This is a genomic window from Longimicrobium sp., assembly GCF_036399255.1.
Taxonomy (GTDB): domain Bacteria; phylum Gemmatimonadota; class Gemmatimonadetes; order Longimicrobiales; family Longimicrobiaceae; genus Longimicrobium.
Map to the genome: position 1 here is coordinate 1 of NZ_DASWNM010000139.1, position 55,973 is coordinate 55,973.

The 55,973-nt window shown below is 71.0% G+C and carries 50 protein-coding genes, 1 other RNA gene and 1 pseudogene (1 of these 52 running past the window's edge); 39 read left to right on the forward strand and 13 right to left on the reverse strand.

What is annotated here, in order from left to right:
* The first annotated feature begins 484 nt into the window (after positions 1-484).
* Positions 485-1,066, forward strand: coding sequence for an NUDIX hydrolase (locus tag VGC13_RS25685; protein WP_331128176.1), 582 nt, complete (start codon positions 485-487; stop codon positions 1,064-1,066).
* 270 nt (positions 1,067-1,336) lie between these two features.
* Positions 1,337-1,975 (forward strand): sigma-70 family RNA polymerase sigma factor, encoded by a 639-nt coding sequence (locus tag VGC13_RS25690; protein WP_331128177.1) that lies wholly within the window; start codon positions 1,337-1,339, stop codon positions 1,973-1,975.
* A gap of 337 nt (positions 1,976-2,312) precedes the next feature.
* On the opposite strand, the gene VGC13_RS25695 is transcribed toward VGC13_RS25690, so the two are convergent.
* A complete protein-coding gene (locus VGC13_RS25695) occupies positions 2,313-2,918 on the reverse strand; it encodes an outer membrane protein (protein ID WP_331128178.1) in 606 nt (201 codons plus the stop codon).
* 439 nt (positions 2,919-3,357) lie between these two features.
* Between VGC13_RS25695 and VGC13_RS25700 the strand changes: the two genes are divergently transcribed.
* The 5 genes from VGC13_RS25700 (at position 3,358) to VGC13_RS25720 (ending at position 9,212) form a co-directional block, all read left to right on the forward strand.
* Entirely contained in the window at positions 3,358-3,999 is a 642-nt protein-coding gene (locus VGC13_RS25700; RefSeq protein WP_331128179.1) for a zf-HC2 domain-containing protein, read from the forward strand.
* Positions 4,000-5,016, forward strand: a complete 1,017-nt coding sequence (gene holA / locus VGC13_RS25705) for a DNA polymerase III subunit delta (RefSeq protein ID WP_331128180.1) — start codon at positions 4,000-4,002, stop codon at positions 5,014-5,016.
* A gap of 463 nt (positions 5,017-5,479) precedes the next feature.
* Complete coding sequence (gene dusB, locus VGC13_RS25710) at positions 5,480-6,478, forward strand: tRNA dihydrouridine synthase DusB (protein ID WP_331128181.1); 999 nt, start codon at positions 5,480-5,482, stop codon at positions 6,476-6,478.
* Positions 6,475-7,236 carry a nickel pincer cofactor biosynthesis protein LarB gene (gene larB, locus VGC13_RS25715; RefSeq protein WP_331128182.1) on the forward strand — a complete coding sequence of 254 codons (762 nt, stop codon included), beginning with the start codon at positions 6,475-6,477 and terminating at the stop codon, positions 7,234-7,236. Before dusB ends, larB begins: the two co-directional genes overlap by 4 nt.
* A gap of 116 nt (positions 7,237-7,352) precedes the next feature.
* A complete protein-coding gene (locus VGC13_RS25720; RefSeq protein WP_331128183.1) occupies positions 7,353-9,212 on the forward strand; it encodes a sensor domain-containing diguanylate cyclase in 1,860 nt (619 codons plus the stop codon).
* Positions 9,213-9,491: 279 nt separating this feature from the next.
* Here VGC13_RS25720 and VGC13_RS25725 read toward each other — a convergent pair whose 3' ends face one another.
* Positions 9,492-10,061 carry a hypothetical protein gene (locus VGC13_RS25725; protein ID WP_331128184.1) on the reverse strand — a complete coding sequence of 190 codons (570 nt, stop codon included), beginning with the start codon at positions 10,059-10,061 and terminating at the stop codon, positions 9,492-9,494.
* Between the two features lie 282 nt (positions 10,062-10,343).
* Here VGC13_RS25725 and ssrA point away from each other — a divergent pair.
* Both ssrA and VGC13_RS25735 read left to right on the forward strand, forming a co-directional pair.
* Positions 10,344-10,719: a transfer-messenger RNA gene (gene ssrA, locus VGC13_RS25730) on the forward strand.
* Positions 10,720-10,887: 168 nt separating this feature from the next.
* A complete protein-coding gene (locus VGC13_RS25735) occupies positions 10,888-11,103 on the forward strand; it encodes a hypothetical protein (RefSeq protein ID WP_331128185.1) in 216 nt (71 codons plus the stop codon).
* Between the two features lie 193 nt (positions 11,104-11,296).
* Here VGC13_RS25735 and VGC13_RS25740 read toward each other — a convergent pair whose 3' ends face one another.
* Positions 11,297-12,628, reverse strand: a complete 1,332-nt coding sequence (locus VGC13_RS25740) for a hemolysin family protein (protein WP_331128186.1) — start codon at positions 12,626-12,628, stop codon at positions 11,297-11,299.
* Between the two features lie 394 nt (positions 12,629-13,022).
* Between VGC13_RS25740 and VGC13_RS25745 the strand changes: the two genes are divergently transcribed.
* The 3 genes from VGC13_RS25745 (at position 13,023) to VGC13_RS25755 (ending at position 15,139) form a co-directional block, all read left to right on the forward strand.
* A complete protein-coding gene (locus VGC13_RS25745; protein WP_331128187.1) occupies positions 13,023-13,352 on the forward strand; it encodes a hypothetical protein in 330 nt (109 codons plus the stop codon).
* Positions 13,353-13,446: 94 nt separating this feature from the next.
* Entirely contained in the window at positions 13,447-14,289 is an 843-nt protein-coding gene (locus VGC13_RS25750; protein ID WP_331128188.1) for a zinc metalloprotease HtpX, read from the forward strand.
* A gap of 76 nt (positions 14,290-14,365) precedes the next feature.
* Positions 14,366-15,139, forward strand: a complete 774-nt coding sequence (locus VGC13_RS25755) for a TerC family protein (protein ID WP_331128189.1) — start codon at positions 14,366-14,368, stop codon at positions 15,137-15,139.
* An 89-nt stretch (positions 15,140-15,228) separates the two neighbouring features.
* Here VGC13_RS25755 and VGC13_RS25760 read toward each other — a convergent pair whose 3' ends face one another.
* Together VGC13_RS25760 and VGC13_RS25765 are read right to left on the reverse strand one after the other, a co-directional pair.
* Complete coding sequence (locus VGC13_RS25760) at positions 15,229-15,663, reverse strand: helix-turn-helix transcriptional regulator (protein ID WP_331128190.1); 435 nt, start codon at positions 15,661-15,663, stop codon at positions 15,229-15,231.
* Entirely contained in the window at positions 15,663-16,034 is a 372-nt protein-coding gene (locus tag VGC13_RS25765; protein WP_331128191.1) for a type II toxin-antitoxin system RelE/ParE family toxin, read from the reverse strand. The genes VGC13_RS25760 and VGC13_RS25765 overlap by 1 nt, the downstream gene beginning before the upstream one ends.
* Before the next feature lie 315 nt (positions 16,035-16,349).
* On the opposite strand from VGC13_RS25765, the gene ffh reads away from it, so the two are divergent.
* From ffh to rplS, 5 genes are all read left to right on the forward strand, one after another.
* A complete protein-coding gene (gene ffh, locus VGC13_RS25770; RefSeq protein WP_331128192.1) occupies positions 16,350-17,717 on the forward strand; it encodes a signal recognition particle protein in 1,368 nt (455 codons plus the stop codon).
* A 151-nt stretch (positions 17,718-17,868) separates the two neighbouring features.
* Positions 17,869-18,537 carry a 30S ribosomal protein S16 gene (gene rpsP / locus VGC13_RS25775; RefSeq protein ID WP_331128193.1) on the forward strand — a complete coding sequence of 223 codons (669 nt, stop codon included), beginning with the start codon at positions 17,869-17,871 and terminating at the stop codon, positions 18,535-18,537.
* Positions 18,538-18,558: 21 nt separating this feature from the next.
* A complete protein-coding gene (gene rimM / locus VGC13_RS25780; protein WP_331128194.1) occupies positions 18,559-19,098 on the forward strand; it encodes a ribosome maturation factor RimM in 540 nt (179 codons plus the stop codon).
* On the forward strand, positions 19,095-19,799 hold the full coding sequence (gene trmD / locus VGC13_RS25785; RefSeq protein WP_331128195.1) for a tRNA (guanosine(37)-N1)-methyltransferase TrmD: 705 nt from the start codon (positions 19,095-19,097) through the stop codon (positions 19,797-19,799). The genes rimM and trmD overlap by 4 nt, the downstream gene beginning before the upstream one ends.
* A 78-nt stretch (positions 19,800-19,877) precedes the next feature.
* Entirely contained in the window at positions 19,878-20,228 is a 351-nt protein-coding gene (rplS, locus tag VGC13_RS25790; RefSeq protein WP_331128196.1) for a 50S ribosomal protein L19, read from the forward strand.
* Positions 20,229-20,703: 475 nt separating this feature from the next.
* On the opposite strand, the gene VGC13_RS25795 is transcribed toward rplS, so the two are convergent.
* Positions 20,704-22,164 carry a HAMP domain-containing sensor histidine kinase gene (locus VGC13_RS25795; protein WP_331128197.1) on the reverse strand — a complete coding sequence of 487 codons (1,461 nt, stop codon included), beginning with the start codon at positions 22,162-22,164 and terminating at the stop codon, positions 20,704-20,706.
* Between the two features lie 288 nt (positions 22,165-22,452).
* Between VGC13_RS25795 and VGC13_RS25800 the strand changes: the two genes are divergently transcribed.
* The 6 genes from VGC13_RS25800 (at position 22,453) to VGC13_RS25825 (ending at position 32,403) form a co-directional block, all read left to right on the forward strand.
* Positions 22,453-23,187, forward strand: a complete 735-nt coding sequence (locus tag VGC13_RS25800) for a ribonuclease HII (protein WP_331128198.1) — start codon at positions 22,453-22,455, stop codon at positions 23,185-23,187.
* Positions 23,187-23,612, forward strand: a complete 426-nt coding sequence (locus tag VGC13_RS25805; RefSeq protein ID WP_331128199.1) for a hypothetical protein — start codon at positions 23,187-23,189, stop codon at positions 23,610-23,612. The genes VGC13_RS25800 and VGC13_RS25805 overlap by 1 nt, the downstream gene beginning before the upstream one ends.
* 181 nt (positions 23,613-23,793) lie before the next feature.
* Positions 23,794-24,117, forward strand: coding sequence for a hypothetical protein (locus VGC13_RS25810; protein WP_331128200.1), 324 nt, complete (start codon positions 23,794-23,796; stop codon positions 24,115-24,117).
* Positions 24,118-24,505: 388 nt separating this feature from the next.
* Positions 24,506-26,716 carry a sodium-translocating pyrophosphatase gene (locus tag VGC13_RS25815; protein ID WP_331128201.1) on the forward strand — a complete coding sequence of 737 codons (2,211 nt, stop codon included), beginning with the start codon at positions 24,506-24,508 and terminating at the stop codon, positions 26,714-26,716.
* 153 nt (positions 26,717-26,869) lie between these two features.
* Positions 26,870-28,369 (forward strand): APC family permease, encoded by a 1,500-nt coding sequence (locus tag VGC13_RS25820; protein WP_331128202.1) that lies wholly within the window; start codon positions 26,870-26,872, stop codon positions 28,367-28,369.
* A 1,514-nt stretch (positions 28,370-29,883) separates the two neighbouring features.
* Positions 29,884-32,403, forward strand: coding sequence for a TonB-dependent receptor domain-containing protein (locus tag VGC13_RS25825; protein WP_331128203.1), 2,520 nt, complete (start codon positions 29,884-29,886; stop codon positions 32,401-32,403).
* 149 nt (positions 32,404-32,552) lie between these two features.
* Here VGC13_RS25825 and VGC13_RS33730 read toward each other — a convergent pair.
* Positions 32,553-32,989 (reverse strand): annotated as a pseudogene (locus VGC13_RS33730) (GxxExxY protein).
* Between the two features lie 109 nt (positions 32,990-33,098).
* Complete coding sequence (locus VGC13_RS25840; protein ID WP_331128206.1) at positions 33,099-34,799, reverse strand: NFACT family protein; 1,701 nt, start codon at positions 34,797-34,799, stop codon at positions 33,099-33,101.
* Positions 34,800-34,951: 152 nt separating this feature from the next.
* On the opposite strand from VGC13_RS25840, the gene panB reads away from it, so the two are divergent.
* The 6 genes from panB to VGC13_RS25870 are packed head-to-tail and all read left to right on the forward strand — an operon-like array spanning position 34,952 to position 38,888.
* Positions 34,952-35,716: a 3-methyl-2-oxobutanoate hydroxymethyltransferase gene (gene panB, locus VGC13_RS25845; RefSeq protein WP_414683018.1), complete on the forward strand. Its 765-nt coding sequence runs from the start codon at positions 34,952-34,954 to the stop codon at positions 35,714-35,716.
* The gene (gene panC / locus VGC13_RS25850; RefSeq protein ID WP_331128208.1) at positions 35,716-36,579 is read left to right on the forward strand and encodes a pantoate--beta-alanine ligase; all 864 of its coding nucleotides are present in this window, start codon (positions 35,716-35,718) and stop codon (positions 36,577-36,579) included. The genes panB and panC overlap by 1 nt, the downstream gene beginning before the upstream one ends.
* Positions 36,580-36,619: 40 nt before the next feature.
* Positions 36,620-36,994 carry an aspartate 1-decarboxylase gene (gene panD / locus VGC13_RS25855; RefSeq protein ID WP_331128209.1) on the forward strand — a complete coding sequence of 125 codons (375 nt, stop codon included), beginning with the start codon at positions 36,620-36,622 and terminating at the stop codon, positions 36,992-36,994.
* Positions 36,995-37,002: 8 nt separating this feature from the next.
* Positions 37,003-37,818 (forward strand): hypothetical protein, encoded by an 816-nt coding sequence (locus tag VGC13_RS25860; protein WP_331128210.1) that lies wholly within the window; start codon positions 37,003-37,005, stop codon positions 37,816-37,818.
* A complete protein-coding gene (locus VGC13_RS25865) occupies positions 37,793-38,392 on the forward strand; it encodes an HD domain-containing protein (RefSeq protein WP_331128211.1) in 600 nt (199 codons plus the stop codon). The genes VGC13_RS25860 and VGC13_RS25865 overlap by 26 nt, the downstream gene beginning before the upstream one ends.
* Positions 38,367-38,888 (forward strand): LytR C-terminal domain-containing protein, encoded by a 522-nt coding sequence (locus VGC13_RS25870; RefSeq protein ID WP_331128212.1) that lies wholly within the window; start codon positions 38,367-38,369, stop codon positions 38,886-38,888. Before VGC13_RS25865 ends, VGC13_RS25870 begins: the two co-directional genes overlap by 26 nt.
* A gap of 207 nt (positions 38,889-39,095) precedes the next feature.
* Here the strand turns inward: VGC13_RS25870 and VGC13_RS25875 are convergent, their stop codons facing one another.
* The 4 genes from VGC13_RS25875 to VGC13_RS25890 all read right to left on the reverse strand — a co-directional run bounded on the left by VGC13_RS25875 (position 39,096) and on the right by VGC13_RS25890 (position 43,934).
* On the reverse strand, positions 39,096-40,022 hold the full coding sequence (locus VGC13_RS25875) for an RluA family pseudouridine synthase (RefSeq protein ID WP_331128213.1): 927 nt from the start codon (positions 40,020-40,022) through the stop codon (positions 39,096-39,098).
* Between the two features lie 192 nt (positions 40,023-40,214).
* Positions 40,215-41,573, reverse strand: coding sequence for an amidohydrolase family protein (locus VGC13_RS25880; RefSeq protein WP_331128214.1), 1,359 nt, complete (start codon positions 41,571-41,573; stop codon positions 40,215-40,217).
* Positions 41,574-42,096: 523 nt separating this feature from the next.
* Positions 42,097-42,843, reverse strand: a complete 747-nt coding sequence (locus VGC13_RS25885) for a LytTR family DNA-binding domain-containing protein (protein WP_331128215.1) — start codon at positions 42,841-42,843, stop codon at positions 42,097-42,099.
* Entirely contained in the window at positions 42,825-43,934 is a 1,110-nt protein-coding gene (locus VGC13_RS25890) for a sensor histidine kinase (RefSeq protein WP_331128216.1), read from the reverse strand. The genes VGC13_RS25885 and VGC13_RS25890 overlap by 19 nt, the downstream gene beginning before the upstream one ends.
* A gap of 364 nt (positions 43,935-44,298) precedes the next feature.
* On the opposite strand from VGC13_RS25890, the gene VGC13_RS25895 reads away from it, so the two are divergent.
* Both VGC13_RS25895 and VGC13_RS25900 read left to right on the forward strand, forming a co-directional pair.
* Entirely contained in the window at positions 44,299-44,610 is a 312-nt protein-coding gene (locus VGC13_RS25895) for a hypothetical protein (protein ID WP_331128217.1), read from the forward strand.
* A 2-nt stretch (positions 44,611-44,612) separates the two neighbouring features.
* On the forward strand, positions 44,613-44,867 hold the full coding sequence (locus tag VGC13_RS25900) for a hypothetical protein (RefSeq protein WP_331128218.1): 255 nt from the start codon (positions 44,613-44,615) through the stop codon (positions 44,865-44,867).
* 23 nt (positions 44,868-44,890) lie between these two features.
* Here the strand turns inward: VGC13_RS25900 and rlmN are convergent, their stop codons facing one another.
* Positions 44,891-46,000 carry a 23S rRNA (adenine(2503)-C(2))-methyltransferase RlmN gene (gene rlmN / locus VGC13_RS25905; RefSeq protein WP_331128219.1) on the reverse strand — a complete coding sequence of 370 codons (1,110 nt, stop codon included), beginning with the start codon at positions 45,998-46,000 and terminating at the stop codon, positions 44,891-44,893.
* Between the two features lie 175 nt (positions 46,001-46,175).
* Between rlmN and VGC13_RS25910 the strand changes: the two genes are divergently transcribed.
* From VGC13_RS25910 to recN, 8 genes are all read left to right on the forward strand, one after another.
* Positions 46,176-46,634, forward strand: a complete 459-nt coding sequence (locus tag VGC13_RS25910) for a PTS sugar transporter subunit IIA (protein WP_331128220.1) — start codon at positions 46,176-46,178, stop codon at positions 46,632-46,634.
* On the forward strand, positions 46,631-47,023 hold the full coding sequence (locus tag VGC13_RS25915) for a VanZ family protein (protein WP_331128221.1): 393 nt from the start codon (positions 46,631-46,633) through the stop codon (positions 47,021-47,023). The genes VGC13_RS25910 and VGC13_RS25915 overlap by 4 nt, the downstream gene beginning before the upstream one ends.
* Positions 47,020-48,897, forward strand: coding sequence for an aspartate--tRNA ligase (aspS, locus tag VGC13_RS25920; RefSeq protein WP_331128222.1), 1,878 nt, complete (start codon positions 47,020-47,022; stop codon positions 48,895-48,897). The genes VGC13_RS25915 and aspS overlap by 4 nt, the downstream gene beginning before the upstream one ends.
* Before the next feature lie 354 nt (positions 48,898-49,251).
* Positions 49,252-50,241, forward strand: coding sequence for a PhoH family protein (locus VGC13_RS25925; protein ID WP_331128223.1), 990 nt, complete (start codon positions 49,252-49,254; stop codon positions 50,239-50,241).
* The gene (locus VGC13_RS25930; protein WP_331128224.1) at positions 50,238-52,562 is read left to right on the forward strand and encodes an HDIG domain-containing metalloprotein; all 2,325 of its coding nucleotides are present in this window, start codon (positions 50,238-50,240) and stop codon (positions 52,560-52,562) included. The genes VGC13_RS25925 and VGC13_RS25930 overlap by 4 nt, the downstream gene beginning before the upstream one ends.
* Positions 52,555-53,007, forward strand: coding sequence for an rRNA maturation RNase YbeY (ybeY, locus tag VGC13_RS25935; protein ID WP_331128225.1), 453 nt, complete (start codon positions 52,555-52,557; stop codon positions 53,005-53,007). Before VGC13_RS25930 ends, ybeY begins: the two co-directional genes overlap by 8 nt.
* A 46-nt stretch (positions 53,008-53,053) precedes the next feature.
* Positions 53,054-54,427, forward strand: coding sequence for a magnesium transporter (mgtE, locus tag VGC13_RS25940; RefSeq protein ID WP_331128226.1), 1,374 nt, complete (start codon positions 53,054-53,056; stop codon positions 54,425-54,427).
* Positions 54,428-55,070: 643 nt separating this feature from the next.
* Positions 55,071-55,973, forward strand: partial view of a DNA repair protein RecN gene (gene recN / locus VGC13_RS25945; RefSeq protein WP_331128227.1) — the 5' portion only. 774 nt of this gene lie beyond the right edge of the window; 903 of the gene's 1,677 nt are visible here — the first part of the coding sequence; its start codon is at positions 55,071-55,073; the stop codon falls past the right edge of the window.

Genomic DNA, 55,973 nt, shown 5'->3' on the forward strand with positions numbered 1-55,973 from the left:
CGGAGTTTTCTCGTGCCGTTTCCTTGCGTTCGGCGCGATTCGGATGACACGCTTCATCGTCGGATACCCAACCTCCCCCAGCAGTTTTGGGGGAGGTGCGAGCCTAAGCGAGCGGAGGGGGCGCCGCGGACGTAGCGGGATGCCTGCCGCCGTGAGAGCGAACTTCCAACCTCCCCCAGCAGTTTTGGGGGAGGTGCGAGCTTAAGCGAGCGGAGGGGGGCACCCCGCCGACGCAGCGTGATGCAGGCCGCCGTGAGAGCGAACTTTCCAACCTCCCCCAGCAGTTTTGGGGGAGGTGCGAGCCTAGGCGAGCGGAGGGGGCGCCCCGCGGACGCAGCGTGATGCAGGCCGACGTAACCGCTTCCGTCTGCCTTCCGCGTCCCGGATGAGGCCAACTCCGGAATTAGGATCGCGTTAGTGCACCGCCGGACCAATTGTACCCGGCGTGTTGATCATCCATCTTCCATCCACGGACACACCGACGATGAGCGATTCCCACACGCCGAGCCCGGGGACCGAGCCGGGCCTGATCGAGCGCAGGCCGGTGCACCGGGGCCGCATCGTGGACCTGGGGGTGGACACGGTCCGCTACCCCGACGGCTCCACGGGCGAGCTGGAGATGGTTCGCCACTCGGGCGCGGCGGCGGTGCTGCCGGTGCTGAGCGACCCGGACGGGCCCGACCCGCAGCTCGTCCTGATCCGGCAGTACCGCTACGCCACCGACGGCTGGCTGTACGAAGTTCCCGCCGGGCGCCCCGACCGTCCCGGCGAGCCGTGGGACGAATGCGCGCGCCGCGAGCTGCGTGAAGAAACGGGGCTGGAGGCCGGCACGCTGCGGCCGCTGACCTCCATCTGGACCACCCCCGGCTTTACGGACGAGCGCATTCACCTGTTCATGGCCACGGACCTCACCGCGGGCCAGACCGAGTTCGACGCGGACGAGTTCGTCGAGACGGTGACGGTGCCGCTTTCCGAGGCGCTGCGGATGGTGCGCGACGGCGAGATCAGCGACGGAAAGACCATCTGCACGCTGCTGTACGCGGCGGGGTTCGTGTTCGGAAGGTAGGGCGCGGGGCGTCAGACGCGGGGCCGGATGGGCGTTCTACCGGCAGCAGCGCACGCGCGGTTCCACAAAACGGTGTCACTTTCTCTCGCCGCCGTCCTCACGGGGGGACAGCACGAGAAGCGGGGCGGCGGGGCGGGTGCGAAGAAAGCGTAGCAACCATGCGGGATTTCGGCGCATCCAACCCCTACGGAGACCGGGGAACGGCACCTGCCTTTCCTTCGGTACGACAGCCGGCCCCGGGTTCAAATCCCCCCAGCAAGGTTCCAGGCCATGTTCCAGGTTTTCGCGAAGGATCGGCAATCGGCGCAGCAGCGCACGCCGCGCGAGGCGCTCAAGCAGCTGGACGACAGCGGCGTGGTGGCCGCGCACCTGGCGGGCAACCGCCTGGCGTTCGGAGAGCTGGTGGAGCGGTACCAGAACCGTCTGCTGAACTTCATCTACCGCACCACCGGCGACCGCGAGCGCGCCGAGGACCTGGTGCAGGAGACGTTCATCCGGGTGTACCGGCACCTGCACCGCTTCGACCAGACCAAGAAGTTCTCGACCTGGATCTACACCATCTCGTCGAACCTGGCCAAGAACGAGCTGCGCAACCGGTCGCGCAACCCGCTGGTGCTGTTCCAGACGCTGATGAAGAACCGGGACAACGACACGCGCCCGCTGGAGTGGGAAGACAACACCTACCGGCCGGACGACCTGTTCCGCAAGCGCCACCTCAAGAGCCAGGTCGACGCGGCCGTGGACCAGCTGCCGGAGCACCACCGCACCGTCTTCATCCTCCGCGAGATGGAGGGCAAGACGTACGAGGAGATCGCCGAGATCACGGCGACCAACCTGGGCACGGTCAAGAGCCGGCTGAACCGGGCGCGCAACAACTTCGCCCAGCTCATCGCGCCGGTGCTGGACTGACGGATCTTCCCGTCGGGGGGCGGGACGCGGAACGGGGGCGGGGCCTTTGCGGCCCGCCCCCGTTCTTTCTTTTGCCACCCGCGTTCCTTGCGACTCCGCACGGGAGCCATGGCTTCCTGGGGGCGCGCACCACGTGCAGCCGGATGCCGCACCCCCGCCCGCGCGCGACCGAAGGACCTGCTTCTCCGTACGCAGGGGCCGGCTTCACGGTGTGAAGCCGGCCCCTCCGCTCTGCCGCCAGATCCCCCGGTCGGCGCCAGGGCACGTCGTACCAACCGGTCGCGGAGCGGCGCCTCCCTCGGGATGCGGGTTGCGGGGAGGAGCCGGTCGCCCGCGTCTACAGCCGGAACGCCAGGCCGATGCCGAACACGACGTACGAAACCGTGACGCTGTCGTCGTCGAACTCCTCGAGCTCGTCGAACGAGGCGTCGTGCGAGCGGTAGCGCACGCTGGGGGTCACGCTGAGGTTGGGGCCCAGCGCCGCCGAAAGGCCGATGCCCGCCTCGAAGCCGATGCCGGCGTCGGACTCGATCTCGACCGACGTTCCTTCGTCGCTCGCGCCGATCTCCAGCGTGTTGTAGATGGCGCCCGCCTCGACGAACGGCGTGATGCTGGGATATGCCGCCACGGGGATGTTGAGCGCGAGCCCGGCGCGGAAGCCCGCGTCCGTGGCGTCGGCCTCCACGTCGCCCGCGTCTTCGTCGTCGATCCCGAACGTGTACGTTTCCCACCCCGCGTACACACCCACCATGGGGGTCACCATCGCCTTGACGTTGCCGCCGAAGCCGAACCCGTTGTCCAGGACGTCTTCGTCGTTCCATTCACCGGTGGGAATGGCGAAGCCGCCGCGGGCCTCCAGCACGAACCGCGGCGTCTGCGCCTCCGCCGCCTGCGCGGTGGCCAGCACCGCGGCCGCGATGGCGAAAACCTTGATCGAGCGCATGCAATCTTCTCCGGATGTGGGGATGGGGTGCGGGGCGCGCACGTTCGCCCCCGCGCGCAGATGCCGCCGCGAAGTGCGCGGACATCAGCAGGTCAGTGCGTGTCGGGTGGAGGGGCGGCCCGGACCGGGCCCGGGGCAGGCGTGGGAACCGCGATGGGCCGCACGGTAGGCGTCATTCATGTGCAAGTCAAGGCTGATCGTCGTCCGGCGGATGAGGCGCAGGGCGGCCGTATCGCGGATCGGCACCGTTCGGCGGTGTCCCAGGGCCGAAGCGGGGCAGGGGATCGGGGGCCCGCGCCCCTTTCTTTTTTGCCGCGGGGGACGCATCGTGCTGCACGGCCGGCGTCCACGCCGGTGGACGCGTGTGTCCACCGGACGCGGCGGGTGTGGAACCCTGACACGCCCCGCGCGTACAACGCAGCCCAGGCAACGAACGAGCGTGCCCGGACCACGATCCACCGGTTCCACCAGCGGCGCAGGCGAGCAGATGATGGACTGCGACACCTTCCTGGACGGCTACTCCGACTTTCGCGACGGGATGCTCGCGCCGCCGGAGCGCGTGGCGTTCGAGGCGCACCTGCGGGACTGTGCGTCCTGCGCGCGCTACGACCGCGTGGTGGCCGGGGGCGTGAAGGTGCTGCGCGACCTTCCCGAGCTGACGGTTGCCGACGACTTCATGGACCGGCTGCAGCACCGCCTGTGGCACGAGCAGGACGACATGGCCGCCGCCCGCGCGCGCCGCGCCCGGGGCCGGCCCGGCCGCCAGGCGGCCACGGCGGCGGTCGCCGCGGCGGCCTCGGTGGCGGCGGTGGCGCTGGTGCCGGGCGTGTACGCGCGCATGGCGCCCACGGTGACCATGCTGCCCACCGCCGCGGCCAGCGCGCCGGCGCAGCAGACCCCGTACCGCCTTGCGGTGGACGACGGCGGCGCGGGGCAGGGCGCGGGCCTGGTGGCGCGGCTGGAAGAGGTGGGGGTCGAGGTGTATCCCATGCCCTACGGCGACGTGCTGTACCACGCGGCCTCCACGGCGGCGGTGTCGCCGTACGGCGACGTGCTGCGCCACGGCGTGGCCGCGGAGTAAATGCCGCCCATTCGCCCCGGGCAGCTGGACCGCACCCTGCGCGACCGCGTCGCGGGGGGTGCGTTCTTCTTTTACGGCGACGAGGACTTTCTCCGCGAGCAGGCGGTGGACCAGGTGGTCGCCGCCTACCTGGACCCCGCCACCCGCGACTTCAACTTCGACCAGCTGCGCGGCGGCGACGTGACGGCCGACGACCTGGCTTCCATCGTCGCCACGCCGCCGATGATGGCGGAGCACCGCGTGGTGGTGGTGCGCGACGCGCAGGGCCTGTCCGTCAAGGCGCGCGAAGTGGTGGAGGCGGTGTCGAAGGCGCCCGATCCCGGGCTCATCCTGGTCGTCTCCGCGTCCATCCCCTCCGCGTCCAAGGCCAAGTTCTACGACGAGCTGAAGAAGCGCGCCGTCTCGGTGGAGTACGGCCAGCTGTCGCAGGACGACGCGCCGGGGTGGGTGATGGAGACGGCGCGCGAGGAACTGGGGGTGGAGGTGGACCCCGAGGCCGCGCGGGCGCTGGTGGGCGGCATCGGGGTTGACCTGGGGCACCTGGGGTCGGAGCTGCGCAAGCTGGCGGCGTACGCGCAGGACCGGAAGCGCGTGACGCTGGACGACGTGCGCGCCGTGGGCGGCATCGTCCCCCGCCAGGACCGCTGGGCCTGGTTCGACATGATCTCGGAGCGGCGCTTTCGCGAGGCGCTGGAGACCCTGCCCATCCTGCTGGAGTCGGGGGAGAACGGCGTGGGGCTGGTGATCGGGATGGGCGGGCAGCTGCTGAAGGTGGCGCTCGTCTGCGCGGGCGGGCAGCAGGCGCTGGAGCGCGAGCTGAAGCCGTTTCAGAAGTGGATGGCGCGCCGCATCGTCCCCGTGGCGCGCAAGTGGACGCTGCCGGAGGTTGACCAGGCGCTGGCGGAGCTGCTGCGCACCGACCGCCTGCTCAAGTCCGCCTCCCTGAACGACCGCCAGGCCATCGAAGAGCTGCTGCTGCGCCTATGGGCCATCGGCCGCACCCAGGCCGCGGCGTAGGCCCTGCGGATCGGAGGCTGTAAACGCGACCCTCTCTCGTGCAAACGGGAGAGGGTTTTTCGTAAAGTGCGGGAGCAACGCTTTCCCAGCAGCGGGTTTACCCGCCCATCGGGGGCCGCACTGCCCGCGGGGGCCCTCACCCGCTCGCTCAGGCTCGCACCCTCTCCCGCAAGCGGACCCCGTAAGCGGGGAGGGTATAAACATCGCAAAAACCTGTGGTGCGTTTCGGTCGAATCGTCGCGGCATGTTCCCGATGCGCCGGCCCCTGACGACCCGAGCAGGTGAAGCCCCGTTCGGCGAGCGCAGCGAGCCGGGACGGGGCTTATGGCCCTTCCAGCCGCGGGTTTCAACCCGTGGCCGCCCGTGGCGCCGGGGACGCGCGCCGCACCTCGCCGACGCGCACGCGTGCCCATCCACCCCTCGCCGGTTGAACGCGTCCGGCGCAGACGTGTATATTGCCGCCATGTCCAGCACCAACGCACTCGACCTGCTTCGCGGCGAAACCGTGCCGCTGTACCTGGCGCCCCAGGCGGGCGTCAGCGAATCGCCGTTCCGCCGCCTGTGCCGCCAGTTCGGCGCCGACGTGGTGGTGTCGGAGTTCGTGTCGGCCGAAGGCATTCGCCGGCACGACCGCCGCACGCACACCTACCTGCGCTTCAAGGACGAAGAGCGCCCCATCGGCATCCAGATCTTCGGCGCCGAGCCGGAGGCCATGGCCGAGGCCGCGCGCCTGGTGGAAGAGGTGTACGAGCCGGACTTCCTGGACATCAACTTCGGCTGCCCGGTCAAGAAGGTGGTGAACCGCAACGGCGGCAGCGGCTGCCTGCGCGACCTGGACCTGGTGCAGTCCATCATCCGCGCGGTGAAGGGGGCCATCAGCATCCCCACCACGGTCAAGATCCGAAGCGGGTTCACGGAGGATACCCGGAACCCCGTGGAGATCGCCCTGCGCTGCCAGGACGCCGGCGCCGAGTCGCTGACGCTGCACGCCCGCACGCGCACGCAGATGTACAGCGGCGTGGCCAACTGGGACGAGATCGCGGCGGTCAAGGCGGCGCTCGACATTCCCGTCATCGGCAACGGCGACGTGTGGACGGGCGAGGACGCCAAGCGGATGCACGACCACACGGGCTGCGACGGCATCATGATCGCCCGCGGCAGCCACGGCGCGCCCTGGCTGTTCGGGCAGGCGCGCGCGGCGCTGGAGGGGCGGCCCATCCCCCCGGACCCGGATCCCGCGGAGCGCTTCCGCATCGTCATCGAGCACGCGCGGCTGGCCATTGCCTGGGAGGACGACGAGGAAAAGGCGATGATCGAGTTCCGCAAGCACCTGGGGTGGTACACCAAGGGGCTGCCCAACGGGCGGTTCCTGCGCCAGGAGCTGTTCGCCGTGACGCGGCTGGCGGACGCGGAGCGGCAGCTGGAAGGGTACCTGGCGCAGTACGAGGGAGTGCCCGCTTGACCCCCGAGCGCCTGCGCGCCCTGCTGGCGGAGGTCGCGAGCGGATCGGTGGCGGTGGACGAGGCGGAGCGGCGGCTGGCGTGGGCGCCCGTGGAGGATCTCGATTTCGCCCGCGTGGACCACCACCGCGCGCTGCGGCAGGGCTTTCCCGAGGTCGTCTTCGGTGCCGGGAAGACGCCGGAGCAGCTGGTCGCCATCGTCCAGCGCATCGCGGCGCGGGGGGACGGCGTGCTGGCCACGCGCGTGGCGCCCGAGGCCGAGGTGCCGCTGCGGGCCGCGCTGCCGGGGATCCGGATCGATCCGCTGGGGCGCACGGCGTGGCTGCCCTCCGCGGAGCCGGTCGAGCGGAAGACGCGCGGCTCCGTCCTGATCGTCACCGCGGGGACCAGCGACCTGCCGGTGGCGGAAGAGGCGGCGGTGACGGCGCGGGCGTTCGGCAACCCGGTGGAGCGGCTGACGGACGTGGGCGTGGCCGGCATCCACCGCGTCCTGGCCGCGCGCGACGTGCTGGCCTCCGCCGCCGTCGTCATCGTGGTCGCCGGGATGGAGGGCGCGCTGCCCTCCGTGGTCGGCGGGCTGGTCTCCGCGCCCGTGATCGCCGTGCCCACCAGCGTGGGATACGGGGCCGCGTTCGGCGGGCTTTCGGCGCTGCTGGGGATGCTGAACTCCTGCGCGCAGGGCGTTACCGTGGTCAACATCGACAACGGCTTCGGCGCCGCGGCCGCCGCCTCGCGCATCAACCTTCTTCCGCCGTCCTGACGATCTTACACCGCGACCGCGCATCCGCCCTGCCGCTCGCCGCGTCCGCGCTGGCCTACGCCGCCGCGCAGCTCGCCGCGCCCCGGCTGGCGTGGTGGGGCGCGGCGCTGGCCGTCGTGGTCCTCCTGGGCCTGCACGTCTGGACGCACCGCATCCACGGCAAAGAGGCCGCCTCCGTCGCGGCGCTCTGGCCTCCGCTGCACCTGCTGATCATCGCCACCGGCTCGCTGGCCTCGCCCCTCGCCCCGCTGGCGGCGGGGTGGGTGGGCGTATTCTCCCGCCGCGCGCCGCCCAAGTCCCTCCTCCCCGCCGCCGCGATCGTCGCGGTCCTGGGGATCGTGGCGGATTCGGTGGATGGGACGCTGCCGGCGTGGACGCTGGTGCTGCGCTGGGTGCTTCTGATCGCGGTCGGCGCGGGGCTGGCGTCGCTGGTGGCGGGCGGATCCGCCGCGCGGCCGCGGGGAAAGACGGCGCCGGTGGAGCCCGCGGACCCGCAGCCCCGCCGCGCCGGGGGCGAGGCGACGGATTCGGAGGCGGTGGAGACGGCGCTGGCCACGGTGATGCGCGCCACGGACGCCCACGAGGCGGCGCTCTGGCGCGCGGAGGGGGAAGGGGAGGAGCGGACGGCGGCGCTGCTGTCGCGCGTGGCGGCGCCGGACGTGGACGTGCCCGAGTCGCCCGTGGCGCTGGCCGGGCACCCGTTCGCCTGGGCGATCGACGAGCGGCTGCCGCAGCGCATCGAGAAGGGAAAGCGGAGCCTGCCTTCGCCGTGGGCGGCGGAGATGCTGCTGGTGCCGGTGGAGGTGGACCAGCGGGTGATGGTGCTGGCGCTGGCGTATCCGGGGATGGTGCCGCCGGGCGCCGAGACGGCGGCGGCGCGCTCCGGCCATCACCTGGGCACACTGCTGGGGCTGCTGCGCGCGCGGCAGGCCGTCCGCCGCGCGGAGGCGGGGATGCGCGCGGTGGCGGACGCGGTGCGCGTGCTTCCCGGTGAGCTGGAGCTGGACAAGTTCGCGGCGCAGCTGGCCGCCGCCATCCGCCAGGGCACCGGCGCGGCCGGCGCCGGCGTGGCGATGGTGACGGACGAGTCCGGGCGCGGCAAGGTGCTGCACGTCTCCGGTGACTCCATCCCCATGGACGCGGAGGGCTTTGGCGAGGGCGAGTCGCGGCTGGCGCTGGCGGTAAAGCACGGCGTTGAGCTGCACCACGCGGACCTGCGCCGCGAGCGCGACCGCATGCCGCTGCTGACCGCCGCCGAGCGGTGGGAGACGCCGCCGCGCTCCGCGGCCCTTCTGCCGCTGATGCTGGACGGACGCGCGATGGGCGCCGTAGCCGTCTGGCACCCGGAGCCCGGCCGGCTGGGGGAGCGGGAGATGGAGATCGCGCGGATGCTGTGCTCCGTCGCGCCCCTGCCGATGCGGAGCGCGCGGCGGTTCGAGGCGCTGGACCAGCGCGCATCCACCGACCCGCTGACGGGGCTGCCCAACCGCAGCACCTTCGACGCGCGGCTGGCGTCGCTTTCGGGCTACTACGACCGGTACGCGCGGCCGTTCAGCGTGGTGGCGCTGGACGTGGACTTCTTCAAGAAGTTCAACGACACCTGGGGGCACGAGGCGGGCGACCGCGTTCTGCAGCACGTGGCCGAGCTGCTGAAGGCCACGGTTCGCGACGTGGACCTGCCCGCGCGGCTGGGGGGCGAGGAGTTCGTGGTGCTGCTGCCGGAGACCACGCTGGGGCAGGCGGCCGAGGCGGCGGAGCGCATTCGCCGCACACTGGAGACGCGCGCCGTCCTCTGGAACGGACAGCGGCTGTCCGTCACCGCGTCGCTGGGGGTGAGCGCCTGCCCCGACTGCACCGCGACGCCAGCGGAGGTGATGGGCCAGGCCGACGCCGCGCTCTACCGCGCCAAGGACGCCGGCCGCAACTGCGTCGCCGTCGCGCCGCGCCTGGAAAAGCCGGTCGGCGCGGAGCCGTAAAGAAGATGGGCCTCACACGGAGTCAACGGAGTTGACGGAGTCAAGGCTTCTCGGTCACTCCGCCGTCTGCTGTGACATGATGTCAGATCCTGAAAAAGAATGATCGTACAGAGGAACAGAGTCAGACAGAGAAAGCGAGCTGAAATATCATCTTCGTCCTCTGTCTGACTCTGTTCCTCTGTACCTGTGAAGTGTTGTTTTCCCGGATTCGGTATGAAACAACGAAAGGAGGGAGGATGCGGCTGCATCCTCCCTCCTTCTTTTTACCGACGACAGGGGTTAGAACGAGATGTTCAGGCCCACGCCGGCGGTGACGTAGGTGACGTCGAACTCACGGTCGCCCAGCAGGCCCTCCAGCTCCGTGCTGTAGCGGCGGAAGCCGATGCCGGGAGTCAGGCGCACGTTCTGGGCGATGCCCAGGGCCACGCCGCCGCCCACCTCGAAGCCCACCTCTTCGTCGATGCCGTCTTCCACGCCGCCCAGCTCCAGCGTGTGGAACACCGCGCCCGCGCCGATCCACGGGGCCACGCGCGCCGTGCCGCCGGGGATGGCGGCCGTCAGGCCCACCGAAAAGCCGCTGTCCTCCGCCTGCGGCTCTTCGTCGTCCAGCAGCCCCACGCCAAAGCGGGTGTTGCTGTAGCTGCCGTACAGCGCCAGACCCGGGCGCAGGCCCAGCGACGCGCCCGCGCTCCAGCCCGCGCCCTCGTCCACCACGTCGTCGAAGTCGCCCGTGGGAACGGCGTAGTCCAGGCGGCCCTCCACCGAAAGCGGAATCCCCATCTGCGCGTTCGCCTGCACCGCCGACGCCGAGATCGCCGCCAGAACCGCCACAAACACTGTAGTCTTCATCAGTCTGCTCCAGGATACGAGAATGCAGGCCACCGGCCTTCGATGGCCCGCAGGCCTGTCATCAGGCAAGCGCCATGCCGTAAATGGTGTGTTTGCAACGACTTGCGTATTCTGGAGGTATGAGCGGCGTTCACCGCTTCGGGCGGGGCACGCGCATTGCGACGATGGAAGGGCAGAGGGGAGCGTGGCAGGCGGAGCGGGTGTAAGTCGTTGCCGGGCAAGAGGATTGACAGGATGCCCCAACGGTTGTAAGTTAGAGGCGTCGGTTGAAAACACGGGTTTGGGGCTGTCAAGGTTTCGACGTGTATGGTGAAGCCGTGGCTGCGTGCCGAGGTCCTCGGATACCTCGTAAAACCTCCGGGAAACTAGTAACCGCGAACGATAACTTCGCTCTGGCTGCGTAAGTAGAGACCTTCTAGGTTTCCTTACCTCCCGTCTTCCGGTCAGCCCCGCCTGAGGCGGGCCGGCGGGCGTCATCAAATTCTGGCTGGCCTGCGTTTGGCGCCGTGACGGCGCAGGCGAGATTTGCACGGCTGGTTCGCGAGGGGCTTCCCACTGGCCGATGAGCGGACGAGGAGAAAAGAACAGGGGGATACGCACGTAGACGCCGCGAGGGATCTGTAGGCGGACGCGGGTTCGATTCCCGCCAGCTCCACTGTGAAAAGGCCGGGCTCAGCATCCATTGCTGGGCCCGGCCTTTTTGCGTTCTCCATCCTGCCTGCAACCACCTTCTCCCGACCGCTTCCCGGCGCAAAAGGGTACGTCACTTGCAACGGTGCTCCGGCTCAAGTCGTTGTCGTGCAAACACTTCGCCGGAGGGAAGAGGATGCTGAAGGTGACACGCGGACTTCGAAGCGGGTTCTTTGGCGCGCTGACGGTGGCGGCGCTGGGGTTCGGGACCACGCAGGCGCTCGCCGCGCCCGCGGCCCCCGCGGACGCGCAGGTGTGCAATCCGCAGGTGTGCAACCGCATCTGCCAGTCGATCCCCGGCAGCATCGGCGGCTTCTGCACGTCGGACGGCAGCTGCCAGTGCTACATCTGACGCGCTGCTGATTGGATGACGATGAGGCCGTGCCGGGACCCCCTCCCGGCGCGGCCTCAATCGTGACCCCGTCCATTCTTCCCGATCCTCGTGCCCCGACGAAACGCGGAACTTCGGCCAGCAGCAACGGCATCCGGCCCGCCGTTGCCGGCTGTTCCCTGTTCCCTATTCCCTATTCCCTACCAAGCTCTTTTCAGTCGTCGCCGTCGCGCCCCTGGTGCGCGCGGCGGTCCGGGATGGGCGCCACCAGCACCTTGTCGATGCGGTTTCCGTCCATGTCCACCACCTCCACCCGGTAGCCGTTGGTGTCGAAGTGCTCGCCGGGGCGCGGCACGTGGCCCAGGGTGGTGAACACCCATCCGCCCAGCGTGCGGTACTCGCGCAGCTCGTGGCGCCGGTCCTCCAGGTCCAGGAGCTCGCGGAACTCCTCCATCGACAGGGCCCCGTCCACCAGCAGCGACCCGTCGTCGCGGCGCACCACGGGCGCCGGCGCGGGCGCGTTGCCGCGGCCCATCTCGCCCGAGATCTCTTCCAGCACGTCGTTCAGCGTCACGATGCCTTCCGTGCCGCCGTACTCGTTCACCACCAGCGCCAGGTGCACGCCCGTCTCGCGGAACTGCTCCAGCACGTGCAGCGCCCGCGTGCTCTCGGGGATGAACAGCGGCTCGCGCAGCAGCGCCCGCAGGTCGTCCACCCGCTTGCCGCTGAGCTCCGCCGCCCACAGGTCCTTTACGTCCACCATCCCCAGCACCTGGTCCAGCGCGCCCTGGCAGACCAGGTAGCGCGAGAAGCGGTGCTCCACCATGGTGGCGCGGTGCTCCTCCACGCTGGCCTCCACGTCCAGCCAGACGATGCGGTGCCGCGGGGTCATCAGCGAGACCACGCGCTGGTCGCCCAGCCAGAACACCCGCTCCACCAGGTCCTGCTCCTCCTCCTCGAACACCCCCGCCTGCGTTCCCTGCTCCAGCAGCACCGCGATCTCGGCCTCCGTCACCGGCGACTCTTCGGGCTTGCGGATGCGCAGCATGCGCAGCACCAGCTGCGTGGAGGTGGTCAGCAGCCACACCAGCGGCCGGGCCACCCGCGACACCACGTCCATGGGCCCCGCCACCAGCGCCGCGATGCGCTCGGGGTGGTTCAGCCCGATCTGCTTGGGCACCAGCTCGCCCACGATCAGCGACAGGTAGGTGATGCCCAGCACCACGATGCCCAGCGAGAGCGGGCGCGCGTACTCGGCGACGGTGGGAAAGCGGACCAGGTACGCCGCCAGCGGCTCCGCGATGGCCGCGCCGCCGAACGCGCCGGCCAGCGTGCCGACGAGCGTGATCCCCACCTGCACCGTGGCCAGGAAGCGCTCCGGGTTCTCGGCCAGGATCAGCGCCCGCCGCGCCGCGTGGTCGCCGTCCTCGGCGCGCTGCTGCAGCCGCGACTTGCGCGACGAGACCACGGCGATCTCGCTCATGGCGAACACGCCGTTGGCCACCAGCAGCAGCAGTACGATCACGACCTCGGTGCCGATCCCCATCCCATCCTCTTGTTGAAGTGCGTGAGTGCGTTAGTGCGGTAGTGCGTGAGTGGGTTGATCCGCGGTTCCGCAGTTCACTTCCGCACTGACGCACTTCCGCACTCACGCACTGCTGTTCGGGCGTGTCCCTCCGCTGCGCTCCGGGCCGGGCTGCGCGCGCCGTAGGCAACGATACGACTGTTGCCAACGGCGCCGAGCCCCCGGCGCTCACCATCCTCTGCGCGTTTCCGCCGCGCTCGTGCATGCGCGCCGGGTTCTCGGCCCTGCGGGCGCGCATCCCTCACGCAACTGCACGGCGTTGCTGCAAGCTACGCGCTTGGCGCGCACGGCGCATCGTCATGCACTCCGCGGGCGCCGCTGTACGGGTGCGCCGTGTGTGCGTAGATTTCGTGCCGTGACCAACTCGCGTACGTGGACCCGGCCCCGTTTTCTCCTGGCGCTGCTGCTCGTGGCGCTGGTGGCCGGGGCCGTTCCCATGCGCGCGCCGGCCTCCCGGCGCGACAAGTCGCCCGGCGCCGCCGCCTGGCGCGCCGCCGCGGCGCGTCCCGTGTCGCCGCGCCCGGACGCCGATCCCACCGGCTTTCCGCCGCTCCTGGCCCTCGCGCCGGAGCTGCTTCCGCTCCCCGTCCTGGTCCGTGCGGACGCGCCCCGCGTGGCGCGCGCCGCATCGCCGGCCGCCGCGCCGGCCCGCTCGCCGCTTCCGCGCGCCCCGCCCGTCGCGTAGCCGTCCATCGCACGTTCTGCCGTCCGCCCGTACGGGGACGGACGCCGGCCGCACCGCGCGCCCGGCGTGACGACGCTACGCACCATCAAAAGGAATGAACAACGTCAAAGTCTTCGGGCTGATGGCGCTGCTCACGGCGCTGTTCGCGGCCGTGGGCGGAGCCATCGGCGGCAGCAGCGGCATCGTGATCGCCCTGCTGCTGGCCGGCGCCATGAACCTGTTCGCGTACTGGAACTCCGCCAGCATGGTGCTGCGGATGTACGGCGCGCAGACGATCACCCCCGAATCCGCGCCCGCGCTGTTCGAGATGGTGGACCGCCTGCGCACCCGCGCCGGCCTTCCCATGCCGACCGTCGCCGTGGCGCCGCACGCGCAGCCCAACGCCTTCGCCACCGGCCGCAATCCGCAGAACGCCGTGGTCTGCGTGACGGAGGGGCTGATGCAGCTGGTGACCACGGAAGAGCTGGAAGGGGTGATCGCGCACGAGCTGGCGCACATCAAGAACCGCGACATGCTGCTGCAGACGTTCACGGCCACCCTGGCCGGCGCCATCAGCTCGCTGGGGCAGATGGCCCTATGGAGCAGCCTGTTCGGCGGGGGTGACGACGAGGAGGGCGGCGGAAACCCGCTGGTGATGGCGCTCGTCGCGCCCATCGCCGCCGGGCTGGTGCAGATGGCCATCAGCCGCCAGCGCGAGTTCAAGGCCGACGCCGTGGGCGCGGAGATCTGCGGGCGGCCCTTGGCGCTGGCGGGCGCGCTGCGCAAGCTGGACGCGGAGGCGCACCGCATTCCCATGCAGGTGTCGCCCGCCGTGGCACCGCTGGCGCAGGTCAATCCGCTCTCCGCGTTCGGCGGCGGAATGGCGCGCATGTTCAGCACCCATCCGCCCACGGAAGAGCGCGTGCGGCGGCTGGAAACCTTGGCGCGCGCCGCCTGACGCATTTGATCCACCATCGCCGCCCGCGTGACCGCGCGGGCGGCAGCCGTCTTCCTCTATCCCGATCGTCCCGACCATGGAGCTGTTTTCCGATCCGCAGGTGTGGATCGCGTTTCTCACCCTGCTGGCGCTTGAGCTGGTGCTGGGGGTGGACAACGTGGTCTTCATCTCCATCCTCGCCGGCAAGCTGCCGCCGGAGCAGCGCAAGCGCGCCCGCCAGGTGGGGCTCAGCCTGGCGCTCATCACGCGCCTCCTGCTGCTGTTCTCGCTCTCCTGGATCATCAAGCTGACGGCCCCGCTGTTCGAGATGTTCAACCACCCCGTCAGCGGGCGCGACCTCATCCTGCTGCTGGGCGGCCTGTTTTTGATGGGCAAGGCCACCCACGAGATGCACAACCGCCTGGAGGGCGACGAGGGGCACGCGAGCGCCAGGGTGCCGCCGTCGTTCACGGGGGTGATCGTGCAGATCCTGCTGCTGGACGTGGTGTTCTCGCTGGACAGCGTGATCACCGCGGTGGGGATGGTGGAGCAGATCGAGGTGATGATCGCCGCCGTGATCATCGCGGTGGTGGTGATGCTGGTGTCCGCCGGCGCCATCAGCGACTTCGTGGAGCGGCACCCCACGGTAAAGATGCTGGCGCTCTCGTTCCTGCTGCTGATCGGCGTGACGCTGGTGGCGGACGGCCTGGGGCACCACATCCCCAAGGGCTACATCTACTTCGCGATGGGGTTCTCCGTCTTCGTGGAGGTGCTGAACCTGCGCGCCCGCGCCAGGAGCAAGCCCGTCCATCTGCGCGAGGCGTACGTGGAAGAGCCCGCTGCCCCCGCGGCGACGCCTACGCGTGCGTGAGTGCGTGAGTGCGTGAGTGCGTTAGTGCGTGAGAAGGGGGCGGATCGTGCGATCCGCCCCCTTTTATTCTGCAGTGCCGCGGACAACAGTCAGGCAACTTTGCGGCGGCGTTTGGGCGCCGCGCGCTCTGGTTCTGCGTCTGCTTCGTCCAGCAGGCCAAGCGCGCGCCGCCGGCGCGGGCTCCAGGTTGCGACGTGCGCTGCCACCACGGCACGCGCGTTGGCCATCACGGCCTCGTCCGGCTCGGCCAGCAGGCGGGAGGCGGTCACGCCCAGCGCGAACGCGACGCGCGAGATGGTGAGCAGCGTGGGATTGGCCTCGTCGCGCTCGATGTCGGCGATGCGGGGCTGCTTCATCTTCGCCGCCTCGGCGAGCTGCTGCTGCGTCATCCCCTTCGTCTCGCGCAGGCTCCAGACGTTCAGCGCCAGGTTGCTGAACGGCCTTCCGACGGCGTGCGCGGCCGCGTACGCCGGGTCGCGGAGGTTCTCGGCCATGTACTCGTCCCACGTCCTGTCGCCCTCCATCATTCGCCTCCCTTTCTCTGCTGTTCCAGCCACGCCATCCTGCGTCCAGCAGCGCGCTCGACCTCCGTGTCCAGTCGCAGCTTTTTCTGCATCACCGACTTGGAGGCGCAAGTGGTGAGCACCACCAGCCGGGGGGAGCGCCCCGGCGCAAGAAAGAACAGGATCCGGAAAGCCGCCCCCCTGCCGAGGATGCGGAACTCGTAGATCCCGTCTCGCAGGTGCTTCACGCTCAGGTCCGCCACCGCGGCGCTCCAGCCCTTCCGGGCGAGGGAGATCAGCTTGCGGTCGATGCGATCGCGCTCTTTCCTGGCGAGCGCCCGCACTTCGGCCATATACCAGACCGTCGGTACGACTTCCAGAAGGTCACTCATCAACCCGCCCTAGTTTATTCGTTTTAGCGTATTGCGCAAGGGTAGCGCGAGCAGGAGGTGGGCAGAGTGAACAAGGGTAGTGGTGAGGCTGCGCAACCGCTACGGGACTGAATCAGCCACAGGCGAGCGAGTGCGTGCGGCAGTTGGCGCGGTCGGCGCGATGGGAGGGAAGGGGAGCAGCAGAGGGCGGAAAATGCGGGCGGAGGGTTGTCCAGGCCGCGCAAATGGGATAAGTTGTTGGGCTTTGCATCTCCCGCTCGGCCGGGGCCACCGGCTGGGGCGGCGTTTCGGCTTATCCCGAACGGCGGCGCTCAGGTGTTCGACCAGCTAAGCGACAAGCTCGAAGGCGTACTGTCCGGCCTGCGGCAGCGCGGCGTGCTCACGGAGCCCATGATTCGCGAGGGGCTGCGCGAGGTTCGCCGCGTGCTGCTCGAAGCGGACGTGAACTTCCAGGTCACGCGCGACTTCATGAAGCGCGTGGAAGAGAAGTCGCTGGGCGAGCGCGTGCTCAAGTCGGTGTCTCCCGGCCAGCAGCTCGTGAAGATCGTTCACGAGGAGCTGACGGCCATGCTGGGCGAAAAGAAGTCGCCGCTGGCGCTGGCCCCCATTCCACCCACGATCATCATGATGGTGGGGCTGCAGGGCTCGGGTAAGACGACCACCGCCGGCAAGATCGCGCGCCGGATGAAGCGCGAGATGCGGCAGACGCGCCTGGTGGCCTGCGACGTCTACCGGCCCGCCGCCGTGGAGCAGCTGCAGACGCTGGGCGAGCAGGTGGGCGTGCCGGTCTACGCCGAGCCGGGATCGAAGGACGTGGTGGGCATCGCCCGGCGCGCGCTGGAGCTGGCGCGCAGCGAGCGCGACCGCGTGGTCATCTTCGACACGGCGGGCCGGCTGCAGATCGACGAGGAGCTGATGGACGAGCTGAAGCGCCTGAAGGAGGTGCTGAAGCCCCACGAGATCCTTTTCGTGGCGGACGGGATGATCGGCCAGGAGTCGGTGAACGTGGCCAAGGGCTTCGACGAGGCCCTGGACGTGAGCGGCGTGGTGCTGACCAAGATGGACGGCGACGCCCGCGGCGGCGCGGCCCTCAGCATCTTCGGCGTCACCGGCAAGCCCATCAAGTTCCTGGGCGTGGGCGAAAAGCTGGACGGGCTCGAGGAGTTTGCCCCTGACCGCATGGCCGGCCGCATCCTTCAGCAGGGCGACGTGATCGCGCTGGTGGAAAAGGCGCAGCGCTCGTTCGACCAGGACGAGGCGGCGAAGCTCGAGCGCAAGATGATGGGCACCGGCCGGTTCGATCTGGAAGACTTCCTGATCGCGCTGCGCCAGATGCAGAACCTGGGTCCGCTGGAGAACCTGCTGAAGCTGGTGCCGGGCGTGAACAGCAAGATGCTGAAGAACGTCAAGGTGGACCCGCAGCGGATGAAGCACATCGAGGCGATCATCCTCTCGATGACGAAGCAGGAGCGGAAGCGCCCGGAGATGCTGAACGGCGCGCGCCGCGTCCGCATTTCCCGAGGCAGCGGCCGCCCGGTCAGCGAGATCAACCGTCTCCTGGAGCAGTTCAAGGAGATGCAGAAGTTCATGAAGCAGATGAAGTCGCTGCAGGGGATGATGCCCCGCGGCGGCGGCGGTCTCCCGAAGCTGCCGTTTGGAGGAGGCGGCATGCCGAGGGCGTAGGAGTGCGAAAGTGCGAAAGTGCGTGAGTGCGGAAGTGAACAACTCCCCGCACTCACGCACTGACGCACTCACGCACTTTTCTTTCGATCGTCCGGACGCGGCGCGGAGCCCGTCCCTGGACGCAACCCGATCCACACGAGGAACCAGCACGATGGCACTGAAGATCCGTCTTCGCCGCATGGGCCGTAAGAAGGCCCCGCACTACCGCATCGTCGTCGCCGAGAGCAGCATGCCGCGCGACGGGCGCTTCGTCGCCAAGGTGGGGCACTACAACCCCACCACCCAGCCCGCTACGCTCGTCGTGGACCGGGACAAGGCGCTGCAGTGGATGGCCAAGGGTGCCATGCCCACCGACACGGTGCAGTCGTTGTTCAAGAGCGCGGGCGTCTACGCCCCGGCCCCCAACGTCGTCGAGGAAGCCGCGACGGCGGTGCAGGGCGCGGCCAAGAAGGCCGGCAAGGCCGTTTCCGGCGCGGCCGCGGCCGCGGCGGGCGCGGTGGCTTCGGCCGCCGCCGCCGTGGCGGGTGCGGCGCGCGGCGCGGTGGAGAACGTGTCGGTCAGCGGCGTGGTGGACGCGGCGCGCGACGCGGTGGAGAGCGTGCGTGAGCGGGTAACCGGCGGCGCGGACGCTTCGGCGGACGCGGCGGCCGAGGCGCCGGCCGCTTCGGCGGACGACACCGTGGCGGTGGAGGCCGAGGCCACCGAGCCGACCGCCGAGGCCACCGCCCCGGCGGGCGCCGGCGAGGCGCCGGCCACCGACACGCCGGTTGCCGCCGACGCCGAGGCCACCGAGCCTGCGTCGGACGAGCAGCAGAGCTGATCCGCCCTGTCTGCTGAGCGGATGGCGGAGCCTGCGCCGGAGCACCTGATCGTCGGGACGGTCCAGAAGCCGCACGGCATCAAGGGCGAGCTCTTCGTCCGTCTGGAAACGGACCGTCCGGAGGCGGTGTTCGCCGCCGGGCGCGTCCTGATCCTGGGCGACGAGAAGGGGGCGCTCTCCGGCGAGTCGCTGACGGTGGAGCGGGCCCGCGCCTTCAAGGGCGGAATGCTGGTGAAGGCGGCCGGGCTCACCGAGCGGACGCCGGCGCTGGACGAGCTGCGCGGCCGCACGCTCCTCATCCCCCGCGACCAGGCCGAGGCCCCGGCCGAAGACGAGGTGTTCTACCACGACCTGCTGGGGATGCGGGTGGTGACGGAGGCCGAGGGCGAGGTGGGGGTCGTCGCCGAGGTGTACGACGCGCCGGCGGGGCCCATGCTGAGCGTGCGGCGCGAGCGGGGGAAGGAGCTGCTGGTCCCGTTCGTCCGCGAGATGATCCGCCGCGTCGACCCCGCGGAAAAGGTGCTGGAGCTGGACCTGCCCGCGGGGCTGCTGGACCTGTGACGCTGCGCATCAACGTGGTCACGCTGTTCCCCGACTTCTTTCGGGGGCCGCTGGGGCTGAGCATTCCCGCGCGGGCGGCGGCGGCCGGGCTGGTGACGTACAACCTGGTGCAGCTGCGCGACTTTACCCACGACCGCCACCAGACGGTGGACGACCTGCCCTACGGCGGCGGCGCGGGGATGGTGATGAAGCCGGAGCCCTTCTGGGAAGCGGTGGAGTCGCTGGCGCCGGCGGGGGCGGATCGGCCCCGGGGGCCGATCCTGCTGATGTCGGCGCGGGGACGGCGCTTCGTGCACGACGACGCCGTCCGGCTGAGCCTGCAGGAGGAAGTGACCTTCCTGTGCGGGCACTACAAGGACGTGGACCACCGGGTGGCGGACCACCTGGCCACGGAGGAGCTTTCGCTGGGCGACTTCATCGTCTCCGGCGGCGAGATCCCCGCGCTGGCCATGCTGGACGCCACCGTGCGGCTGCTTCCCGGCGCCATCTCGGACCACGAGAGCGCGTCGACCGACAGCCACTACGACGGCACGCTGAGCGCGCCGTCGTACACCCGGCCCGCGGAGCACCGCGGACACCGGGTGCCCGAAATTCTTCTTTCGGGCGACCATGCCAGAATCGCCGCCTGGCGGCGCGAGCAGGCCGAGCGCCTGACGCGCGAGCGGCGGCCGGAGCTCATGGAGCATCCGGACCACGAGTAGACGTCGGCGCTCGTATGCCGCCCGGTGGCGGCCGGCCCGACCTCTCCACTACGTAGACTTGAAAGGACAACGAGAGCCATGCATCCGTTCATCGAGACCCAGAAGGAATACCTCCGGAGCGACGTTCCGGAGTTTCGCCCCGGCGACACCGTCCGCGTGAACGTGCGCGTCCGCGAGGGCGAGAAGGAGCGCATCCAGGCGTTCGAGGGCGTGTGCATCGCGCGCAAGCACGGCGGCATCCAGGAGACCTTCAAGGTCCGCAAGCTGTCGGGCGGCGTGGGCGTGGAGCGCACCTTTCCGCTGCACTCCCCCATGATCGGCAGCGTGGACGTGGTTCGCTACGGCCGCGTGCGCCGCGCCAAGCTGTACTACCTGCGCGCGCTGCGCGGCAAGGCGGCCCGCATCCGCGAGCGTCGCGTCGCCCGCTGAGCCACGGCTCGAGCGGAATAGATGGCGGGGCGCGTCCACACGGACGCGCCCCGCTTCTTATTTGCTTCAATCCTGGGATCTTCGGAAACACCCGTCATTCTGAGGGAGCGCGCGCCCCGGGCTCCCGGGAAAACCTCTGCTACCAGATCCTGAAAAAGAATCATCGTACAGAGGAACAGAGTCAGACAGAGGCAGCGAGATCATGCTTCCTCTGTTTGACTCTGTTCCTCTGTACCCCAAAGGTGTTGCTTTTCCGGATCTAGTATGAGCCAGTGGGCGCGACCGAAGAAATCTCCATTCCCTCGCGCGGAGCCCCTTTCCGGGCAGCGCCCGCGAACACACCGTGACGGAAAGATCCCGCCGCCCAGATGGAGATTCTTCGGTCGGCGCCAGGCTCTCCGGCGAACGGAGAGCACCGCGCGGCGCCTCCCTCAGAATGACAGGTTGGGCCAGGTCTGGTAAGGCAGATCTGTGTTCAGGCGGATGCGGGCGGCGCCTCGTCTTCGTCGCGCAGGGGGAGCCAGAGGGTGAAGGTGGCGCCCTCGCCCGGGGCGCCGGAGACGTCCAGGTCGCCGCCGAGGAGGCGGGCCACGCGGCGGCTGATCGCCAGCCCCAGGCCGTGGCCCTGGATCTCGGTGCCGTCGTGCAGGCGCGTGAACTCGTCGAAGATCGCCTCCCGCTTCTCCCGCGGGATGCCGGGGCCGGTGTCGGTCACGCGCAGCACGGCCCAGGGGCCGGGGCGCGCGCCGCCGCCGTCCACCTGCTCCGCGCGCACGCTGATGCGGCCGGGGGCCGGCGTGTACTTGATGGCGTTGGAGAGCAGGTTGCCCAGCACCTGCCGCACGCGCGCCGGGTCGGTGTGCAGGCGCAGGGGCTTTCCGGGTGCCGGACACTCCAGCGCGTGGCCGGCGGCGCGCGCGGCGGCGCGGTGGTCCTCGCCGGCCTCGCGGGCAACTCGCGCCAGGTCCACGGGCACCCGCTCCACGTGCAGGCCCCCGCTGTCGGCGCGGGCCAGGTCCAGCAGGTCGGCCAGGATGGCCAGGGCGCTGTCGATGGAGCGGCGGATCCCCACGACGAACTTGGCCTGGTCCGGCGTCAGCTCGCCGCGGATCCCCTCTTCCAGCAGCTGCGCGTAGCCCCGGGCGGCGCCCAGCGGGTTCTTTACGTCGTGGCTCACGCCGCGCAGCAGGTGCGCGCGCGCTTCCGTCGCCCGCGCCGTATCCGCCAGCGCGCGCTCCGCCTGCTCGCCCCGCTGGGTGGCCACGCGCGCCAGCTGGCGGACGCGCCACGAGAGCCACGCCACGGTGGCGGCGGCCAGCAGCGCCAGCGCGCCCAGCCCCACCGTCACCCGCAGGCCGAACCGCTCGGTGCGGCGGATGGCCTCGCGGTTCTGCTGCGCCTCGCGCACCAGCGCGTCGTCCAGCTGGTTTCCCGCCTCCAGCACCTGCTCCGCCAGCCGGAGCTCTTCGCGCGCGGCGGCCAGGGCGGCGACCACGGACACCGGCGCCATCCTGCCGCCCTCGACCGCCACTTCCCTCTGCCACCGCTCCGACAGGGCGCGGAACTGCTCGAACTCCCGCAGCACCTCTCCATCCACGCTCCGGGCGTACGCCTGCAGCTGGGGAAAGTGCTCCTGTTCGTCGCGCCGGGCCTCGCGGTACGCCGAGTCCGCTTCGGGCGCGCCGGTGGTGGAGAGCAGCAGCAGCGCGGTGGCCTCGCGCGCCAGGTCGAACTGAATGCGCCGCACCAGCGTACGCGCCGGGTCCGCCACCTCCTCCACGCGCGACCGCACCTGGTCCACCCGCCGCTGCACCAGGATGGGGACGACGACCAGCGCGGCCAGCGCGACGAGCACGAAGGCGCTCGCCACCTGGCCCATCCACGCGGGGGGCGCCGCCGCGCGGTCGGAGGGCGGAGAGGACGGTCTGGAATCCACAGGCATGCCGGAAGCGGCGCTCAAGGATCGCGCCACGGAGCGGGGTTTCACGCGGACGACGTAGAGAAGAAAACCAGGGACGCCGATGAGGGCTTCATCCGCGTCTCCCCGCCTTCCCTTTCCTGGAGTGGCCACATGGCGCCGCGGAGTGGATGATGCGCATCATTCACGAAGCAAGGAAATTCCTGGTGCGCATGGAGATGGACGGAGCGGCGGCGTTGTGCGGCCGGGCAGATTGTTTTATCCTCCGGTCCGCAATCACTCCGCCCACTTCCGCAGGATCCCCGGATGCCGGCCGCAGCCAAGTCGAAATCCAGAGCCCCCAAGCGCAAGCGCAAGCCGTCGCCGCAGCGGCTGCGCAAGCTGCTGGCGATGGAGTGGGGGTTCTGGGACCGCGGGCTGGTGCGCGTGGCCGGCGTGGACGAGGTGGGGCGCGGGCCGCTGGCGGGGCCGGTGATGGCCGCGGCCGTCATCCTTCCCGCCGAGACGTGGATCGACGGGGTGGACGACAGCAAGCGTCTGAACGCCGACCGCCGGCTGGACCTGTACCAGAAGATCGTCGACACGGCCATCGTCTACGGCGTGGGCGCGGCGTCGGCGCGGGAGATCGACCGCATCAACATCCGCCGCGCCACGGCGCTGGCCATGCAGCGGGCCATCGCGCGGCTGGGTGACGTGGACCACCTGCTGGTGGACGGGCTGGCGGTGCCGGAGCTGGGGACGGAGACGCACACGGCCATCGTGGGCGGCGACGGGTGCGTGCACTGCATCAGCGCCGCCTCCATCGTGGCCAAGGTGACGCGCGACCGGCTGATGGCGCGGCTGGCGGCCCGGTATCCGCAGTACGGGTGGGAGCGCAACATGGGGTACGGCACGCGCGAGCACCTGGACGCGCTGAACCGGCTGGGCCCTACGCCGCACCACCGGGCGTCGTTTCAGCCCTGCCAGTTCGACTTCGCGGACGCGCTGCTGCCGGACGCGCCGGGCGAGATGATGGACCCCGAATTCATGGAAGAGGGCTGATGCACACCGAGCACCTTCAGAACGTCCGGCCTTCGTGGGTGCTGTTCGGCTGGTTCGTGAGCGTGGCCGTGATCTCGCTGTTCGGGCTGGTGCTGGCGGCGGCGGGGCTGGTGGACCCGGAGGCGTCGGGGGTGGGCGGGGTGTGGGGGGTGATCGCCGTCGCCACCGGCTTCTTCACCGGCGGGCTGGTGACGGGCGCCCGCGTGGGCGCCGCGCCCATCCTGCACGGCGTCGCCATGGCCGTGGTGTCGCTGCTGGTGTGGTTCGTGGCCAACCTGTCGTTTGGCGAGGCGCTGGACGCCACCACCTGGTCGGACGGCGAGCCCGCGTTCTACGCCGGCTCGCTGATCCTGCAGATGGTGGCCGCCGCCCTGGGCGCGCGCTTCGGATCGCGCCAGCAGCGCCGCGCCACCGCCGCGTCCTGACCCGCATCGCCGGCTGAGCCGACGCGCGCCTCGCCGGAAGGATCCGGCGGGGCGCTTTTGCGTTCAGGTGAGCCCGGGAAGCGGCACGATTCCGCGCCTGGGGCGTACCACACGGCGAGCCGCGGCGCCGTACGTTTCCGGCGGCGTCCGCGCGCAACCGCTTTTCAGGGATGGATGCAGGATGAGATCGCCGCTGCGCGACAAGGACGAGTTCGATTCGCACTACGAGGACCGCGTCCAGGCGCCGGTGCGCGCCCGCGGGACGCTGCCGGTGGCGGGCCTGTACCTGGCCGGCGGGCGCTACGAGGTGGCCGCGCACCACAGCGCCGCCGAGCGCCGCCTGCTGGACGCCGGGGCCCTGCTGATCGCCAGCGTGAGCTTCGACGGGCTGCAGGTGGCCGCGCTTACCGGCGGCGCCGCGCGCGACGTGCGGTTCGCGGAGCTGGTGCCGGTGTCCGCGCGCGCCGTCGCCCGCGACGCCGAGCCGGAGCCCAGCATCAACTGACGCGTCGGCGCTCTTCGAAGCCAGGTCCCGTTCGGCACGTCTGCAAAAAGAAGTTGGGGTACAGAGGAACAGAGAAGAAAAGAGAGGAGCAGAGGAACCCTCGTCCGGGCCTCTGCTCCTCTCTTTTTCCCTCTGTTCCTCTGTACCTCAATTCTGTACATCAGCCTGCCGTTTGCGCCATCGTCCGTTCCCTGCGGCTGCATTCACGCCGATTGGCGGAGCCGTGCGGTTGACGGGGGGCGTCGGAACCGGCATCTTATCGCGCTTTCGTGCCGTTCCGGCCCGGAGCGGCGAATCCGCTCACCTGTTCGCGGCAGATCCACCGGCACCGAGTCCGTGGACCCGCCGCGCGCGTTCCTTTTGTCATAGCCTTCCAAAAACCGTTCACATGCATCCGATCGCTTACGCCATCCCCGTGTTCGGCGTGCTGGCCCTGCTGTACACCTTCTGGCGCTCTGCCTGGGTGACGCGGCAGGACGCCGGCAACGAGCGCATGAGCACCATTGCCAAGCACATCGCCGACGGCGCGCTCGCGTTCCTCAAGGCGGAGTGGAAGGTGCTGGCCATCTTCGCCGTGCTGGCGAGCCTGTTCCTGGGCTTCCTGTCGATGAGCGACGAGCGCTCGCACCCGGCCATCGTGGGCGCGTTCCTGGTGGGCGCGTTCTTCAGCGCGCTGGCGGGCTACATCGGCATGACCATCGCCACCAAGGCCAACGTGCGCACCGCCCAGGCCGCGCGCACCAGCCTGAGCAAGGCGCTGGACGTGTCGTTCGCCGGCGGCTCGGTGATGGGGATGGGCGTGGCCGGCCTGGCGGTGCTGGGGCTGGGCTCGCTGTTCATCCTCTTCTACTACATGTTCGCCGACGGCCACGGCGCCAACAGCCTGGAGATGGAGCGGGCGCTGGAGGTGCTGACCGGCTTTTCGCTGGGCGCCGAGAGCATCGCGCTCTTTGCCCGCGTGGGCGGCGGCATCTACACCAAGGCGGCCGACGTGGGCGCCGACCTGGTGGGCAAGGTGGAGGCGGGCATTCCCGAGGACGACCCGCGCAACCCGGCCACCATCGCCGACAACGTGGGCGACAACGTGGGCGACGTGGCCGGCATGGGCGCGGACCTGTTCGGCAGCTACGTGGCCACGATCCTGGCCACGATGGTGCTGGGCCGCGAGGTGGTCGCCACGGGTGACGACTTCGGCGGGATGAGCCCCATCCTGCTGCCGATGGTGATCGCCGGCATGGGCATCCTGTTCTCGCTGGTGGGCATCCTGATGGTGCGGGTGAAGGAGGGCGGCAACGTGCAGGGCGCGCTGAACATGGGCAACTGGGTGTCCATCCTGCTCACCGGCATCGCCTCGTACTTCCTGATCACCTGGATGCTCCCGGACAGCATGCAGATGGGCCGCACGGGCTCCGAGGCGTTCACGCCCATGGGCGTGTTCTGGGCCGTGGCCGTGGGCCTGGTGGTGGGCGCGCTGATGAGCATCATCACCGAGTACTACACGGCGATGGGCCGCCGCCCGGTGCAGTCCATCGTGCAGCAGTCGTCCACCGGCCACGCCACCAACGTCATCGGCGGCCTGGCGGTGGGCATGGAGAGCACCACGCTGCCCATCCTGGTGCTGGCCGGCGGCATCATCGCGTCGTACGAGTTCGCCGGCCTGTACGGCGTGGCGATCGCGGCGGCGGGGATGATGGCGACCACGGCCATGCAGCTGGCCATCGACGCCTTTGGCCCCATCGCCGACAACGCGGGCGGCATCGCCGAGATGAGCGAGCTTCCGCCGGAGGTGCGGCAGCGCACCGACATCCTGGACGCGGTGGGCAACACCACGGCGGCGACGGGCAAGGGCTTCGCGATCGCTTCGGCGGCGCTCACCTCGCTGGCGCTGTTCGCGGCGTTCATGGGGATCTCGGGGATCGACGTCATCGACATCTCCAACGCCCGGGTGCTGGCCGGCCTGTTCGTGGGCGCGATGATCCCCTTCATCTTCTCCTCGCTGGCCATCGCCGCGGTGGGCCGCGCGGCCATGGCCATGGTGGAGGAGGTTCGCCGCCAGTTCCGCGAGATCCCGGGGATCATGGAAGGCACCGGGACGCCGGAGTACGGGCGCTGCGTGGCGATCAGCACGCAGGCGGCGATCCGCGAGATGATCCTGCCGGGCGCCATCGCGCTGATCGTTCCCGTAATCGTGGGCTTTACCATGGGGCCCGAGGTGCTCGGCGGCCTGCTGGCGGGCGTGACGGTCAGTGGCGTGCTGATGGCGATGTTCCAGTCCAACGCCGGCGGCGCCTGGGACAACGCCAAGAAGAGCTTCGAGAAGGGCGCCATGATCAACGGCGTGCTGGTGTACAAGGGCTCGCCCGAGCACAAGGCGGCCGTGACCGGCGACACCGTGGGCGACCCCTTCAAGGACACCTCCGGCCCGTCGATGAACATCCTGATCAAGCTGATGTCCATCGTCTCGCTGGTGATCGCGCCGCACATCGCCGTGGGCGACCATGACGACGTGCGCGAGATCGAGGTGCGTGCGCCGGCGGTCGAGGCACCCGCGGTGGCGCTGGCCCCCGTGGCCGCGCCGGTGGTGGACGCCGGCCGCTGACCCGCGGACCGGACGAAAAAAGGGGCCCGGCCGGAAGCGTTTCCGGCCGGGCCTTTGTCGTAGCGCGGTTTGGACGTATGTTGTGAGGATTCTCCCCTCCATTGCGCAGCGGCGTCCGCCGGGCGCGCACCTTCCCTGTTCCACGCGACACAGATGACGACGACGGATACCACCCGGGGGGCGCCGCCCGCCGCCGCGGACGCGGGCCTCAAGCAGGGGCTTTCGCTGCTGGACGCCGTGATGCTGGTGGCGGGGTCGATGATCGGCTCGGGGATCTTCATCGTCTCCGCCGACATCGCCCGCAACATGGGGTCGCCGGGCGGGCTGGTGGCGGTGTGGGTGGCGTCGGGGCTGATGACGCTGGCGGCCGCGCTGAGCTACGGCGAACTGGCGGCGGCCATGCCCCGCGCGGGCGGGCAGTACGTGTTCCTGCGCGAGGGGCTGGGGCGCATGACCGGGTTCCTGTACGGGTGGACGCTGTTCGCGGTCATCCAGACGGGGACCATCGCGGCGGTGGCGGTGGCGTTCTCGCGCTTCCTGGGGGTGTTCTTTCCCGCGGTGAGCCCCGACGTGTTCATGGGGGTCAGGGGCATCCGCATGCCCGGCGGCGACATCGACCTGGGGCTCAGCTGGCAGCGGGTGGTGGGCATTCTGGTCATCGCCCTGCTCACCTGGGTGAACCTGCGCGGGCTGCGCGAGGCCAAGTGGATCCAGACCAGCTTCACCATCGCCAAGACGGGCGCGCTGGCCGCGCTCATCCTGCTGGGGATCACGCTGGGGCGCAACGCGGAGGCCATCTCGGCCAACTTCGGCAACTTCTGGACAGGCTCGCCGGGCGGCACGCCGGTGACGATGGGAGGGGTCGTCATTCCCCTCATCATCACCGCCTTCGGCTCGGCGATGGTGGGGTCGCTGTTCTCGTCCGACGCGTGGAACAACGTGACCTTCGCGGCGGCCGAGGTGCGGCGGCCGGAGCGCAACCTGCCGCTGGCGCTGGCGCTGGGCACAGGGCTGGTGACGGTGCTGTACGTGCTGGCGAACTTTGCCTACATGTCGGTGCTTACGCTCAACGAGATCAAGACGGCGCCGCAGGACCGCGTGGGCACGCTGGCGCTGGAGCAGATGTTCGGGCCGGTGGGGCAGTACCTGATGGCGGGCGCCATCCTCATCAGCACCTTCGGCTGCATCAACGGGCTCATCCTGGCTGGTGCCCGCGTGTACTTCGCCATGGCGCGCGACGGGCTGTTCTTTTCGAAGGCCGCCGAGGTGAACCGCAACGACGTGCCGGCGTGGGCGCTCATCGCGCAGGGCGTGTGGACGGCGCTGCTGTGCCTGACGGGCACCTACGGGCAGCTGCTGGACTACGTGATCTTCGCGGCGCTGATCTTCTACGTGCTGACGATGATCGCGCTGTTCCGCCTGCGCAGGCTGCAGCCGCACCTGCCGCGGCCGTACAAGGCCTTCGGCTACCCGGTCGTCCCGGCGCTGTACATCGTGGCGGCGGCGGGGGTCGCGCTGATCCTGCTGGTGGCCAAGCCGGTGTACTCGTTCAGCGGCCTGTTCGTGGTGCTGCTGGGCATTCCCATCTTCTTCCTGTGGGACCGCTCCGCGCGCAACCGGGCGGGCGGGATCACCGTCGGCGACCGGTCGTAGGCGGTACGGGGTACGATGATCGGCGGGGCCGGCGCGGAGGTGCGCCGGCCCCGTTTTGGTTGCTGATCCTGAACGCCTGAGCTGAAACCGGCGACTGGCGAGACCTGCCGCCTCCCTCGATCCCCAGGTGGGTGGAGGGTTCTCAAGATCGCGCATCAGGTGGAGTGGACGGCTTGCTCCCGTGCGTCGCCGAGATCATCAGGCGATCCGCATGCCTCCCCAAAAAAATTCTCATGGCATCCTGCCGCATTCCATCCCTCTCCCGTTCCGATAGATCACGCCGGCTCGTGCCTCGTCGACCGGCGGCCCAAGTCCCGTGATCCCGATTCCAGCGGATCGGTGTGATTCTGAGGAAGGCGCGCGCCCCGGTCCTTTCCAGATGCACCATCGCCCGTTGCGCCGCCCGAAGAATCTGCCAGATGGGCGCACGGTCGCGTCGGCTACGATGGTTTTGCGAGGAGCCCTGCCCGTTCTCCAAAACGGGTCGTATCGAATCCGGCGGATCGGTGTCATTCTGAGGAAGGCGCGCGCCCGGTCCCTTCCAAGTGCACCATCGCCCGTTGCGCCTCCCGAAGAATCTGCCGGATGGGCGCACGGTCCCCTCGGCTACGACTGGTCGGCGCGAAGGCCCTGCCGTTGCCGAAACGAGCCTTATCGAATCCAGCGGATCGGTGTCATTCTGAGGAAGGCGCGCCCCGGTCCCTTCCAAGTGCACCATCGCCCGTTGCGCCTCCCGAAGAATCTGCCGGATGGGCGCACGGTCCCCTCGGCTACGACTGGTTGGCGCGAAGGCCCTGCCGTTGCCGAACGAGCCTTATCGAATCCAGCGGATCGGTGTCATTCTGAGGAAGGCGCGCGCCCCGGTCCCTTCCAGTGCACCATCGCCCGTTGCGCCGTCCGAAGAATCTGCCGGATGGGCGCCCGGATCCCGTCGGCTACGATGGGTTCGGCGCGAGGAGCCCCCGTTCCCGACGGAGATTCTTCGGTCGGCGCAACCGACTGCCGCGCGTTCCGGACGGCTCCGTGCGGCGCCTTCCTCAGAATGACAGCGGGCGTCCGGTCATGCTTACGGATAAGATCTGTCGCCTTGCGTCAGGGGTGCCACCGATGGGAGAGATACATTAAATTGTTGGCAGAGAGTAGTTTGGATGCGATGCAAATCTTCTCTGCCGCGATCCGCCCTCCGGGGTGCGACCGCGGCAGAGTGTTTGTGGGTCCGGCGGGCGAGACGCCGCCGTAACCGAACGCTAATCCAACGCTTGTACACCCCTGCGGGTCAAGGAAACGTCGCGCGGCTGCTGGAGTTCTGGTGGCGCGCGGCGTCGCCGCGGACGCGGCGGAGGGCGAAACCGGACGGGTGCGCCCGCCGTAGCCCGCAACGCACCCGACCGGCGGACAACTCTTCGCCGGCCGGGCGCGTCAGAACCCGGCGTGGGGGGCGCTCTCTGAGGGCGCCCGCACACGCCGGCACTGGGACCGACCTTTCTAGATCACCTGTACGGATACGGATTCCGATGAACGTCCTCGGCAAGACCCTGGCGGCGGTGGTGGCGCTGGCGATCGCGAGCCCCGCCGCCGCGCAGAACCCCACCGGCCAGCCGCCCGCGGGCGCACGGCCCACGGGCGCGCCCGGCGCGGCGCAGCAGCAGGGCGGCACGGTGCGCGGCACGGTGCTGAACCCTGAGGGGCAGCCGGTGAACGGCGGGCAGGTGGCCGTGTGGAGCGCCGCCGACAGCACGCTGGTCACCGGCGCCGTGGCGCGTCCCGACGGCACCTTTCGCATCGACGGGCTACGCCCCGGCCGCTACTACCTGCGGGTGAGCGCGCTGGGCTACAGCACCGCCACCACCGCCGTGGTCGCCATCACCCCCCAGGCTCGCGAGGCCGACGTGGGCACGGTGCGGCTGGCGGCGGGCGCCATCCAGCTCGAGGGGCTCACGGTGACGGCCGAGGCGGCGCCGGCCGGGTTTGCGCCCGACCGCAACACCTACAGCACCCGCGACATGCCTTCCACGGCCGGCGGCAACGCCACCGACGTGCTGCAGAACGTGCCTGCGGTCGAGGTGGACCAGGACGGCAAGGTGAGCCTGCGCGGCAACCAGAACGTGGCCGTGCAGATCAACGGGCGCCCGTCGCCCATGACGGGCGACCAGCTGGGCAACTTCCTGCGCCAGCTTCCCGCCAACATGGTGGAGCGGGTGGAGGTCATCCCCAACCCCTCGGCGCGCTACGAGCCCGAAGGGATGGCGGGGATCATCAACATCGTCCTCAAGCAGAACGCCGACCTGGGCCTGAGCGGCGGCTTCATCGCCGGGGTGGGCACCGAGGGCCGCTACAACGGGTCCGGCAACCTGGGGTGGCAGGCGGGCGACCTTACGCTCTTCGGCAGCTACGGCTTTCGCCACGACACGCGCGAAAGCACGGGGCTCAACTACCTGGAGCGCTACGCCACCGCCGGATCGACGCCCATCTCCATCCTTGACCAGGAGATCCTGGGCACGGGCGGAATGACGTCGCACATCTTCAACGGCAGCGCCGACTACAAGCTCACGGCCCGCGACGTGGTCTCGTCCACGGCCATGCTCAGCCTGGGCCAGCACGACAACGACACGCGCAACCTGTACCTGGAGCGCGACGCGGCCGGCACCCCCCTGCAGCGCTACGCGGGCGACAACCTGATCGGGTTCGACGACCTTACGCTGGACGGCACGCTGTCGTGGAAGCGCACCATCACCCCGCAGCAGCACGAGCTCTCGACCGAGCTCCGCTTCAACCGCGGCGACAACGAGATCGAGAACCGCTTCAGCGAGCAGGCGCTCACGCTGGCCGGCGACGACCCGGCCAACGCCACGCCGCGGCTGGAGAACCTGGCGACGGACGCGGTGAACACCACCCTGTCGCTGCAGGCGGACTACACCCGCCCGCTGGGCGAGCGCAGCAAGCTGGAGACGGGGTACAAGGGCACGCGGCGGATGCTGGACAACGACCTGGCCGTGTCGGAGTTCGACTACGGCGCGGACGCGTGGATGAACAACGCGCTGCGCAGCAACGCCTTCGAGTACGACGAGACGGTGCACGCGGGGTACGCCGTGCTCAACCAGGGCGTGGGCAAGGTCGACCTGCAGGCGGGGCTGCGCGTGGAGCGCACGGACCGCGAGTTCTTCCTGGAGAACACGGGCGAGACGTACCCCAAGGGCTACTGGAGCTTCTTTCCCAGCGGCCTGGCGTCGTTCAGCCTGGACGACCAGCAGCAGCTGCGGCTCAGCTACTCGCGCCGCATCCAGCGCCCCGACACGCGCATCCTGAACCCGTTCGGCTTCAACGAGGACCAGCGCAACCGCTTCGTGGGCAACCCGGCGCTGGAGCCGGAGTACACGCACGCGCTGGAGGTGGCGTACCAGCGGTCGCTGCCGTTCGGCTCTGTGCAGGTGACGCCGTTCTTTCGCCGGACGGAGAACGCCATCCGCCGCATCCGCGAGTTCCGGGCTGACACCACCATCAGCACCTTCGCCAACCTGGAGACCAGCGACTCGTACGGCGCCGACCTCAACGGCTCGGTGCGGCTGGGCAAGGTGAGCGGCTTCGCCAGCGTGAGCGCGTTTCGCCAGGTGACCAGCGCCGGCAGCACGGGCGACAACCTGGACAGCGACGGCATCGGCTGGTCGGCGCGCGTCAGCGGCAACGTGCAGCTTACGCCGCGGCTGGACCTGCAGGGCTTCATGATGTACCGCGCGCCGATGGACGTGGAGCAGGGCCGCATGGGGAGCTTCGTGATGAGCACGCTGGCGCTGCGCCAGAAGGTGATGGGCGAAAAGGGCTCGGTCAGCCTGCGCATCGTGGACCCGCTGGACCGCATGGGCTTCAGCATGCAGACCAGCGATCCGCTGTACTACCAGCTCAACGAGCGCCGCTTTGGCGCGCGGGCGGCGTACCTGACGTTCTCGTACAACTTTGGCCAGACGCCGCGCCTGCGGAACCGTCCGCCCGCCGAGGCTCCCGAGGCGCAGACGCCCAACCCCATGGGCACGCCGTGACGCTTCCGGTCTTTGGTTGATGACGAACGGCCGCGGATCCCGTGTGGATCCGCGGCCGTTTTCCGTTCCACAAGCAAAAAGACAGGCCTCACACAGAGTCAGCAGAGTCAACAGAGTTTGCTCTTGCCGATCCGCTGGCAATCGCGCTGTCACCGCCGTACCGGATGCGATCCCCTGTCTCCGAGCACCGTGGCCGCGGCCGGCGACCGGTAGTTCAGGATGCGGTGCATTCCGCCCTTGAGGCTCACCGCGCCAAAGTTGATCAGCAGTCCGACCGGCAGGTCGAGAATGCGCAGGTACGTGAGCACCTGCTTGTGATGTACGGGGTGCAGCTTCTCCAGCGACTTCAATTCCGCGACTACGAGCCTTCGACAAAGAGGTCGAGCCGGCACGCCTCCTCGACCCGCACGCCCTCCCATTCGAACGGGACGGACTTCTGCCGCTCGACGTACAGGCCCCGTTTTGTCAGCGCGTGAGCCAGGATGGATTCGTACACGCCTTCCAGCAGGCCTGGACCTACATGGCTGTGCAGGCGATACGCCGTGTCGACGATCTCACCCGTAATCTGGTTGATGTCCTTTGTCATCGAACCTCACGTCACCAGAGGAGCGTTTTCTAGGGTGTCCAGAATGTAAGCCAAGGCGTCGGCGCGGCAAGAGACAAACTCTGTTGACTCTGCTGACTCTGTGTGAGGCCTAGTCTTTCCCTGCCTCGGCACGAAGCCGTTCCTCGACGGCGGGGTCGGGAGCGACGAAGAGGGTTTTGGCGTTGATCAGGGTTACGCGGCCGGGCGGAGCGCCGCGCGGCTTGCGGACGTACTTGCGGCGCGTCCAGTCCACGGCCACGGTGCCCGACGTGCGCGCCTTGCTGTACAGCGCCGCCAGGGTCGCCGCCTCCTCCAGGTCGCGCGCGGGCGGCGCGCCCTCTTCCGCCCAGCGCAGCACCACGTGCGAGCCGGGGACGGAGCGCGCGTGCAGCCACACGTCGCCGTGCGCCGCGTGTCGGAACGTCAGCTTGTCGTTGTCCCTGGATGACCGGCCCACGCGCACCTCCAGCCCGCCGGAGGTGCGGTACAGGCGATACGGCAGCCGCTCGCCCGGCTGCGGCGCCGCCTTGCGCTCCTTTGCGTCCCCGCGGCGCAGGGCGCCCTCCACCCACACGGGCGTCTCCCCCGCCTCCAGCGCCGCGACCGCGCCGCTCCACCGCTCGCGCTCCTTCTCCGCCGCCTCCAGCAGCTCGGGAAGGCGGGCCTCGGCGCGGGCGCGGCGGCGGGCCTCGTCGTACAGGCGCTCGGCGTTCTCGTGCGGCTTGAGCTTTGGGTCCAGCGCGATCTCCATCTCGCCGCCGTCGAAGTCGGGCAGCACCACGGACGCGTCTCCCGGCTCCGCCCAGTCCAGGTGCGCCAGCAGCAGGTCGCCCTGCGCGCGCAGCCGGTCCGCCTGCCCCACCCCCGCCAGCTCCTCGCGCAGCCGCTCGATGCGCTTTTCCGCGCCCGACAGCTTTCTCCGCGCCTGGCCCAGCAGGTCGGGGCCGGGCTTGGCCTCCTCCACCTCCGCCGGCGCCGCGGCGGCGATCGTCCCGAAGGCGGCCAGCAGCGACTCGGCGCGGACGGATTCCACGCCCTCCAGCGCCATGGGATACGGCTGCGGGCCGGCGGGGGTGCGGAGGATGAAGGCGCCGGCGTCGTCCCCGTCCGCCACCTCCCACCAGCGCTCGAACGCTTCCTCCAGCGCGGCGTCGCCGTCGACGGAAGCGGCCGAACCCAGTAGCGCCGCGGCGTTCAGCGGGCTGGCGTACGCAAAGCGGCGCACCAGCTCGCGCGGGCGCTCCGCCGGCGGCAGGGAGCCGAGGGCGGCGGTCCACGCCTCCCACAGCGCGTCGCGGGGGCGGTCAGGGAGGGTGCGGCGGGCGGGGGCGGGGGGCTGGTAAAAGGCGCCGGGCATCAGGCTGCGCCCGCCCGCGTCGCGCGCGCGCAGGGCGCTGACGATGCGGCGCTCCTCCGAATCCACCAGCAGCACGTTCCACTGGTTGGTGTGCAGCTCGATCACCAGCGACCGCTTGCCGCCGCGAAAGCGCCCGCCCTCATGCAGGTCGATGCGCAGCAGCCGCTCGTCCACGGGCGCGCTTACGCGCAGGACGCGGGCGGAAAGGTCGGGATCGTCGTCCCGCCCCTTTGCGCCCTCGCCCTCCAGCGATTCCGCGGACAGAATGCGGATCCAGCCGCGCCGCGGATGCAGGTCCAGCCGCAGCGCCTGGCCGCGGTCCAGCGCCAGCGTGCACGACAGGTCGCGGTCGAATACGGGCTGCGGCTGGACGGAGCGGCCCTGCAGCGCGGCGCGCAGCTCGGCCGCGACGGCGCGGACCAGCAGGGGATCGAAGCGGATCGGGTTTGACACCCCCCCAACATCGGATTAGCTTGACGCCCCGTCAACCCGCCGTCACGAGCCGCAAAACGGCGTGGCGGCGGCCCGTTTTCGCGGAATCCGAGGCCATGTCCACAGAACGTGGTGGCGGAGCGCGGCGGCTGGCCGCGGCGGACCTCCGTGAAATGAAGCGACGCGGCGACAAGATCGCCGCGATCACGGCGTACGACTACCTGTTCGCCCGGCTGGTGGATGCGGCCGGCGTGGACGTGGTGCTGGTGGGCGACTCGCTGGGCCAGGTGGTGCTGGGCCTGGACAGCACGCTCCCCGTTACGCTGGACGACATGATCCACCACGCCCGCGCGGTGCGCCGCGGCGTGGCCCGGGCGCTGCTCGTCGTCGACCTTCCCTTTCTTACCTACCAGGTCTCGCGCGAGGACGCGCTGCGCAACGCGGGGCGCGTGATGCGCGAGACCGGGGCCGCCGCCGTCAAGCTGGAAGGCGGCAGTCCCGCCATCTGCGAGACGGTGCGTGCGCTGGTGGACGCGGGAATCCCCGTGATGGGCCACCTGGGCTTTACCCCGCAGTCCGTCAACCAGACCGGCACCCGCGTGCAGGCCCGCGACGACGACGGCGCCGCGCGGCTGCTGCAGGACGCGAAGCGGCTGGAGGAGGCGGGGGCCTTCTGCGTGGTCCTGGAGCTGGTTCCCGGCACCGTGGCGCGGACGGTGACGGAGGCACTGGAGATCCCCACCATCGGCATCGGCGCCGGGGCGGGGTGCGACGGGCAGGTGCTGGTGCTGCACGACATGCTGGGGCTGAACCCCGGCTTCACCCCGCGCTTCCTCCGCACGTTCGCCGACGTGGGGCAGGTGGCGGGCGACGGGGTCAAGGAGTACGTGCGGACCGTAAAGGCCGGCGAATACCCCGGCCCGGAGCACACCTTCTGATGTCCGCCGCCACGGCGGAGATGCGCCTGGTCCACACCAGGGACGAGGTGCGCCGCGCCGTCCGCGGCGTGCGGGCGCGGGGCCGGACGGTCGCGCTGGTGCCCACCATGGGGTACCTGCACGAGGGGCACCTGTCGCTGGTGGACCGCGCCCGCGAGACGGCGGACTTCGTGGCGATGTCCATCTTCGTCAACCCGCTGCAGTTCGGGCCCACGGAAGACCTGGCGCGCTATCCGCGCGACCTGGAGCGGGACCTGGAGATGGCGCGCGGGCGGGGGGTGGACCTGGTGTTCGCGCCCTCCGCGGCCGAGATGTATCCGCACGGCGAGCCGCAGGTGTCGGTGATCCCCGGCGCGCTGGCCGAGCGGATGGAGGGCGCCATCCGCCCCGGCCACTTTCGCGGCGTGCTGACGGTGGTCGCCAAGCTGTTCGGCATCTTTCAGCCGGACGTGGCCGTGTTCGGGCAGAAGGACTTTCAGCAGGCGGCGCTCATCCGCCGCATGGCCGACGACCTGGACCTGGGCGTGCGGGTGGAGGTGGCGCCCATCGTCCGCGAGCCCGACGGCTTGGCGATGAGCTCGCGCAACGTGTATCTTTCGCCGGACGAGCGGGAGCGCGCGCGGGCGCTTTCGCGCGGTCTGGAACGGGGCCGCGCCCTGTTCGCCGCGGGCGAGCGCGACGCGGAGGCGCTCCGGGCCTCGCTGGGGAGCGCCCTGGCGGTCCCGGGGGTGGAGGCGGAGTACGCCGAGGTGGTGGACGCGCTGACGCTGGAGCCGGTGGCGCGGGCGGCGCCGGGGACGGTGCTGCTGGTGGCGGCACGGGTGGGCAGGACGCGACTGATCGACAACGCGGTCCTGGACTGACGAAAGCGCAGAAGCCCTTTTCGACACGCGGGAGACTGCGATGCTTCGCACGATGTGCAAGAGCAAGATCCACCGGGCCACGGTGACCGGGGCGGATCTCGACTATATCGGCTCCATCACCATCGACCCGGTGCTGATGGAGGCCGCCGACCTGCTGGAGTACGAGCAGGTGGCGGTGGTGAACGTGAACAACGGCGCGCGGTTCGAGACCTACGTCATCCCCGGCGAGCGGGGGCGGGGCGAGGTCTGCCTGAACGGCGCCGCCGCGCGCATGGTGCACCCGGGCGACAAGGTGATCGTCATCAGCTACGCCCAGTACGACGAGGCGGAGATGGAGCGGTACCGCCCGCGGTTCATCTTCGTCGACGAGCAGAACCGCATCTCGCGGGACGCGCTGCGGGCCGTGGGCTCCTGACGGGCCCGATGGCTCCGTGGACCGGCGTGGTCCTGGCGCTGCGCGAGCCCGAGGCCGACCCCCTGGGCTCGCGGCTTTCCACCTACCTGCATCCGCTGGCGGGGCGGCCGCTGGCGTGGCACGCCATCGACGCGCTGGCCACCCAGTCCCCCGTCCGCGTGCTGGTGGCCGGCGGCCACGACCTGACCCCCGAACTCTTTGCCGGCGTCCATGGCGAGGTGCGCCTGGTGGACTCGCTGGCCGAAACCGTCGCCGCCGTGGAAGGCCGGGTGCTGGTGCTGGACGGCGCGGCCCCGCTGGCCGGCCCCGCGCTGGCGATGCTCCTTTCCGCCGACGGCGACGCGCTGCTGGAGGGGAGCGACGGCGAGATGGTGGCCGCATGGCTGGGCGCCGAGGGGCTGGAGCGCCTGGCCGCGTCGGGCGACCTGCGCGTGCTGCGCGAGGCCCTTCCCGGCGCGCCGGTGATGCGCGACGCGGACGGGTTCGTGGTGCGCACGCGCGAGGGGCTGGCCCGCGCCTCGTCCACCATCCGCGACCGCATCGTCCGCCGGCTGATGGCGGGCGGCGTCACCTTCCTCCTTCCCGAAGCCGCGCTGGTTGACGTGGACGTCCAGATCGGCCGCGACACCGTCGTCTATCCCTGGTGCGTGCTGGAAGGGAAGACGACCATCGGCGAAGAAACGGTCATCGGCCCCTGCTGCCGCATCGACAGCTCGTGGATCGGCAGCGGGGTGGAGCTCAAGGGCTTCAACTACCTGTCGCACACCTCCATCCGCAACCGCGCCATCCTGGAACCGTATGTCCGCCGCGGCTTCGACGAGTGAGGCCGGCCTGAGCGCCGTGGTGCGCGCCGCCGCCCGCGGCGAGCTTCCCGACTGGGCGCGCGCCGGCGAAAAGCGGCGCGCGCACATCGGCCGCGTGGCCGCGCTGATGGGCGAATGGGCGCAGGCGCTGGGGCTGCCCGAGGAGGAGCGGACGCGCTGGCTGGCCACCGGCTGGCTGCACGACGTGCTGCGCGAGGCCCCGCCCGAGGAGCTGCGGCCGCTGGTCCCCCCGGCGTTCCGCGAGCTGCCCGGCAAGCTGCTGCACGGTCCCGCGGCCGCCGAGCGCCTGGCGGGTGACGCGGACGCGGAGATGCTGGAGGCCATCCGCTACCACACGCTGGGCTCGGGGCGATTCGGGCGGCTGGGGCGCGCGCTGTACCTCGCCGACTTCCTGGAGCCGGGGCGCAAGTACGAGCCGGAGTGGACCGCCGCGCTGCGCGCCCGCATGCCGCGCGAGATGGACGCGGTGCTGCGCGAGGTGGTGCGGGCGCGCGTGCGGCACGTGACGGAAAGCGGATCGACCCTGCACCCCGAGACGCGCGCGCTGTATGAGCAGACCCAAGAAGGCGCGTAGCGGCTCCACCGCCGGGTCCGGAAGCCGGCTGCAGACCGTCGGCCTGTTCCTGACGCTGCTCGTGGTCGCGGTGCTGGTCGGGTCGCTGGCGGCGGGGCTCGTGGGGCGCCGCGGGGGTGGGGAGCTTGCCCCGGTGGCGGCGGACAGCGCGGGCGCGGCTCGTCCGAGCGCGCCAAGGCCGGCGGGGCGGGTGCGGGTGGAGGTGCTGAACGCGTCCGGCGTCCCGGGCTTGGCGGCGAAGGGGCGCACGGCGCTGCGGGACCGCGGCTTCGACGTGGTGTACGTGGGCAACGCGCGCGGCTACGAGCCCGACACGTCGCTGGTGCTGGACCGCGTGGGCCGCATGGAGCTGGCCCGCTCCGTCGCCGACGAGCTGGCCATCCCCCGTGTCTATGCCCGCCCCGACTCCAACGTCTTCGTGGACGTCACCGTGGTGCTGGGGAAGGACTGGACGGCGGATGCCGACGCCGATCCGCCGCTCGAGCCGGCGCAGTGACGATGTCCTCCGATCCCCCGCCGCCCGTGGAGCCTCGCGAAGCCAGCGTGCCGGATTCCTTCACGAACGTCCGCTTGTCAGTCGAGGCGGGGATGGCCGACAGCATCGCCGGCCGGACGATTCCGGTAGAAGTGGTGCGTTCCAGGTTTGGCTTGGCGCCCTAGCGACGGATCGCAGGCAGCACCCGGGGCGGCCCGGCACTGGTCATCAGTGCTGGGCCGCTTCGCTCGTAAGGATCGTAATCGCGTCCCGCATGTCCGGCGCGAGCTCCGCGTCCAGCTGGATGGGGTCGCCGGAGGTGGGGTGCGCGAAGGCGAGATGGGATGCGTGCAGCGCCTGCCGCTTGATGACATCCACCCCCTTACGCCCGTACTGCCGGTCCCCCAGCACCGCGTGGCCCGCGTGCAGCAGGTGCACGCGGATCTGGTGCGTGCGCCCCGTCTCCAGCTCCAGCCGCACCAGCGTGGCCGCGGGATAGCGCTCCGCCACCTCCCAGCGCGTGACCGCCGCGTCGCCGTCCTTGCGCACCACCCGCAGCACCGGGTTGCGCGGGTCCCGCCCGATCGGCGCGTCGATGACGCCGCGGTCCTCCGCCATCACGCCGTCCACCAGCGCCCGGTACTCGCGCTTCAGCTCGCCCGCGCGAAGCTGAAGGTCCAGCCGGTGGTGCGCGTGGCCGGTCTTGGCGAACAGCACCAGCCCCGACGTGTCGCGGTCGATGCGGTGCACCGGGTGCACCTTTGCGTGCGCCCCCTGCTGCGCCAGGTGGTGCGCCACCCCGTGCGCCAGCGTGCGGTCCTGCTCGGGCGACGTGGGGTGGACGAGGACGAACGGCGGCTTGTCCAGCGCCAGCACCTCGCCGTCCTCGTACACGACCCGCAGGTCCATGGGCACCGGCGGAAGCCCCGCGCTCTCGGCGGGGTTCAGGCGGGCGGAGACGACGTCGCCCACGCGCACCTTGGCCTTGAGCCAGGCGGCGCGGCGGTTGTGCTGCAGCCCCTTGGCGCGCGTGAGGCGCTGGATCATCCGCCGCGAAACGCCCATGGGCCCGGTAAGGATGTCCTGAACGGTGCCGCCCGCCTGCTCGGCCGTGACGGTGTGGTTCACCCACGCGGAAGGAGATTCGTTCGGCATCGGCGTACGGATGGGGATGGCGGCGCGTGGCGGCGGGCCGCGCGGCGTGCGGATCGCAGGGCAATCTACGCACCCGCCGCCACGCGCGAAGGGGGTCCGGCATCGCGCCGGACCCCCTTCGCGCGCATCCGCACATCCACATCACCCGAAAACGGCGTCCTCACGCAGAGGAAGAGGGCGAATCTGCCCCGTTCAACTGCCGGCGGGCGGAGGCGGAACGTCGATGCGCTGGCCCTGCTTGATCCGCAGCCGCACGTCCGCCGTGCACGCCCAGCGCGCCAGCGGATCACAGCCAAGGACGAGCAGGCTGGCTTCGTACCCCGCCTCCAGCCGCCCGATGCGCCGGGTGGGAAAGATGAGGCGCGGGGTGGTTTCGCTCCACATCCGCAGCATCTCCGCGGGGGTGAACACGCCCAGCCCGGCCGTGTACGCCGCCTCCGGCGCGGCGTCCTGCCCATACGTGTCGGACCCGATGGCCACGCGCACTCCCGCGCGGTGCAGGGTAGCCAGGTTGTGGATCTGCAGCGCGCGTGCGGCCCGAACGTTGGCCGTGTCGGTTGATGTATATCCCACGATACCCCGCAGCGGCCCCGCGATCACGACCAGCCCGGCCCGCGCCGCCTGCCGCGCGTCCGCGTCCGTCAGCCTGCGGATGGCGGGATCTCCGTTCACCGGAAGGTGATAGCCGGGCAGGTGCGCCAGCATGTCCACGCCCGCGTCCACGGCCGTGCGGAAGTCCGCCGCGCTCTCCACGTGCGCCGCCACCCGCAGCCCGTCCGCGTGCGCGCGGCGGACGACGAACGGCAGCAGCGCCGGGTCCAGCCCGACGTGCCCCAGCCGGCTGGTGTCGCGCGCGTTCTCGGCGTGACGCTCGCTGTTCACCAGGTAGGTCTTGATGACGTCCGGCCGGCCGGACACGATGCGCGGCCACGCCTCGTCCAGCTCCGCCTCCGAGCGGATGATGAAGTACGCCTTCCCCTCCGCCCGCCGATCGGTCCACGGACGCAGCGAGTCGGCGTTGAAGTCGTAGCGTCCGCGCGCGAGCGACTCGTAGATCAGGATGGGATGCCCGTGCGGCCCCGTGATCCCCGCGTCCGCCCACGCCACGTCCATGGTTTCCGTGCGCGCCCAGTAGGGCATCACGGCCGCGCGGTCCATCCAGTTGGTGAGCGACATCCCGTAGAAGATGCCGTCGCGCAGGTACATGGGCCCCACGCGCTGGGCCATGGGCAGGGACTCGAAGTGGTGCGCGTGCGCGTCGCCGAACGGGGGGACGACGAAGCCGCCCGCGAGGTCCACCACGCTGTCCACCCGCGCCGGCCGCCGCGCGGAGAAGGTGCCCCCCGCGACGTACATCGTCCGCGGCTCGAAGCGCTCGCCGGTCCACCAGACGCCGTTCTCCAGCGCGTACGCCGTCGTCCCGTCCGGCACGGGCGCGGGGGCGGATTGCGCGGCGCACCCCGCGAGCAGGAGCAGGGCGGGGAGGTGGCGGAGGATGCGCGCCGGCCGATGGCGCGGCGTGGACGGCGGAGTGTGGGTGCGGCGATGCATCGTGTAGCTCCGTTCGGAGAGGAGGAGCGGGGCCGGGTGCCCCGTCCGCAGCCTTCGGACGGGCCATGATGCGTGATGGTTGCGCCCGCATCACCCCCGATCCGCCGGACGGGCGATGCGTGCGGCGAACTGGCGGACAAGGCGGTGAACGGCGGGAAGTTTCCGGACGAAGAACCTTCAGAGTGTCTTAAGAATCCGGCGCTGCACATCCAGGCAGATCTACCAGCGCTGTCATTCCGAGGCCCGGCCACGCCACGGCCTGCTTTCACACCAGAGGTTGCAGGGCCGAGGAATCTACTGTCGGATTTGCTGGAGGGCAGACGCGGTAGCCCGTGCTTACTTCGCGGCTACGACACGGGCGGACAGGGCCAGTGCCGGAGCGGTGCGGCGGGGCACCAGCAGCAGACAGTAGATTTCTCAGTCGGCGCGCAGGCGTTCGGACGAGCCCATGGTCCGGTGTGGCGCCTCCTTCGAAATGACATACGGGTGCGAGCGCAGGGGATTCTTAAACACACTCTCGGCCTCAGGCGATGAGGTCGCGCAGCTCCAGCGAGCCGGCGCGGCTGGCGAGCACCTCCCCGCCGTCGCGAAGGGTGATGACGAAGCGGCGGGGATCGTCGTACGGGCGCAGGGAAACGACGTGGTCCAGGTTCACGATGTGCGACCGGTGCACGCGGCGAAACCGGCGGGGATCCAGCCGCCGCTCCAGGTCCGCCAGCGCAAGGCTCACCAGGTACCGCTGCCCGCCGGCGTGCACGGTCACGTAGTCGTCCGCCGCCTCCAGCCGCGCGATGTCCTCCACCCGCACGGGGACCACGCGGTCGCGGTGGCGGACGAAGATGCGCTCCAGTGGCCCGGCCTCGTCCAGCGCCGCCGCCCGCTCCCGGGTGCGCGGCGGCTCGGGCGCGGCGGCGGCCAGGCGGCGGCGGACGCGCTCCGCCGCCGCGCGGAACCGCTCGCGCCCGAAGGGCTTCAGCAGGTAGTCCAGCGCCTCCATCTCGAACGCCGCCAGCGCGTACCCGTCGTGCGCCGTGGTGAAGACCACCTCCGGGTCGTGGCGGATGCGCCGCAGCACCTCGAGCCCGGAAAGCTCCGGCATCTGCACGTCCAGAAAAACGAGGTCGGGCGCCAGCGCGTCGATCAGCCGCACGGCCTCGGCCCCGTCCGCCGCCTCCCCGATCACCTGCAGCCACTCCAGCTCGCCCGCGAACTCGCGCAGCGTGCGCCGGGCCAGCGGCTCGTCCTCCGCGATCAGCGCGCGTACGACCATCGCTCCTCCTCCGCCGTCTCCGCCCCGCCCGCGGCGACGGGGAGCCGCACGCGGACCGCAAAGCCTTCGCCCGCCGCCGTCCGCACCTCCATCCGCCCCGCGCCCCCGTACCGCGCCTCCAGCCGCTGCCGCACCACGCGCAGCCCCAGCCCCGCCGCGCCCGCGACCGAGGCCGGATCCGCGCCCGGCCCGTCGTCCTCCACCCGCAGCTCCAGCGTGTCGTCCACCCGCCGGATGGCGATGGTCACGCGGGCGCCGCGCGCATGGGGCGCAACGGCGTGCCGGACGGCGTTCTCCACCAGCGGCTGCAGCGTGAATGCGGGGACGGGATGGTCCAGGGCCTCCGGATCCACGTGCTCCTCCACGCACAGCCGCTCGCCCAGCCGAATGCGCTCCAGCGCCAGGTAGTCGCGCACGAACGCCCATTCCCGCGACAGCGGCACGTCGTCCACCTCCGTGCGCCTGGCGTCCAGCGTGTAGCGCAGCAGCCCGGCGAAGCGCTCCAGCGCGGCCTCGGCCTGATCCGGCTCGTGCCGCACCAGGGCCATCAGCGAGTGCAGGGTGTTGAAGAGAAAGTGGGGATTGAGCTGCGCGCGGAGGGCCTGCAGCTCCGCCCGCGCACGCAGCGTCTCTGCCCGCGCGGCGCGTGCCTCCTGCTCGCGCGCCTCCCCGGCCGCCTGCACGGCGTAGGCGATGCCCGCGATGGCCGCGTACACCATCACCCCCGAGAACATCTGCCAGGGCAGCGCATAGCCGCCCAGGTACCTGGGCGACCACGCTCCGCGCGCCAGGCTGACCCGCAGGGTGAACACCCCCGCGATGGCGGCCCACCACGCCGCGGCGTAGGCGACGGCCAGCGCGGCCTGGGCCACGAAGAAGGCCACCGGGCGCGTGGCCGGCCAGCGCATGCGGTCCGTGGCCGCGAGCGCGCCCACGCCCAGCACCGCGGCCGTGCCCACGTTGGAGAGCACGTCCGCCAGCGCCTGCCCCACCCCCACCCGCCCCCTGGACAGGAAGATCAGAAGGTACAGCACCGCGTAGGGCAGCCAGGCGGACGCGTAGACCAGCCAGAAGCGCGGGGAGCGGCGCATGGATCGGCTCGGGCGGAGGGATGCGGGTCGGAATGCGGCAATCTACATCCACCCCGTGTGTCGCGCCTGCGTCCGCCGTCGCGCGACCGGGATCATGGCCCGGCGGCGGCTCCGGCGGGGAGCCGGCGCCGCGAGGGTGGATTTTAGAACGTGTCGCGGCGGGCGCAAACGGAGCGGTGTTTTGACGGAGGTCGAGCGGATCCGCCATTTCCGCAAGTCGGGGAGCGTAGCGCACTTGGCGCGGACGGAGCGCGCACATTTGGGGCCTTGATGGTACGCGGGGGGCGGTGCGATACTTTGTACGCCGCGGGTGATGGGAGGGGCCGCGGACAACGGGTTTTCCTGGCCAAGTGAGGAGGCAGCGATGCGTTCCGATGACACGAAGTTCGAGCGCCTGGCGGTGGAGCAGGACGCACGGCGCGCCAGCGAGGGCGCGGAGCCCCCCGCCCAGCCCTCCTCCGGGTGGGTCAAGTCGGACCCTGGCTATGGCCTTCTGCGTGCCCGGGAAGCGGCCGTCATCGACAGCCCCGCCGTCGTCGACCGGTACCGGGTGGGCGTCGACCGCCTGCTCAACAAGCTGGTGCACGTGCTGTTCACGCTCGACGAGCAGCGTAGCGAGATCGTGCGGCTGCGCGAGAACACCCGCCAGGTGCTGGCGCGCCTGAGCGCGGCCTGAAGATGTGGAAGTCGTTCTACGACATGGTCCGCACGCTGTTCCGGCTCTCCGAGGACGTGCAGCAGGACCGCGAAGAGATCAAGGAAATTCGCAAGGACCTGCGCGACCTGACGCTGATCGTGGAACGGCTGGCGGCGCAGGTGGTCCACGTGGGCGAGCGCGAAGAGCGGGAGCGCGCCATGCTGGTGCTGCGGCTGGAGAACGGGATCCTGCGGAGCCAGCGGGGGCTGCTGGTGGGGGAGGTGGACGGTGGCTGACGGGCCGCCGCCGTCCGGTCCGGCTAGATGGAGCCCATCTGCACGGGTTTGCGGCCCTGCGTGACCTCGGCGCGCAGCTGGCCGCAGGCGGCGGCGATGTCGCGGCCGCGCGACTCGCGCACGGCGGCGGTGACCCCCTGCCGCTGCAGGCGCTCCACGAACCAGTCCAGGCGCGCGCGCTTGCTGGGCGCCCAGTCGGTGCCCGGGATGGGGTTGAAGGGGATCAGGTTCACGAAGGCCGTGAACTCCTTCACCACCCGGCCCAGCTCGTCGGCCAGCTCGGGAAGGTCGGTGACGCCGTCGATCATCACGTACTCGAAGGTGATCCGCTTGCCCCCCGCCGCGTCGAACCGGCGCAGCGACTCCAGCAGCTCGGGGAGCGGATACTTCTTCTCCAGCGGGATGAGCCGCTGCCGCAGCTCGTGGTTGGGCGCGTGCAGCGAGACGGCCAGGCGGTACTGCTCCGGCATCTCGGCCAGCCGGACGATCCCCGGCACCACGCCCACCGTGGAGATGGTGATGCGGCGCGCGCCGAACTTGTAGCCGCGGTTCAGGATGGAGAGGGTGGGGAAGAGCGCCCTGGGGTTCATCAGCGGCTCGCCCATCCCCATGAACACGATGTTGGTGACGTCGTCGTAGCCGTTTTCCTGCGCCCACCGGCGCGCGCCGCGGAACTGCGCCACGATCTCGCCGGCCGACAGCTGGCGTCGGTAGCCGGCCCAGCCGGTGGCGCAAAAGGTGCACGCCATGGCGCACCCCGCCTGCGACGAGATGCAGAGCGTCAGCCGGGTGGGGGTGGGGATGAGGACGGACTCGATCAGCTCGCCGTCGTCCAGGCGCCAGAGGTGCTTGGCGGTGCCGTCGACCGAGCGCGAGACCTTGGCGGGCTCCGGCGCGGTAAAGCGGAACGCTTCGGCCAGCGCGGCGCGCTCGGCCTGGGGAAGGTCCGTCATCTCGGCGAAGGAAAAGGCGCCGCGCTCGTACAGCCAGCGCACCACCTGCCCGGCGCGGTACGCCGGCTGCCCGCGCTGGGCGAAGTGCGCGCGGATGGCGGCGTCGGCTTCCTCGGGAAGCAGGCCCACCAGGTCGGGGCGGGCGTCGTCGGGCGTAAGCTGCTGCGGTGTGGCGATCATTCCGTGGTGCCCTGAAAGCGGCTGCGTGGAGACGGCAATCCTCTTGATTCACCGCGCCCGGCCAAGGGTTCCCCCGCGCTTGCTGCGCCCGAGGTGCGGACGTTAGTTTGCAAGGTCCACACCCCGGCCACGCCACGGCGTGGCCTGAAGATTTTATCGCCACCGAGGTTGTGAAGTGCTGCTGAGCGAGCTGCTCACCCCCGAGCGCGTGCGCGTGCCCCTGCGGGGCGCTTCCAAGGAGGCGCTGCTGGAGGAGCTGGTGGGCGTGCTGCGCGAATCCGGCGCCGTGGACGACGCCGACGCGGTCCTGGGCGCGGTGCGAAAGCGCGAACAGGTGCTGAGCACGGGCGTGGGAAGCGGCGTGGGCATTCCCCACGGCAAGACCGAGAGCGTTCCCGCGCTGGCCATGGCCGCGGGCGTCACCGGCGGGCCGGTGGAGTTCGAGTCGCTGGACGGGCAGCCCGTGCGCCTGCTCTTTCTGCTGGTGGGGCCCGAGTCGGCGGCGGGGGACCACGTCAAGGCGCTCAGCCGCATCTCGCGCCTGGCGCGCCGCGACGACTTTCGCGAGCGGCTGATGGCCGCGGCCACGCCCGACGAGTTCATGGCGCTGCTGGCCGAAGCGGAAGCGGCGTGAGCCGGCGCCTGCGGGCGTGGCTGCCCCCCGTGGCGTGGGCGGCGGTCATCTTCAGCCTTTCGTCGCGGCCGCGGCTGCCCACGGTGGACGTGCCGTCGTTCGACAAGGTGGCGCACTTTGGCGCGTACGCCCTGCTGGGGTGGCTGCTGGTGCGCGCCGCGGAGCGCACTCCGCTGCCGCTGTGGGTGGGCGCGGTGCTGGGCGTGGCGTACGGCGCCACCGACGAGATTCACCAGCGCTTCGTGCCCGGCCGCTCGCCGGACGTGCTGGACTGGTTTGCCGACGCGGCGGGGGTGCTCGCCGCCACCTTCATCTACACGCGCCTGCGCGCCCGCCGCGCCCCGACCGCGGGCGAGGCCGGGGGCAGGGCGCCGCTCCTTCGCGCATGACCGACTCTTTCGCTACCGCCTACCGCACCCGCCCCGCGGGCGCCCTTCGCGCCGCCGACGCAGGCAACGCCGTTTCCGTGGCCGGCTGGGTGCACCGCCGGCGCGACCTGGGCGCCATCGTGTTCCTGGACCTGCGCGACCGCGAGGGGATCGTGCAGGTGTCGTTCGATCCCTCGTGGACCCCCGCGGAGACCCTGGCCGAGGCGCGGCGGCTGGGGCCCGAGGACGTGGTGCGGGTGGACGGGACGGTGTTCCCGCGCATCCAGGGGCAGCTGAACGAGCAGCTGGCCACGGGCGAGGTGGAGGTGCGCGGGACGGGGCTGGAGGTGCTGAGCCGGTCGGAGCCGCTTCCCATCCAGGTGGACTACGCGGCCGGCGAGGAGCTGCCCGGCGAGGACCTGCGGCTGCGCTACCGCTACCTGGACCTGCGCCGGCCGGCGCTGCTGCGCAACTTCGTCATCCGCCACCGGGCGGCGCAGTCGGCGCGGGCGTACCTCTCGGACGCCGGGTTCCTTGAGGTGGAGACGCCGCTGCTGACCAAGCCCACGCCCGAGGGCGCGCGCGACTTCCTGGTCCCCAGCCGCGTGCACCCGGGCGAGTTCTACGCGCTGCCGCAGTCGCCGCAGATCTACAAGCAGCTGCTGATGGTGAGCGGGTTCGACCGCTACTTCCAGATCGCCAAGTGCCTGCGCGACGAGGACTCGCGCGCCGACCGCCAGCCCGAGTTCACGCAGATCGACGCCGAGATGGCGTTCTGCGACGAGGAGGACGTGTTCCGGGTGGGCGAGGGGCTGATGGCGGCCATCTTCCGCGACGTGTCGGGGGTGGAGCTGGAGACGCCGTTCCCCAGCATCACCTATGCGGAGGCGATGGCGCGCTACGGCAGCGACAAGCCGGACCTGCGCATCAGCCTGGAGATCGTGGACGTGACCGAGGTGCTGCGGCGCGCGGACTTCCGCATCTTCCAGGGCGTGGGCGAGACGGGGCAGCGCATTCGCGGCCTGCGGATTCCCGGCGGGGCGCGCCTGTCGCGCCGGGAGCTGGACGAGCTGCAGGACGTGGCCAGGCGCGGCGGGGCGGCGGGCGCGCTGTGGGTGAAGCGCGGCGACGACGGCGCGCTGAGCGGCCAGTTCGCCAAGGGGCTGGACGAGGGGCTGGCGAACGCGTTCTACGAGGCGACGGGCGTGGCGGCGGGCGACCTGTTCGTGGCCGTCGTGGGCCACTTTCGCGGGTCGGAGGCGCCGGCGGAGGGCGGACGCGAGGTGGACGGCGCCCTGGACGAGCTGCGGCGGCACCTGGCCCGCAAGCTGGAGCTGGTCGACACGGCGAAGCACGCGTGGCTGTGGGTGACGGAGTTTCCCGTCTTCGACTGGGACGCGGACTACGGGCGGCTGGTGTACGCGCACAACCCGTTCAGCATGCCCAAGGACGAGGCGGTGCAGGCCATCCTGGAGGCCACCCGCGACGGCACGCCGTCGGGCGAGGACGCGCGGCGGCTGTACGGGATGGGGCTGCGCTCGCGGGCGTACGACGCGGTGTACAACGGCGCCGAGATGGCCAGCGGGTCGCTGCGCATCCACGTGCCCGACATCCAGCGGGCGGTGTTCACCGCGCTGGGGATCAGCGCGGAGGAGGCGCAGGCCAAGTTCGGGTTCCTGCTCGAGGCGTACCGCTACGGCGCGCCGCCGCACGCGGGCTTCGCCTTCGGCTTCGACCGGCTGGTGATGATGCTGACCGGGACCAACAACCTGCGCGACGTGGTGGCCTTTCCCAAGACGACCTCCGCCCGCGCGCTGTTCGAGGAGGCGCCGACGGCGATTCCCGACGAGCAGCTGCGCGACGTGCACGTGCAGGTGCGCCCCCGCGGGGCGTGACGCGCACGCCGCGGCACGGTCGGTGTAACAGGAAGAGGGGCGAGGGAATCCCTCGCCCCTCGGGCGTTGGTGAGCGGGTGAGGGCGCCCGCCGTCGCGTGAGGGATGCGCGCCCGCAGGGGCGAGACACCGGCGCGCCGTGCACGAGCGTGGAGGGAACGGCCGAAACCCTGGCGCGCCGGGGGCTCGACGCCGTTGGCAACAGTCGTATCGTTGCCTACGGCGCGCGCAGCCCGGCCCGGAGCGCAGCGGAGGGACACGCCCAAACCGCCCTTCGTAGTTGCCGTCGCCGTGCCGTTCGAGAGCCGAAGATCGAGACGCAGGAAGATAGATACCAGAGGACGATCGGGAATCGATGCCAGACAACAATACGGCCATCCAGCACCGCATTCCGGCCGACGGGGCCGACCCGCTGGCGCTGGGCGGGGTGAACGACGCCAACCTGCTGGAGCTGGGCCGGCTGGCGGGGCTGCGGGTCATGCTGCGCGACGACCACCTGCTCCTTTCGGGCGAGCTGAAGGACGTGGAGCGCGCGGTGCCGGTGGCGCAGCACATGGTGCAGATGGCGCGCAACGGCGTGCCCTTTGGCACCGACGACGTGGCGCGCTACCTGGACGCGTCCGTCAGCGAGAACGGGGTGCGCCGCCTGGCCGAGGCGGGTGCCGTGGCGGTGCCCGGGCCGCGCAAGACGGTGCGGCCCAAGAGCGAGGGGCAGGCGGGGTACCTGGCCGCCATCGAGGAGAACGACGTGGTCGTCGGGATCGGTCCCGCCGGTACGGGAAAGACGTACCTGGCGGTGGCGATGGCCGTGGATGCGCTGTTCAAGAAGCGGGTCAAGCGCATCATCCTGGCCCGTCCGGCGGTGGAAGCCGGTGAGAACCTGGGCTTTCTGCCCGGCGACCTGCAGGAGAAGATCGACCCGTACCTGCGGCCGCTGTACGACGCGCTGGAGGACATGATTCCGCCGGACCGACTGCGGCGGGCCATGGAGAGCCGGGCCATCGAGATCGCGCCGCTGGCGTACATGCGCGGGCGCACGCTGGCGGACGCGTTCGTGATCCTGGACGAGGCGCAGAACGCCACCCGCGCGCAGATGAAGATGTTCCTGACGCGCATGGGGCTGAACAGCAAGGCGGTCATCACGGGCGACAAGACGCAGATCGACCTGCCGCGCCGCGAGGACTCGGGCCTGGTCGAAGTCGAGCAGGTTCTGAAGGGGATCGAGGGGATCGCCTTCGTCTACCTGTCGGGGCAGGACGTGGTGCGGCACCGGCTGGTGAAGGACATCATCCGCGCGTACGACGCGGCCCGCGGGGACGGGGCGGAGGACGCGCCCGGGCAATGAAGAACGGCGAGCGCGCCTTTCCCGAGCGCCGCTCGGTGCCGCGCGAGCCGGCGGAGCCGCAGCGCCCCACCGGCGCGGCGGCGTGGCTGCACCACGGCCTGCGGGCCGCGGTGCTGCTCGGCGTGTCCATCGCCGTCTACCTGTTCTTTCCCGGCGCGCAGACCTCGGACGTGCCGGTGCTGGAGCAGGGGGTGGTGGCGCGCGAGGAGGTGATCGCGCAGGTGGCGTTCACGGTGCCCAAGACGCCCGAGGAGCTGCGCCGCGAGCAGGAGGAGGCGGCGCGGGGCGTTCCGCCCGTCTACGACTACCGCCCGGCGGCGGGCGACAGCGTGGTGGGCGGGCTGCGGCAGTTCTTCGCGGCGGTGGAGGAGGGGCTGCGCACGGCGGCGCCGGGGCAGGAGCCCCTGGCCATTCGCCGCGCGCTGGACGCGGCGCGGGTGCCCACCACGCTGGGCGCGGTGGAGGTGCTGGCGGACGGCGGGCGGCGCTTTGCGCTGCGGGCGGCGGCGGAGCTGGCGGTGCGCGAGCACTTTCCGCGCGGGGTGGCGGCGGCGTCGCCGGAGCGCGAGGGAGTGTCGGCCGTGCGGGTGCGCGGGCTGCCGGGGGGCGAGCGGCTGCTGCCGGCGGACTCGGTGTTCACGGCCGACCAGTTCTACGGCGTGGCGCAGCAGCGGCTGCCGCCGGACGCGGGGGTGGACGCGGCGGAGCTGCAGCGCCTTCTCCTGGTCCGCTACTTTCGCCCCAGCCTGGCGCAGGACGAGCGGCAGACGGTGGCGGCGCGGGCGCGGGCCGCGGCGGCGGTGGACTCGGTCAAGGAGCGTATCCTGTCCGGCCAGCGCATCGTGGGCGCGCGCGAGCAGGTGACCGCGCGCGAGGTGGAGCGGCTGCGGGCGTACCAGCAGGCGCTGCAGGGACGGCGGGTAGAGGGGCAGGGGGCCGGCGGCTGGCTGCGCGTGCTGGGCGCCATCCTGTTCAACGCGCTGCTGCTGATGATCGTGGGTGCGCTGCTGAAGGTGGTGCGCTCGCGCATCTACGACGACCTCCGGGCGGTGCTCTTCCTGGCGATGCTCGTCGTCGCCGTGGCGGGGATCGCGTCGCCGATCGCGCGCTTCAACCTGCCGCCGGAGCTCATCCCCATCCCCTTTGCGGTGCTGATGGCGGCGGTGCTGTGGGGCGGACGGCTGGCGCTGGTGTTCGCCATGGTCCTCGCCCTTCTCCTGGGCGGGCAGCAGCCGTTCATCGGGCTGACGGTGCCCTTCGAGGCGGCGGTGGCGGGCGCGGCGGCGGCGTTCGGGCTGCGGCTGGCGCAGCGCCGGCTGCAGGCGTGGGCGCTGATCGCGGTGATCGCCCTGGCGTACGCGGGGGCGGTGCTGGCCGTGGGGCTGCTGCGGGCGCGGGGGATGGACGAGATCGCGCGGTCGATGCTGTGGGGCGCGGTCAACGGCACGGCGTCCACCCTGCTGGCCATCGGCTTTCTGCCGCTGGCGGAGTGGTTCACGCGGGTGACCACCAACCAGACGCTGATGGAGCTGGCGGACCCCAAGCACCCGCTGCTGCAGCGCCTGTCGATGGAGGCGCCGGGGACGTACGCGCACACCATCAGCGTGGCCAACCTGGCCGAGGCGGTGTGCAACGCCATCGGCGCCAACGCGCTGCTGGCGCGGGTGGGCGTGTACTACCACGACATCGGCAAGATCACCAAGCCGCTGTACTTCATCGAGAACCAGCCGCGCGGCCGCAATCCCCACGACAAGCTGAAGCCGGCGATGAGCGCGGCGGTGGTGCGCAGCCACGTGGTGGAGGGGCTGCGGCTGGCGACGGAGTACCGGCTGCCGGGGGCGATCAAGGACTTCATCGCGCAGCACCACGGCACGCAGTCCATCTCGTTCTTCCTGGACCAGGCGCGGGCGGCGGACCCCGGCGCGCGGCTGAACCCGGCCGACTTCGCGTACGGCGGACCCCGGCCGCAGACCAGGGAGGTGGCGGTGGTGATGATCGCCGACTCGGTCGAGAGCGCCGCGCGGGTGCTGCAGGACCCGTCGCCGCCGCGCATCCGCGAGCTGGTGGGACGCATCGTGGACGCCAAGATCGCGGCGGGGCAGCTGGACGAGAGCCCGCTGACGCTGCGCGAGATCCACGTGGCCAAGGAAGCGCTCGCCAAGGTGCTGAGCGGGATGTATCATCAGCGCCTCGACTACCCGGCCCCGGCGGGGAACGGCGGGGGAGCGGCGAACGGCCCCGAGCCCGCCCCCGCCCCCGCCCCCGCGCCCGCGGAGCCGGTGGCGGCGGCGCCCGCGCAGCAGGGGGTGGGGAATGGATGAGGTGGAGGTGGAGGTCAGCGTAGGCGGCGGGGTGACGCCGCCCATCGACCCAGAGCGGGTCGAGGCCGCCGTGCGCCACGTGCTGCGGGCGGAGGGGGTGGACGCGGCGGAGATCTCCGTCGCGCTGGTCTCGGACGACGAGATCGCGGCGCTGAACCGCGAGTACCTGTCGCACGAGGGGCCCACGGACGTCATCAGCTTTCACCTGCACGACCGCGGCGAGCCGCCGCTGGGCGACGTGTACGTGGGGGTGCAGCAGGCGGCGCGGCAGGCGGCGGGCTATGGCGCGTCGGTGGCCGACGAGGTGCTGCGGCTGGCGGTGCACGGCACCCTCCACGTGCTGGGCCACGAGCACCCCGAGGGCGACGACCGCGCCGCGTCGCCCATGTTCGCGCGCCAGGAGGCGCTGCTGAAGGAGTTCCTGTCCGGCGGTGAGGGCACTTGACCCCGCGCCGCCCCGTCCCGCCGATCCACACTCCACGCCCCGCATGATGGCTGTCGCCGCGAACGACGACGACCTGACCGCCAGCGAGCGCCTGCGCGAGATCCTGGACGCGGGCGACGACGCGGCGCTGCGCGGGTTCCTGGACGAGATCTCGCACGGGTCGGACCTGGCGGACCTGCTGGAGGAGCTCGACGAGGACGACCGCGTGCGCCTGCTGGGCGTGCTGGCGCCGGAGGACCCGGCGCTGGCGGCCGAGGCGCTGGCCGAGATGGAGCCCGAGGAGCACCCGGAAGACTCGCTCGCGGCGCTGCATCCGGACCAGATCGCCGCCGTGGTGGCCGAGCTGTCGGACGACGACGCGGCCGACATGATCGGCGAGATGGAGCCGGCCGACCGCGACCGGGTGCTGGCGGCGCTTTCGCACGAAGACGCGGGCGACATCCGCGACCTGATGCGCTACGACGAGGAGTCGGCCGGCGGCATCATGACCACCGAGCTGGTGGTGGTGCCGGTGGACGCCACGGCGGCGCAGGCCATCGACGAGGTGCGGCGGCAGGCGCAGGAGGTGGAGAACTTTCACGGGGTGGTGTTCGTGGTGGACGGCGACGGCGTGCTGCTGGGCACGGTCTCCCTCCAGTCGCTGGTGACGGCCGACCCGGGCGCCCACGTGCGCGAGCTCACCAGCGATCCCGAGGCGGCGGTGCTCCCCGAAACCGACCAGGAGGAGGTGGGCCGCGTCCTTTCGCGCTACAACCTTTCCATCGTGCCGGTGGTGGACGCGGTGGGGCGGCTGCTGGGCGGCGTGACCTTCGACGACGTGATCGACGTCATCGAGGCCGAGACCACGGAAGACATCCTCAAGTTCGGCGGCGTGTCGGGCGAGGAGGAACTGCGCGGCGGATGGCTGGACGCGGTGAAGTCGCGGCTTCCCTGGCTGCTGGTGAACCTGTGCACGGCGGGCGCGGGCGCCACGGTGGTGCTGCTCTTCGAGCCCACCATCGACCGGCTTACCTACCTGGCGGTGCTGATGCCGGTGGTGGCGGGGCTGGGCGGAAACAGCGGCACGCAGGCGCTGGCCGTGACCATCCGCCGCCTGTCGCTCTCGCGCGAGACCACGGGACAGCGGTGGAGCGTGGTGGGCAAGGAGTTCCTGGTGGGGCTGGGGAACGGGCTGGTGATCGGGCTGATCGTCTCCACCATCGCGGCGCTGGTGGAGGGGGAGCCGCGGGTGGGGTTCGTGGTGATGCTGGCCATGTGGATGAACCTGACGGTGGGGAGCTTTGCCGGCGCGTTCGTGCCCATCGTGCTGGAGAGGCTGAAGGTGGACCCCGCCGTGGCGTCGTCCATCTTCGTCACCGCGTTCACCGACATGTGCGGGTTCTTCCTGCTGCTGGGGCTGGCGACGCGGTTCCTGCTGTAGAGGCGGATGGTGGATGGTGGATGGTGGATGGTGGATGGTGGATGGATGGGCGGTGGTGGATCGCCGAAGGGTATCGAACTGGCGCCCGACAGGGCCCCCTCTCCCCCGGCCCCTCTCCCCCGCGGAGCGGGAGAAAGGGGAGAATTCGATCCCGCTTCGGCAGGGCCACACGGCTGATCAATCACGCAACACCCGTCCGCGAAGGCGGACATCGCGTTTTCCCAGACGCGAATTCATTCGCCCGGCGGCTGCGCGAGGCTTCAACCGCTGATCGGATCGCGCAACACCCGTCCGCGAAGGCGGACATCGCGTTTTCCCAGCCGCGAATTCATTCGCCCGGCGGCCGGGCGTGAGGTGCACGCCTCTCGCCGTCTCGACTGAGCGGAGCGAATGATGCCCGTTGCGATTCTAATCCGGTAACGTGCCGTCCGCCCGCTGAGCGAATGAATTCGCCGCTGGAAAATCGCAAAGTCCGCCTTCGCGGACTCGGCGGCCCGGCCACGTGCGGCGTTCCACGCACCTGAGCGTCCGCAACGGCGCGTGATTCTACCGCACGGGTCGAATCGGCCTTCCCGATGTGCCTTCGTCCGCATGTCTGCGGCGCGGCCCTTGAACGCTGTCCATCTTCGGTGTATCTTCGTTCATGCTATCCGAGCTGCGGATCCGCAACTTCGCGCTGATCGACCGGCTCACCGTGCGGCTGGGGCCGGGGCTCAACGTCCTGACCGGCGAGACGGGCGCGGGCAAGTCGATCATCGTGGGCGCGCTCTCTCTGCTGCTGGGCGAGCGCGCGTCCGCCGACGTGGTGCGCGCGGGCGAGGACCGCGCGTCGGTGGAGGGCGTGTTCGACGTGGCCGGGCGCGACGACGTGGCGCGCATCCTGGACGAGCGCGGCATCGACGCCGACGACGACGGGCTGCTGGTGCTGAAGCGCGAGGTGGCCGTGGAAGGCCGCAACCGCGCCTGGATCAACGGATCGCCCACCACGGCGGCGGTGCTGGGCGAGCTGGGGCGCGCGCTGGTTGACCTGCACGGCCAGCACGAGCACCAGACGCTCCTCAAGCGCGACGAGCAGCGCGCGATCCTGGACGCGTACGCCGCCAACGCGCCGCTGCTGTCGCGCGTCCGCGAGGCGCACGGGACGGCGGCGGGGCTGCGGCGCGAGATCGCCGGGCTGGACGCGCGCCGGCGCGAGGCGGCGCAGCGGGCGGACTTTCTGCGCTTTCAGGCGGAGGAGATCGAGGCAGCGTCGCTGCGCTCCGGTGAGGAAGAGGCGCTGGAGGACGAGGCGCGGCGCCTGAGCCACAGCGAAGAGCTGCAGTCCATCTCGGGCGGGCTGGCCGACGCGGTGAGCGGGTCCGAGCGCGCGCTGCTGCACGAGGTGGGCGCGCTGCGCCGGCAGATTGACCAGCTGGTGCGCATCGACCCGGCGCAGGGCGACGTGCGCGAGCTGTACGAGACCGCGTACTATAGCCTGCAGGAGCTGGGGGAGCGGATGGAGCGCTACGCCGCCGGCATCGAGCACGACCCGCGGCGCCTGGACGAG

Bases quoted from the DNA above. Each gene is read 5' to 3' on its own strand.
- VGC13_RS25825 (WP_331128203.1), top strand. From the start codon at position 29,884: ATGAACGTCCTCGGCAAGACCCTGGCGGCGGTGGTGGCGCTGGCGATC.
- VGC13_RS25725 (WP_331128184.1), bottom strand. From the start codon at position 10,061: ATGAAGACTACAGTGTTTGTGGCGGTTCTGGCGGCGATCTCGGCGTCG.
- VGC13_RS25900 (WP_331128218.1), top strand. From the start codon at position 44,613: ATGTGGAAGTCGTTCTACGACATGGTCCGCACGCTGTTCCGGCTCTCC.
- VGC13_RS25755 (WP_331128189.1), top strand. From the start codon at position 14,366: ATGGAGCTGTTTTCCGATCCGCAGGTGTGGATCGCGTTTCTCACCCTG.
- dusB (WP_331128181.1), top strand. From the start codon at position 5,480: ATGTCCAGCACCAACGCACTCGACCTGCTTCGCGGCGAAACCGTGCCG.
- rpsP (WP_331128193.1), top strand. From the start codon at position 17,869: ATGGCACTGAAGATCCGTCTTCGCCGCATGGGCCGTAAGAAGGCCCCG.
- VGC13_RS25815 (WP_331128201.1), top strand. From the start codon at position 24,506: ATGCATCCGATCGCTTACGCCATCCCCGTGTTCGGCGTGCTGGCCCTG.
- VGC13_RS25805 (WP_331128199.1), top strand. From the start codon at position 23,187: ATGCACACCGAGCACCTTCAGAACGTCCGGCCTTCGTGGGTGCTGTTC.
- VGC13_RS25760 (WP_331128190.1), bottom strand. From the start codon at position 15,663: ATGGAGGGCGACAGGACGTGGGACGAGTACATGGCCGAGAACCTCCGC.
- VGC13_RS25890 (WP_331128216.1), bottom strand. From the start codon at position 43,934: ATGCGCCGCTCCCCGCGCTTCTGGCTGGTCTACGCGTCCGCCTGGCTG.
- VGC13_RS25685 (WP_331128176.1), top strand. From the start codon at position 485: ATGAGCGATTCCCACACGCCGAGCCCGGGGACCGAGCCGGGCCTGATC.
- VGC13_RS25860 (WP_331128210.1), top strand. From the start codon at position 37,003: ATGGCTCCGTGGACCGGCGTGGTCCTGGCGCTGCGCGAGCCCGAGGCC.
- rimM (WP_331128194.1), top strand. From the start codon at position 18,559: ATGGCGGAGCCTGCGCCGGAGCACCTGATCGTCGGGACGGTCCAGAAG.
- VGC13_RS25925 (WP_331128223.1), top strand. From the start codon at position 49,252: ATGCCAGACAACAATACGGCCATCCAGCACCGCATTCCGGCCGACGGG.
- VGC13_RS25895 (WP_331128217.1), top strand. From the start codon at position 44,299: ATGCGTTCCGATGACACGAAGTTCGAGCGCCTGGCGGTGGAGCAGGAC.
- panD (WP_331128209.1), top strand. From the start codon at position 36,620: ATGCTTCGCACGATGTGCAAGAGCAAGATCCACCGGGCCACGGTGACC.
- VGC13_RS25690 (WP_331128177.1), top strand. From the start codon at position 1,337: ATGTTCCAGGTTTTCGCGAAGGATCGGCAATCGGCGCAGCAGCGCACG.
- VGC13_RS25765 (WP_331128191.1), bottom strand. From the start codon at position 16,034: ATGAGTGACCTTCTGGAAGTCGTACCGACGGTCTGGTATATGGCCGAA.
- panB (WP_414683018.1), top strand. From the start codon at position 34,952: ATGAAGCGACGCGGCGACAAGATCGCCGCGATCACGGCGTACGACTAC.
- VGC13_RS25735 (WP_331128185.1), top strand. From the start codon at position 10,888: ATGCTGAAGGTGACACGCGGACTTCGAAGCGGGTTCTTTGGCGCGCTG.
- ybeY (WP_331128225.1), top strand. From the start codon at position 52,555: ATGGATGAGGTGGAGGTGGAGGTCAGCGTAGGCGGCGGGGTGACGCCG.
- VGC13_RS25800 (WP_331128198.1), top strand. From the start codon at position 22,453: ATGCCGGCCGCAGCCAAGTCGAAATCCAGAGCCCCCAAGCGCAAGCGC.
- VGC13_RS25750 (WP_331128188.1), top strand. From the start codon at position 13,447: ATGAACAACGTCAAAGTCTTCGGGCTGATGGCGCTGCTCACGGCGCTG.
- VGC13_RS25865 (WP_331128211.1), top strand. From the start codon at position 37,793: ATGTCCGCCGCGGCTTCGACGAGTGAGGCCGGCCTGAGCGCCGTGGTG.
- holA (WP_331128180.1), top strand. From the start codon at position 4,000: ATGCCGCCCATTCGCCCCGGGCAGCTGGACCGCACCCTGCGCGACCGC.
- rplS (WP_331128196.1), top strand. From the start codon at position 19,878: ATGCATCCGTTCATCGAGACCCAGAAGGAATACCTCCGGAGCGACGTT.
- VGC13_RS25820 (WP_331128202.1), top strand. From the start codon at position 26,870: ATGACGACGACGGATACCACCCGGGGGGCGCCGCCCGCCGCCGCGGAC.
- mgtE (WP_331128226.1), top strand. From the start codon at position 53,054: ATGGCTGTCGCCGCGAACGACGACGACCTGACCGCCAGCGAGCGCCTG.
- VGC13_RS25880 (WP_331128214.1), bottom strand. From the start codon at position 41,573: ATGCATCGCCGCACCCACACTCCGCCGTCCACGCCGCGCCATCGGCCG.
- VGC13_RS25930 (WP_331128224.1), top strand. From the start codon at position 50,238: ATGAAGAACGGCGAGCGCGCCTTTCCCGAGCGCCGCTCGGTGCCGCGC.
- aspS (WP_331128222.1), top strand. From the start codon at position 47,020: ATGACCGACTCTTTCGCTACCGCCTACCGCACCCGCCCCGCGGGCGCC.
- VGC13_RS25695 (WP_331128178.1), bottom strand. From the start codon at position 2,918: ATGCGCTCGATCAAGGTTTTCGCCATCGCGGCCGCGGTGCTGGCCACC.
- rlmN (WP_331128219.1), bottom strand. From the start codon at position 46,000: ATGATCGCCACACCGCAGCAGCTTACGCCCGACGACGCCCGCCCCGAC.
- VGC13_RS25810 (WP_331128200.1), top strand. From the start codon at position 23,794: ATGAGATCGCCGCTGCGCGACAAGGACGAGTTCGATTCGCACTACGAG.
- VGC13_RS25870 (WP_331128212.1), top strand. From the start codon at position 38,367: ATGAGCAGACCCAAGAAGGCGCGTAGCGGCTCCACCGCCGGGTCCGGA.
- VGC13_RS25885 (WP_331128215.1), bottom strand. From the start codon at position 42,843: ATGGTCGTACGCGCGCTGATCGCGGAGGACGAGCCGCTGGCCCGGCGC.
- VGC13_RS25740 (WP_331128186.1), bottom strand. From the start codon at position 12,628: ATGGGGATCGGCACCGAGGTCGTGATCGTACTGCTGCTGCTGGTGGCC.
- panC (WP_331128208.1), top strand. From the start codon at position 35,716: ATGTCCGCCGCCACGGCGGAGATGCGCCTGGTCCACACCAGGGACGAG.
- VGC13_RS25875 (WP_331128213.1), bottom strand. From the start codon at position 40,022: ATGCCGAACGAATCTCCTTCCGCGTGGGTGAACCACACCGTCACGGCC.